Annotated in this window: 43 protein-coding genes and 1 tRNA gene (2 of these 44 only partly in view); 26 read left to right on the top strand and 18 right to left on the bottom strand. The window is 38.0% G+C overall.

Annotation, left to right across the window (positions count from 1 at the left end):
• The 9 genes from BS34_RS0102445 to BS34_RS12935 all read right to left on the bottom strand — a co-directional run.
• Nucleotides 1–2,463, bottom strand: partial view of a DEAD/DEAH box helicase gene (locus tag BS34_RS0102445; protein WP_029406966.1) — the 5' portion only. Its footprint begins 540 nt before the window's first position; only the first 2,463 of its 3,003 coding nucleotides appear in the window; its start codon is at nucleotides 2,461–2,463; the stop codon falls past the left edge of the window.
• Entirely contained in the window at nucleotides 2,463–3,854 is a 1,392-nt protein-coding gene (locus BS34_RS0102440; protein WP_029406965.1) for an EH signature domain-containing protein, read from the bottom strand. The genes BS34_RS0102445 and BS34_RS0102440 overlap by 1 nt, the downstream gene beginning before the upstream one ends.
• A complete protein-coding gene (locus BS34_RS0102435) occupies nucleotides 3,854–4,753 on the bottom strand; it encodes an OmpA family protein (protein ID WP_029406964.1) in 900 nt (299 codons plus the stop codon). Before BS34_RS0102435 ends, BS34_RS0102440 begins: the two co-directional genes overlap by 1 nt.
• Before the next feature lie 4 nt (nucleotides 4,754–4,757).
• Nucleotides 4,758–6,803, bottom strand: a complete 2,046-nt coding sequence (locus tag BS34_RS0102430) for a hypothetical protein (RefSeq protein WP_038126238.1) — start codon at nucleotides 6,801–6,803, stop codon at nucleotides 4,758–4,760.
• Nucleotides 6,804–6,841: 38 nt separating this feature from the next.
• Nucleotides 6,842–8,005, bottom strand: coding sequence for a restriction endonuclease subunit S (locus BS34_RS0102425; RefSeq protein ID WP_029406962.1), 1,164 nt, complete (start codon nucleotides 8,003–8,005; stop codon nucleotides 6,842–6,844).
• Nucleotides 7,998–9,572 carry a class I SAM-dependent DNA methyltransferase gene (locus BS34_RS0102420; protein WP_029406961.1) on the bottom strand — a complete coding sequence of 525 codons (1,575 nt, stop codon included), beginning with the start codon at nucleotides 9,570–9,572 and terminating at the stop codon, nucleotides 7,998–8,000. Before BS34_RS0102420 ends, BS34_RS0102425 begins: the two co-directional genes overlap by 8 nt.
• Before the next feature lie 41 nt (nucleotides 9,573–9,613).
• Nucleotides 9,614–13,036: a DEAD/DEAH box helicase family protein gene (locus BS34_RS0102415; protein WP_029406960.1), complete on the bottom strand. Its 3,423-nt coding sequence runs from the start codon at nucleotides 13,034–13,036 to the stop codon at nucleotides 9,614–9,616.
• A 56-nt stretch (nucleotides 13,037–13,092) separates the two neighbouring features.
• On the bottom strand, nucleotides 13,093–14,589 hold the full coding sequence (locus BS34_RS0102410) for a sigma 54-interacting transcriptional regulator (protein ID WP_029406959.1): 1,497 nt from the start codon (nucleotides 14,587–14,589) through the stop codon (nucleotides 13,093–13,095).
• Between the two features lie 153 nt (nucleotides 14,590–14,742).
• Complete coding sequence (locus BS34_RS12935; RefSeq protein WP_158660964.1) at nucleotides 14,743–14,904, bottom strand: ribbon-helix-helix domain-containing protein; 162 nt, start codon at nucleotides 14,902–14,904, stop codon at nucleotides 14,743–14,745.
• Nucleotides 14,905–15,034: 130 nt separating this feature from the next.
• Here BS34_RS12935 and BS34_RS0102400 point away from each other — a divergent pair, with 130 nt between their 5' ends.
• From BS34_RS0102400 to BS34_RS0102380, 5 genes are all read left to right on the top strand, one after another.
• Nucleotides 15,035–15,262 (top strand): hypothetical protein, encoded by a 228-nt coding sequence (locus tag BS34_RS0102400; protein WP_029406958.1) that lies wholly within the window; start codon nucleotides 15,035–15,037, stop codon nucleotides 15,260–15,262.
• Complete coding sequence (locus BS34_RS0102395; RefSeq protein ID WP_029406957.1) at nucleotides 15,255–16,448, top strand: Arm DNA-binding domain-containing protein; 1,194 nt, start codon at nucleotides 15,255–15,257, stop codon at nucleotides 16,446–16,448. Before BS34_RS0102400 ends, BS34_RS0102395 begins: the two co-directional genes overlap by 8 nt.
• A gap of 12 nt (nucleotides 16,449–16,460) precedes the next feature.
• Nucleotides 16,461–16,793, top strand: coding sequence for a hypothetical protein (locus BS34_RS0102390; RefSeq protein WP_029406956.1), 333 nt, complete (start codon nucleotides 16,461–16,463; stop codon nucleotides 16,791–16,793).
• On the top strand, nucleotides 16,790–17,737 hold the full coding sequence (locus tag BS34_RS12470) for a TraI domain-containing protein (RefSeq protein WP_029406955.1): 948 nt from the start codon (nucleotides 16,790–16,792) through the stop codon (nucleotides 17,735–17,737). Before BS34_RS0102390 ends, BS34_RS12470 begins: the two co-directional genes overlap by 4 nt.
• Before the next feature lie 94 nt (nucleotides 17,738–17,831).
• On the top strand, nucleotides 17,832–18,215 hold the full coding sequence (locus tag BS34_RS0102380; protein ID WP_029406954.1) for a hypothetical protein: 384 nt from the start codon (nucleotides 17,832–17,834) through the stop codon (nucleotides 18,213–18,215).
• 701 nt (nucleotides 18,216–18,916) lie between these two features.
• Here the strand turns inward: BS34_RS0102380 and BS34_RS0102370 are convergent.
• The 4 genes from BS34_RS0102370 to BS34_RS13205 all read right to left on the bottom strand — a co-directional run bounded on the left by BS34_RS0102370 (nucleotide 18,917) and on the right by BS34_RS13205 (nucleotide 22,562).
• Nucleotides 18,917–19,501, bottom strand: coding sequence for a hypothetical protein (locus BS34_RS0102370; protein ID WP_029406953.1), 585 nt, complete (start codon nucleotides 19,499–19,501; stop codon nucleotides 18,917–18,919).
• Nucleotides 19,502–19,820: 319 nt separating this feature from the next.
• On the bottom strand, nucleotides 19,821–20,567 hold the full coding sequence (gene istB, locus BS34_RS0102365; RefSeq protein WP_084151546.1) for an IS21-like element helper ATPase IstB: 747 nt from the start codon (nucleotides 20,565–20,567) through the stop codon (nucleotides 19,821–19,823).
• On the bottom strand, nucleotides 20,564–22,141 hold the full coding sequence (gene istA / locus BS34_RS0102360; RefSeq protein ID WP_029406951.1) for an IS21 family transposase: 1,578 nt from the start codon (nucleotides 22,139–22,141) through the stop codon (nucleotides 20,564–20,566). The genes istB and istA overlap by 4 nt, the downstream gene beginning before the upstream one ends.
• A 199-nt stretch (nucleotides 22,142–22,340) precedes the next feature.
• A complete protein-coding gene (locus BS34_RS13205; RefSeq protein ID WP_038126237.1) occupies nucleotides 22,341–22,562 on the bottom strand; it encodes a helix-turn-helix domain-containing protein in 222 nt (73 codons plus the stop codon).
• Nucleotides 22,563–22,621: 59 nt separating this feature from the next.
• Here BS34_RS13205 and BS34_RS12130 point away from each other — a divergent pair, with 59 nt between their 5' ends.
• The 8 genes from BS34_RS12130 to BS34_RS0102310 all read left to right on the top strand — a co-directional run bounded on the left by BS34_RS12130 (nucleotide 22,622) and on the right by BS34_RS0102310 (nucleotide 35,632).
• Nucleotides 22,622–23,071: a helix-turn-helix domain-containing protein gene (locus BS34_RS12130; protein ID WP_038126236.1), complete on the top strand. Its 450-nt coding sequence runs from the start codon at nucleotides 22,622–22,624 to the stop codon at nucleotides 23,069–23,071.
• Nucleotides 23,064–23,723, top strand: coding sequence for a hypothetical protein (locus tag BS34_RS0102340; RefSeq protein ID WP_029406950.1), 660 nt, complete (start codon nucleotides 23,064–23,066; stop codon nucleotides 23,721–23,723). Before BS34_RS12130 ends, BS34_RS0102340 begins: the two co-directional genes overlap by 8 nt.
• Before the next feature lie 27 nt (nucleotides 23,724–23,750).
• Nucleotides 23,751–27,287, top strand: coding sequence for a helicase-related protein (locus tag BS34_RS0102335; RefSeq protein ID WP_029406949.1), 3,537 nt, complete (start codon nucleotides 23,751–23,753; stop codon nucleotides 27,285–27,287).
• Complete coding sequence (locus tag BS34_RS0102330) at nucleotides 27,284–28,600, top strand: AAA family ATPase (RefSeq protein ID WP_029406948.1); 1,317 nt, start codon at nucleotides 27,284–27,286, stop codon at nucleotides 28,598–28,600. Before BS34_RS0102335 ends, BS34_RS0102330 begins: the two co-directional genes overlap by 4 nt.
• A complete protein-coding gene (locus BS34_RS0102325; RefSeq protein WP_051640643.1) occupies nucleotides 28,600–29,268 on the top strand; it encodes a retron system putative HNH endonuclease in 669 nt (222 codons plus the stop codon). The genes BS34_RS0102330 and BS34_RS0102325 overlap by 1 nt, the downstream gene beginning before the upstream one ends.
• A 17-nt stretch (nucleotides 29,269–29,285) precedes the next feature.
• On the top strand, nucleotides 29,286–32,132 hold the full coding sequence (locus BS34_RS0102320; RefSeq protein WP_029406946.1) for a DUF1156 domain-containing protein: 2,847 nt from the start codon (nucleotides 29,286–29,288) through the stop codon (nucleotides 32,130–32,132).
• Between the two features lie 11 nt (nucleotides 32,133–32,143).
• Nucleotides 32,144–34,969 (top strand): ATP-binding protein, encoded by a 2,826-nt coding sequence (locus BS34_RS0102315; RefSeq protein ID WP_029406945.1) that lies wholly within the window; start codon nucleotides 32,144–32,146, stop codon nucleotides 34,967–34,969.
• Nucleotides 34,970–35,083: 114 nt separating this feature from the next.
• Nucleotides 35,084–35,632, top strand: coding sequence for a recombinase family protein (locus tag BS34_RS0102310; protein ID WP_029406944.1), 549 nt, complete (start codon nucleotides 35,084–35,086; stop codon nucleotides 35,630–35,632).
• 155 nt (nucleotides 35,633–35,787) lie between these two features.
• Here BS34_RS0102310 and BS34_RS0102305 read toward each other — a convergent pair whose 3' ends face one another.
• The 3 genes from BS34_RS0102305 to BS34_RS0102295 are packed head-to-tail and all read right to left on the bottom strand — an operon-like array spanning nucleotide 35,788 to nucleotide 41,742.
• Nucleotides 35,788–38,421, bottom strand: coding sequence for a tyrosine-type recombinase/integrase (locus BS34_RS0102305; RefSeq protein WP_158660962.1), 2,634 nt, complete (start codon nucleotides 38,419–38,421; stop codon nucleotides 35,788–35,790).
• 20 nt (nucleotides 38,422–38,441) lie between these two features.
• A complete protein-coding gene (locus tag BS34_RS0102300) occupies nucleotides 38,442–41,087 on the bottom strand; it encodes a hypothetical protein (protein ID WP_158660961.1) in 2,646 nt (881 codons plus the stop codon).
• Nucleotides 41,080–41,742 (bottom strand): hypothetical protein, encoded by a 663-nt coding sequence (locus tag BS34_RS0102295; protein WP_029406941.1) that lies wholly within the window; start codon nucleotides 41,740–41,742, stop codon nucleotides 41,080–41,082. The genes BS34_RS0102300 and BS34_RS0102295 overlap by 8 nt, the downstream gene beginning before the upstream one ends.
• Nucleotides 41,743–42,586: 844 nt before the next feature.
• Between BS34_RS0102295 and BS34_RS0102290 the strand changes: the two genes are divergently transcribed.
• The 6 genes from BS34_RS0102290 to BS34_RS0102265 all read left to right on the top strand — a co-directional run bounded on the left by BS34_RS0102290 (nucleotide 42,587) and on the right by BS34_RS0102265 (nucleotide 47,207).
• The gene (locus tag BS34_RS0102290) at nucleotides 42,587–42,994 is read left to right on the top strand and encodes a hypothetical protein (protein ID WP_029406940.1); all 408 of its coding nucleotides are present in this window, start codon (nucleotides 42,587–42,589) and stop codon (nucleotides 42,992–42,994) included.
• Between the two features lie 84 nt (nucleotides 42,995–43,078).
• The gene (locus BS34_RS12125) at nucleotides 43,079–43,828 is read left to right on the top strand and encodes a hypothetical protein (RefSeq protein WP_038126234.1); all 750 of its coding nucleotides are present in this window, start codon (nucleotides 43,079–43,081) and stop codon (nucleotides 43,826–43,828) included.
• On the top strand, nucleotides 43,828–44,640 hold the full coding sequence (locus tag BS34_RS0102280; RefSeq protein ID WP_029406938.1) for a hypothetical protein: 813 nt from the start codon (nucleotides 43,828–43,830) through the stop codon (nucleotides 44,638–44,640). The genes BS34_RS12125 and BS34_RS0102280 overlap by 1 nt, the downstream gene beginning before the upstream one ends.
• Nucleotides 44,641–44,704: 64 nt before the next feature.
• A complete protein-coding gene (locus BS34_RS0102275; RefSeq protein WP_051640642.1) occupies nucleotides 44,705–45,955 on the top strand; it encodes a hypothetical protein in 1,251 nt (416 codons plus the stop codon).
• 5 nt (nucleotides 45,956–45,960) lie between these two features.
• Complete coding sequence (locus BS34_RS13200) at nucleotides 45,961–46,281, top strand: helix-turn-helix domain-containing protein (protein WP_029406936.1); 321 nt, start codon at nucleotides 45,961–45,963, stop codon at nucleotides 46,279–46,281.
• The gene (locus BS34_RS0102265; RefSeq protein WP_029406935.1) at nucleotides 46,182–47,207 is read left to right on the top strand and encodes a tyrosine-type recombinase/integrase; all 1,026 of its coding nucleotides are present in this window, start codon (nucleotides 46,182–46,184) and stop codon (nucleotides 47,205–47,207) included. The genes BS34_RS13200 and BS34_RS0102265 overlap by 100 nt, the downstream gene beginning before the upstream one ends.
• A gap of 52 nt (nucleotides 47,208–47,259) precedes the next feature.
• On the opposite strand, the gene BS34_RS0102260 is transcribed toward BS34_RS0102265, so the two are convergent.
• Nucleotides 47,260–47,335 (bottom strand) — tRNA-Asn (locus BS34_RS0102260).
• A gap of 326 nt (nucleotides 47,336–47,661) precedes the next feature.
• Here BS34_RS0102260 and BS34_RS0102255 point away from each other — a divergent pair.
• The 7 genes from BS34_RS0102255 (at nucleotide 47,662) to BS34_RS0102225 (ending at nucleotide 56,759) form a co-directional block, all read left to right on the top strand.
• Entirely contained in the window at nucleotides 47,662–48,087 is a 426-nt protein-coding gene (locus BS34_RS0102255) for an STAS domain-containing protein (RefSeq protein ID WP_029406934.1), read from the top strand.
• A gap of 19 nt (nucleotides 48,088–48,106) precedes the next feature.
• Nucleotides 48,107–49,102 carry an ATP-binding protein gene (locus BS34_RS0102250; protein WP_029406933.1) on the top strand — a complete coding sequence of 332 codons (996 nt, stop codon included), beginning with the start codon at nucleotides 48,107–48,109 and terminating at the stop codon, nucleotides 49,100–49,102.
• Between the two features lies 1 nt (nucleotide 49,103).
• Nucleotides 49,104–50,708, top strand: coding sequence for a sensor domain-containing protein (locus tag BS34_RS0102245; protein ID WP_051640641.1), 1,605 nt, complete (start codon nucleotides 49,104–49,106; stop codon nucleotides 50,706–50,708).
• Between the two features lie 869 nt (nucleotides 50,709–51,577).
• A complete protein-coding gene (gene galU, locus BS34_RS0102240; protein WP_029406931.1) occupies nucleotides 51,578–52,456 on the top strand; it encodes a UTP--glucose-1-phosphate uridylyltransferase GalU in 879 nt (292 codons plus the stop codon).
• Nucleotides 52,453–54,018: a glucose-6-phosphate isomerase gene (gene pgi / locus BS34_RS0102235; protein WP_029406930.1), complete on the top strand. Its 1,566-nt coding sequence runs from the start codon at nucleotides 52,453–52,455 to the stop codon at nucleotides 54,016–54,018. Before galU ends, pgi begins: the two co-directional genes overlap by 4 nt.
• A complete protein-coding gene (locus BS34_RS0102230; RefSeq protein WP_051640640.1) occupies nucleotides 54,008–55,258 on the top strand; it encodes a UDP-glucose dehydrogenase family protein in 1,251 nt (416 codons plus the stop codon). The genes pgi and BS34_RS0102230 overlap by 11 nt, the downstream gene beginning before the upstream one ends.
• Nucleotides 55,259–55,382: 124 nt before the next feature.
• Nucleotides 55,383–56,759, top strand: a complete 1,377-nt coding sequence (locus BS34_RS0102225) for a phosphohexomutase domain-containing protein (protein ID WP_029406928.1) — start codon at nucleotides 55,383–55,385, stop codon at nucleotides 56,757–56,759.
• A gap of 299 nt (nucleotides 56,760–57,058) precedes the next feature.
• On the opposite strand, the gene lptG is transcribed toward BS34_RS0102225, so the two are convergent.
• Nucleotides 57,059–57,671, bottom strand: partial view of an LPS export ABC transporter permease LptG gene (lptG, locus tag BS34_RS0102220; RefSeq protein ID WP_029406927.1) — the 3' portion only. Its footprint extends 476 nt past the window's final position; only the last 613 of its 1,089 coding nucleotides appear in the window; the start codon falls outside the window, past its right edge; the stop codon is at nucleotides 57,059–57,061.

Genomic DNA, 57,671 nt, shown 5'->3' with positions numbered 1-57,671 from the left:
AGCTTGATATTTAGCAGATTGCTGAATGTAATTTTCAGATTCTTCTGCTTGTGGTTCTGTGACTCTCACAGGATGAATAGAGGCCATTTTAAGTTTGCTCACAAGCTCAAGACCTGAAATTTTTCGGGCTTTACCAAGTTTAATCAATTCAGAATACTGCCACTCTTGTGCTTGAGGCATATCTACCTCAATACGTTGTTCTCTTTTAACAGGTAAGTCATCGGCAATATCCGACTTCATACGTCTTAAAATTGGAGCTGGGTTATCTCCTGAAGATTCCATCATTTGTTTACGTAGATTTTTTAATGCATCTATATCATCGACATTATATTTTTTAACAAATTCCTTTAATGAAACCATCCCCAAAGCGCCGGGGAGTAAAGTGTCTAGAATGGTCCATAAATCGGCCATACTATTTTCGATTGGTGTACCAGTAAGACCAATCATAAACTCGCTATTAAGAGCTTTAGATGCGTTAGTCATTGCTGATGTCGGATTTTTCACCTTCTGCATTTCATCAAAAATAATTGCTGAGAATTTTATGGAAGCCAGCGAAATGTGATAATCGCGCATAGTTTCATAATTTGTTAAGATCCACGCTGATTGCAAAACTCTCTGCATATCGAGAACCGCACCACCACAGGAAACATCATTTCCTTTAGATGGTGATTTCGCAGAACGATACAGCGATAAATTCTTTCCATACAGGAGAAGTGGATCACCTAAAACACCTTCTTCCAAATGCATATTGGCTTCCTTGCGCCAATTTTCTAATAGAGAAACAGGTGCAACAATTAGGATTGGAGTATTCGACTTTCCAAGCAATGATTTCTTCTGTTTAAGCCACCCTAAAAAAGCTAATGTTTGAAAAGTTTTCCCCAAGCCCATATCATCAGCCAACAAAACGCCAGGGTAACCTTTAGACCATGCTTCTTGTAGCCAAGAAACACCTGTTACCTGATGCTTTCTTAACTCATTTTTTAATGAATCGATAGATTCAAAACCCTCAAAAGAAGCTCGTTTTTGTAAGTTTTTGGTGAAATGCGTTTCATCTATATTATCTTCGGATAAAAGCACTTGCTTATCGGTTAGCTCATCAGCTTCTGGCGCAGGAGCATCCGGCTCTTCTGGTTCAACATGCTTATCTGTTGGTTCAGGAATATCATAACTTTTAACAAAATCAATTAACTGATTAACAGCATCGACAGAATTTTTATCCGCTTTCAGAAAAACTTTTTGTCCATCATTTCCTGTTACTTCGATTGATTCATTCTCATTTGAGATGGCTTCTTCGAGCTGGCCTTTTATCTTTTGAAGATTATCTGGCTTTAACCCCACGTTTTCGTTCCCTACCCTTAAAAAAAGCTCATCAGGCATCCAATCGTTTTTTAATCTTGGAATAACAGGCATTGCAGGAGGCACCCATAATCCTAGACCTAATACTCGTTCTGAAAAAGCAGAGGTTTCAATGAATAAAGATTCAACAGCCTCTATGGGCTGTTCTATATTATGGCTTTCAAAGTGATTGCTAATAAAGCTCGCTGGTGATTGTGCAAAGCGTTTTTTAACAGATTCATCTGAATGCTGAACTTGCTTTACAACATTTAAAGACTCTCGCAGCATTGGGTCAATAAAAACAAAATCATCTTTCCCTAATAGATAAGAAGCCTTTCCATCTGGATATTTATTGAAACACTCGTTCAGAAATTTATCTGACTCCGCAGGTGTGAAAATTTGATTCTCTATTTCAGGTGAATATTCTTCGTCTGCTAGACGATTAAGAGTCTCTTTTGAGAATAAAACAGGATCTATATTTAGACTGTCTCCTTTGTAGTTTAAGTCCACAGAGAAGGCTGAGGCATGTCGCAGTTTAATGTTTTGAAGCCTTTCATCCAGGTGAATAGCATCATAACTATCTCCAATTATCGGCTTAAGTGCTGATAATGCTTTCATTTTTTCATCAAATTCAAGCTCTGAACTTTCATTAAACTGGTTTAGCGATTTTAAAGTTTTGTATATTGGTGCAGGAATTCGATAAACCTCTTGCCCTACAAAAAGTAGACTTCCATCTTTATCCGCGAGAACTTTTCGACCAATACTATCTTGCCAGTAGGCTCGAATAATTGTTCCTTTTCGAGTTAACGGACCAGATAGTTCAACACGCATAGTATAGGGAACAACTGGGGGAAGGCCTAAAGAGCTTGCTTGATGCTCAGCTAATTCCGATAAAAATTGATAAGACAGCCTATAACTATTGTCTTGTTGGTCTTCAACAACGCCATTACCGTCTTCAGCTGCAATTAATAACTTTGACAGCCCTGAAGCGTGGTGACTTAAGTCATCAAGCCATTCGCTGGTAGGTTTCTTTTCTCGAACATTCTTAAAGAAGAGTTTTTTGGTTTCTTGTTCTAGAAATAGCTTTATTCCTTGACCAGGTAGCAATTCATATACAAATTTTTCCACTAGTAATAACCTTTCTTCAGGACTTTATGAGAGATACCAGTATTTTGTCTGATAAACTCTGCTACTTTCAACTGCCAATTAGAATGATGATCCATAAACACTTCGTTTCCATACCCTGAATATTGGGACGTTAAACGATAGCCATCGTAACGGATATGATTTGCACTGTATTCCGCTTCATAAAATTTAGGGGCTTTAATGGAATTGTTGATATACAGCCTAACTCGACCTGAATGCGTCCATTCCGAAATAATAAGCCCGCCAATTTTCATAATAATCACAGAGTGGTTAGATTGAACTGAACCAGAACCTCTTTTAAATTTAGCAAATCCTGCGCTTTTTGAAAGAAGCCCTTCTCGTTGTAGTTTTTTAGCCTGTAGATGCGCTTCAGTTCCAAATATAACCCATGAATCTGATATAAATTCATTCTTTAAGTAGTAGCTCCAAAAGTCTTTTCGCTCATTCCAATGCCCCAAATCTGCGACTGCATCTAGAACTTGAATTAACATTTCAAATGACTCTTCTGTCAGCCAGCGTTTGATAATTTTTTGATATTCTTCGTCAACCGATGACCAACGTTGCGGGAAAACTCTAGGGTCTCTTAAATTACTTAAAAATAAATGTTTTAGATATTCTTTCAATTCCTTTGAAGGTAATTGAGAATCCCAATACCCCAGTAATGCCTTTGCATAGAGGTTCTCATAACCATTCATAGAAAATACTTCTTGCCCTTTATCGTTTTCAGAAAAGAATACCGTTTTAAAATGATTTAATCTCTCAGACTGATAGCCAAAACGAAGCATTTCATTCGCAACAAACTTAAAAGATTCTCGCATGAACTTAGATGAAAAAAGTAACCCTGTTAACTTAATAGCTTTAAGTTCAGCTAACGAGTTTTCAGACTCTAGTATTGTAGTGGCAATTTTTTGTGGAGCTGAATCATCAAGTACTTGTTTATCTCTGATTGCTATAGAGAGTTTTTTAGGCAAAACATCTAGCTTAATTCTCAAGATGTTTTGCAAAGCCTTTGAATGTTTACTGCCGTAGCTTTGATAATAAGCAATCAGAGCAGCTTTAACCAAAGAAGGTCTATCTGATTGCTTTAAGTCTTCGACAATTTGAGTCCAAAGAGGATTGAGGTGAGGATATTCTTCAAACTTATCCATTGCTGCAAACAATAATGACTTTTTCTCTCTCAGAGACAAAGTTTTCGTTTCAAGCCAACTCTTCAAAATTTGATTAATATCTGCTGTGCTAATCTCTATAGATTCTCTTGCTTCCGAGAGCTTTTCAAGTTGTCTTAGCGTTTTTTCTGTATGTAGTATTTTATTTAGCTGAACCGGCAATAACGTTGTCTTAGAATTAAATATGCTTAGCGAGTTTTTAAACATTATTCAATTCCAAACTTCTTCTTAAAAGATTCAAGTTCAGCTTGATTCGCAGGCATAAACATTAAAAATCGAATATCAATTCTTCGATTTTTTTCTCTACCTTCTCGTGTACCATTGGTTGCTAAAGGTCTTTGATCGCCAAAGGCCGATACACTCAATACTTGTTGTGCAAATGGATTTTTATATGTAATAAGTGATGGCTGAAAATTTACCATTGCTTCATAACTATTTGTGGCGCGTCTTGCACTGAGTTCAAGATTGTTTTGACTACCATCCTCTAAAACTCGAGAGACTGGAATACTGTCTGTGTGTCCCTCAATAAAAATAGTTTCGACTAATGTTCCAGATGGATTACAAGCTTTTTCTATTTGTTGGCTTTTACCCACTAAAACAAAGCATTTAATTTCCTCATCAATTACATTAGAAAGTTTACTGATTCGTTCAAAAGCGGTAGGAAGCTTACCTAAGTCAGACGAAGCAGAAGCAAATAAAGTATCTCCGGGAATTGTAATCACTCCTTGAGCTACATTCGCAGTTGCCTCAATTCCTTGATCTTTTAAACGGGATTGAATTTTTAAAATAACAGTCTCCCGGGTTTTAGTACTTTCAATTGAATATTTCTCATATTCATTCGCTACGGATAAAAGATTAAGCAATCTCTGAATTTCAGTTTCAAGCTCAGTCACTTTTTTCCTAAGCTGTTCTACCAGATTCTCCAGGTCGGTGATTTCTGTATTTAATTCCTGAACCTTTTTCTCGTGAACAGGTTTGGGAATCGAATCTTCCGTTTGAATTTGAAAAGCAAAAAAGGCCACCATGATAATAAAGATAAATAAAACCCCAACCATCATGTCGGTCATCGAGACAAAGTAGTTTTCTTCTGTATGTTGATTGCGCATAAAACTATCTTCTCAATCTAGATGATACTTCTTCAATCGCATCAGTTAATTCATCAACTAGGCCTCCCAGCTGATTTATCGATTGGCTGGTGTTACTATCCAATTTATTAGAGAACTGTGACAATTTATCAAGATTGCTGGTCAGACCTTCTACAAGACGGTTAAAGGCTCTTTCCATCTCTGCATCCAAGCCCTCAAGACGGCCAGCACTGCTTTGCCAAATATTTCGTAGGTCAGAAATCGCTTCACCATTACGCTCTAGAACATCTTTATTTGCTGTCATCGCTTCTGAAGAGGAAGCTATTAATTTCTCATGAAGCTCTGAAGAGCTTGTAATTGCGTTATTGATTGATTCAAGAATAGAAGAAGAACGCTGTGAAACCTGTAATAATTGATCTGTTGAGAGACTGATCGCTTCTTTAGAAGTTACTAATGCAGAACCTGACTCCTGAAGTCTATGGTTAATCGACTCTAATGAGGTATTTACATTTTTAAATGAAGTTGAGCTTTCTTGTGCCTTTTCAGCCCAATTATCTACCGAAACTTGTAACTTAGCTGCACTATCTTTCATTTCTGCATTCATTGAATTAAAGTTATTCATAATCGTTTGTTGTGAGTCAGCCATACTGTTAGAAACATTCTCGGTAATCTGTTGCATAGATTGGTCTAATGTTTGTGTGAGTCTCCCCGAATGCGTACTTAGAGAATCGCCTACTTGTTGATTCATCACTGCCATTTGTTCAGACATATTTTCTAGTGTTATTTTAAAAGATTCACTCATTGCATTCGAGATATCATCTGCACTGGAAGCAACTGAACTTGACAACTGTTGGATAATATCCTGAGTAGCTTGATTTTGCTGTTGAGCATCAGATAAGAAATTCTCAAACTGACTCGAAAGGAAGTTGGAGTTTTCCTTAAAGCTTGAGCTGGCTTGATTGGCTGCGTCATTTAACTGCGAAGAAACACTGCCCATAATGCTTTGCAGTTCAGAAAACGCTGACTCTAAAGACGTATTGATATGACTGCTGCCATTGTTTAAGTTGGATGAGGCTTGTTCAAGTGAACCTACCAGTGTATTCAATTGCGTTACTACTTGATCCATTGCTTGAGTGCTCACACCCGAGATTTGATCCGTAAACTGTTTAGCCATTTCTGACAAGGCATCTTGATTGTTTTCTCCCATTCTGGAAGCCGTTTCAGCAATAGAAGAAACAACAGGTTCAAAAGTTTTATTCAACTCATCAGATAACGCCATTGGAATCGTGTGAATCGCCGCTGAGACCGTATCGCCAATTTTTACAGCAATTCCATCTGCCAGAATTTCTAGCTCTTTGGTCTGCTTCATGGAGTGTGCAAGTTGGCGAGCCGTTAAAGACTCTGCATTCGCATACACCAAACTCTGTTCCAAAAGTTCATTAAACTTATCCAATAATTCATGATTTTTATGCCTAACGGATGCAAAACGCATCTCTTGAACAAGCGAGGCACCAAGACCTGAGACCGAAGCAACAAATTTTACACCGGCAGTTGCCAATAGCATTTGTAAACCAATGATTAGTTCGTCATTATTACCACCATCAAATAACTTGCCGGTAAAGGTTAGTGCAATAATCAAACCGATAAATGTTAGAAGTAAACCAACACCTACAAAGGTGTTGCTCGAAATCCATGGTCGAACTGCCGAAAACACTTCTTCAGCCTTAAAGTATTCTTGAGGTCTTTTGGTATTTTGATACAACTTAAATTCTGGCGAATCAATCTCTTCATAAGGAGGGATTAATGTCTCCGTAAACTCAGACCAGTAATGTTTCAATTGTGTTTTTTGGATTTTTTGGTCTATGGTTTGAAAGCTCTGGGTAAAGGAATGCTCTGGATTTTTTAAATCCATACTTTCTTTTAATATGTCAATTCCTTCCATTAAACCTGTCTTTGCATCATTTGAACGAGAACTCAGTTTTATCAGAGATATAACTAATGTAAGCACAAATAAGCCAAACATGGCATACGGGAAATAAGAGTTACTAACAAATGCGTGTATTGTTTCCATATTTAAAATATCTTCATTCCATTATTTAGAGTAATGCTTTATTTAACCAGTTCGCCACGAAAGGCTTTTTGGGAAAGCGATTTGGCGAGGTGTTCGATTTCGGTTTCGCTTGTTTGCATTTTGGCTTTTAGGGCTTCGACTTTTTTGACAATTTGCTCAAATTTAATTTGTTCGGTTTTTGGAGGAACCATCACTTCAAATGATTTAAGCTGTGAAGCTGTTAGTTGAGGAACTGCTGCCCCTTGGCCAATTGATTTTAGATAACTTTGTATAGGCGAGCTATTTATCAACGCATGCAGAAAAACAGAATTAATTTTGTCATCATGAGGACGAATTATCATAATTTGCGCATTTATAAAACCGGTATTGTATTTACAATCAAAAATTGCACAGTTTGCCAAAGTTCCTCTTAGAGTAATAACTAAATCATTTTTTTGAAGTTTGCCCCGCGACAACTCTGAAAACTTTTGCTCAGTAATAAAGTTAGTTTCTTTGAAACTCAAAAAACCATTAACAATATTTTTAGTATTTAAAAATAAGATACCGCTTTCAACCAGGTCGGAACCACTAGGATATTTACTAGAACGGTCACCGTTTTCAAAATCACATACTTGTATCATTGTTTGCTTACCCCACCCCTTAGGATTGGTGATTGGGTCGCCGAAGAGGTCGAGGAAGGTGGCGCGAAGGTATTCGTCGGCCAGTGCCAAGGCTTGTTGGCGTTTTTGCTTTAACGCCTCCGCTCGATCCAAAATCTCCGCAATGTATTTTTGAACTTCGATTGAAGGTAATGGAATTTTAATTTCATTGATTTTTGTTACGGATAAATGTTTTACGGTGACAGCAGGTGTGTTTCTTTCAATAATTTTTAATTGTTTTGGTAAGTAATGAAGTAGATAGTGTTCATCAAGTTGTGTGTCATCGGCAGAATTTATTTTACATACTCGCTGATTTAATAATGCTAGTCCACCATTCCATCTTGATACATTAAATTCCCCATCCATACCTATAAGAATGTCACCATTATTAATTAAAAAATTAGGATTGTACTCACCATTAAAATATGTATCACTATAACCACGTTTAACATCTCTTATTCTAATTAAAGGTAAGCCAAGAGAATCATTATTAAAACAACTTGAGCTAAAAGCAAAGCCCGAAAGAATTTTCACATTTTTCTTCAATGATTCCTGCTTAACCATTCAACAAACCCTCTAAACCATTAAGTTCATCTATTATTTCTTCTTCAATACGTTTCAAAGAATTTAGTAAAACTATGGGATTTTTGTAAACTTCCTCTTCATAGTTAGTTTCTTTATAGCGGTTTATCGACAAATCGTATTTATTGCTGGCAATTTCTGCTTTATCAACCAAAAAGGCTTTTTGAGTTTTATCACCAAAGGCTGTTTGAATCGCTTTTTCATCCCCAGCATTTAACCAGGCCTGGTAGTTTTGCCATTGTTTTAAACAATCCGGTAAATCATCTGCATCAATTTTGCTACGCTTATCATCCAGACTGTAACCATCGGCTTCTAAGTTATAAAACCAGACCTTATCTGTACTGCCGCATTTGGCAAAAAATAGTATGGCAGTGGACACCCCTGCATAGGGTTTGAATACGCCTGATGGTAAAGAAACTATGCCTTCAAGCTGGTTGTGTTCAATGAGCGTTTCACGCAGTTTTTGGTGGGCTTTACTGGAACCAAATAAAACGCCATCCGGCACAACCACCGCGGCACGCCCTCCAAGCTTGAGCATTCTTAGAATTTGCGCTACAAACAGTAATTCAGTTTTTTTGGTTTTGACCATACTGAGAATTTTGCCATCGACATCTTCTTCATCCAACGAGCCTTTGAACGGAGGGTTAGCGAGAATTAAATCAAAACTGCCTGTAGCAAGCTTGGGATGGCGTTCGCTAAAACTTTGGCTTAGCGTATCCTGGTAGTAAATACCCGGTTGCTCTACACCGTGCATTAATAAGTTCATGGCTGCAATTCGCAACATGGTGGCATCAAAATCAAACCCAAATAAGGCACTGTTGTTTAGGTGCTTACGCTGCTCATCAGTTAACAAATCTCCGCTATAGGTGGCTTGTTGTTCTTTTTCGCCTTTTTGGTTAATGATGGTTTCGTAATGCACCCCTTGTTCAGAGGTGTATTTTTGTAGCAAAAAGTCGTGTGCTTGCTGTAAAAAACCGGCTGTTCCACAGGCTGGATCGGCAATGGTGTTTTCGACTGTTGGGTCACACATATCAACCATCATGCGGATAATATGGCGTGGCGTTCTAAACTGGCCGTTAATGCCTGCTGTGGTGAGCTTAGAGAGTAGATACTCATATAAATCGCCTTTGGTGTCACTGTCTTCCAATGGCAGTTCGTTCACTTGGTTAACCGCACTAACCAATAGGTTAGGCTTTTGCACCATCAGCTGAGCGTCTTTTAGGTAAGTTCCCAAAAGGCTTTCTGATGAACCGGCGAGTCGTTTAAAGTGCGGAAACACTTCGTCACGAATGGTGTGCAACATTTGCTCGGCACTTTGGTGACGAAAGCTGTCCCAACGAATGTGTTGTTCATCATCATTAAAACGACGATTAAACGGCTTGTTGGTAATTTGTGCGCGTTTTTCGTCTTTGCGCTCTTCCATATCCAATAAGCGAGCGTACATTAGAAAAGTGACCTGCTCAATCACAGTGAGCGGATTGGCAATGCCACCTTGCCAGAATTCTTGCCAAAGTTTGTCGATTTTACTTTTTAGTTCGCCTGTAATCATGTGTTTCTCTTATTATTTTATTTATTGTTTTAGTAAAGGTTTTATTGCTGTTCTGTTTGAGCCTGATAAGGCTTAAGCATATTCACAATATCCATGGCTTGCTGTTCTAACGGGAAAACCCCGAACAAACCTTCTGTGTGTATTTGGGTAAAGGGTTGGGCAAATAACATGTCCATTTCAATTTTGCCGTGTACTTTGATTTGCTGTTTGAGCATATCTATAAAACGCAGTTGGTTTGCATTGAGTCTGTTGTTTTGCACAAAGGCATCAAATAGATAATCAATACCATCGGTATCCATTCCGACCATCTCTCTTAAGATAGCTTGTAAATTCCCTGCTGATTCAGGATAGAACTCTTTTAGGGTATTAAGATCTAACTCTGGGTTTTGTGTGTGCACTAAACTGTTGAGTGCTTGCAGCTCTTGTTCGGTTACGGGCTGCCCTAAACGAATCTTTTTGAGTACCTCGTTATTTTCAAACAACTGTTTTAAAGCCGCCTCTACCTTTTGTTGATAAATTGACGCATCCACTGATGTTAAGTTGGTTTTACGCTCCCCTGTTTCATAAAGGCCTTCGTCTTCTTTGACATCAATCGTTTTAGGTAAGAATCCTGGCGGAGGTGGCTCAACTGCTGTTTGATATTGCATGACATCATGCAAATCGATTCTTGCCTCTTCCAGTTCTGAGAAATTGACGTCTTCCCAAAAGGTGTCTTTTTGCATAGCGTTAATGGTTTTGGCTTTAGCTCGAACCGCATTGAGTGACATTGGCAACGCTAAGACTTGTGCCATTATAGTTTCGCGGTGAGTTAGCATATCGGGTTTATTGGCCAGAGATTCTAGTTGGGCTTGATGAACGTCTTTATCCCACTTGATTTCTTTAGACTTACCGCGCAAATCACGCCATTGCATTAAAGGTGCAATATCGGTTTTTAAGACATGAATAGTTTCAGGGGCAAAAGCATTGAGCTTTTCGCCTGCCAGCACGGTTTGAATTTCACGCCACTTATCTCTTACCGGAATACTGCGTTTGTCTAAGGCTTCAATATCGGCACGAATCAGTTTTTGTACGGTATCAAAGGCATCCATTTCTGCTTTTTTGAGTGCGGTTTGTGCGAGGTTAATTCGTGTTTCAAAGAGAACCTGTGCAGCTGACTTTTGGATAGTACCTTCATCGTCTTCGACATTAACTTCGTGGTATTCAAAGTTTTTCCAGTGGTCAAAAATCACAAACTGTTTTTTGTCTTTTCCTGGCCCAAATAAGTTTTCGCATAAGCGGGTCCCACGACCAATCATCTGCCAAAATTTGACCTTAGATTTAACAGGTTTAGCAAATACTAGGTTTAATATTTCTGGCACATCAATACCGGTATCCATCATGTCGACTGATATGGCAATCGTAAGCAGTTTATTATCGCCATCGCCTTTAAAGTCATCAATAAGCTGATCGGCATTTTTAATTTCTGAGTGGATAACTTGGCAAAATTGTCCGCCATATTGTGGGTACATGTCATCAAAACATTGTTGCAGAATTCGAGCATGACGAATATTGCGTGCGAAGACAATGCTTTTGCCAAGTGTTTGACCGTCTTCAACTCGTAAACCATTTTCCATAAGGTTTTTGATAATTGCTCTGTTGGTGCCTAAATTGTAAATAGCTTTATCGACTTGCTCGGCATCAAAGTCGAGTTCATTCGGGTCAGTGCCTTGATCTTCGAGCTCAGCAATTTGTTCATCCGATAATTTCTCGGCCTTGATGCCTTCACGCATAAATTGCGTGGTGTGCTCAATGACTTTAAACGGGGTTAAGAACTTATCTTCTACCGCTTGCTCTAAGGTATAGTTAGCGGTTGGTGATTTATATTCGCAGTCAAACATGTGTGTGGTTGAACGAGCAATCATCTCTACAGGGGTAGCGGTTAAGCCAACCTGTAACGCATCAAAGTAGTCAAAGATGTTTTTGTAGGTATTGTAGATAGAACGATGCGATTCATCGGCAATGATTAAATCAAAAAAACCAACATCTAAATCTTCGTATTTGCTCATCATGCCTGGGTAGGTTGATACGACAATTCGAGACTTAAAGAGGTCTTCCGTTTTTTTCATGCCCACTACATGCATCGGTTCATTAATGAATTCATTAAAGGCATTGCGAGCCTGTTTGCGTAGCTCTTTTCGGTCACATAAAAATAACACGCGTTTTGCCCAGCTGGCTTCTAAGAGCAGTTTTGTTAATGCAATAGAGACACGCGTTTTACCTGTCCCTGTTGCTTGCACAATAAGGGCTTTGGTTTGTTTTTTCTCAAAATGCTCGGCAACACGGGTAATTGTTTCAATTTGGTACGGACGGCCTGCAATGGATTTATCAATATCCACTTCGGTAATTAAAGCTTTCTTTTGGGTGCGCTTAAAGGTTACCTGGTATTGCAAAGAGTCTTTTGAATAATAGCCATACACTTTTCTGGGCGGGTAGCCAGCGGCATCATCCCACATCCAAATTTCTGGACCATTGGTATAGAAAATTAGCGGTCTTTGCCCATATTGTTTTTCTAGGCTATTGGCGTAATTTTTTGCCTGATGACGACCTGTATCTGGCGCTACGCTAGTTTTTTTGGCTTCAACGACGGCAAGCGGCTTGCCATCGTCATCCCAAAGCACATAGTCTGCATAACCTTTACCAGTTTGAGTAGGCAGGCCTGTTAACTCTTCTTCTTGAGTAACTTCTTCTGTGTTTTGACCATTTACACCGACTAACCAACCTGCATCACGCAAGTCGGCATCAATCATCTGTTGACGTGTTTCATCTTCTGAGAAGTTAAGTGCACTTGTTGCTTTACTTGATTTAGCCTGCAGGGTTTGAGTTTGCTGCGCCGTTAACGCGGTCACATCAATCTGATTAAGCAGAGCTTGCTCTTTTTCTTTAGCAGCTTTCAGCTCTTCTAATGCTTGATTTAGTAAGTTCTCTTTTACGGCAAGCTCTTGAGCTGTTTTTTTATTAACCGCTTTAAGCTTGGCCTTTTCTTCTTCTGTAGGAACTGGCTCAATAAAAATTGTTGAACCTATTTCTTGGTTATCGAAAGTCACGACATACCACTTAACAATGTGCCATGTTTCTTTTAATATCCATAATGCGGTCTGAGAGCTGACTTGCTTACCGTGAGCAGCATCATTTCCCTTTTTACGGATAGCATGAAACTTATCCAAGACAACACGTTCTTTTACCAAGCTTGTGAAGCTGTCATTAATTAGAAGATCATTAAAAGTGGTTTTATAAGGTTTTGGAAGTTTTAAATCGTAGTAGATTTGCGAGACAATAATTTCTGATAGGTTGCGTAACTTAACTAGAGCACTTTCTGGATCAGTGAAAATATAGTTTTCAGCGTAAGCCGCCATATCAGCACAATGAGGCAATACATCTCTTACTTGTTCAAAGTTTTTTGAAATCATTGTTTTCATTAACGTCATTTGGGCAATCTCTCACTAAAAGTTACTAAACTTATTGCGAGAGATATGCCAACTCCTTAATCTTGGTGTAAGTTTTCGATTCTTTTCTTTAAGGTTTGATGATTTTTAAACCCTAAAAGTTTCGCCATTTTAGTGATTTGACCTGCCGTTAAAACGAATGCTTTATCAATATAATAGCTTTGGAGAAGATTTATTTTTTCATCTAAATCAATACCTTGAGATATTTCATCCACAAGGATGTTTGATTTTGTTGATGATCTTTTAATAATGGCATCTTCAAATTCCCGAGCAGAGATTTCTTTTCCATCAGACCAAGCACATACTCTTAAGATGGTCGATCTTAATTCCCTAACATTACCAGGCCAGGAATGACTTTTAATAACTTTTTTTACTTGATTGTTAAATTTTTTACTCACATATCCAGGCTGATCACCTAGCTCTTGGTTAATGCTACCAAGTAAAAAATCGGCTAAAAGCTCGATATCGTTTTCTCTTTCAATAAGTGACGGGAGTTTGATAACTCCGACTGCGATACGATAAAAAAGGTCTTCTCTAAAGCTTCCCTCAACCACTCTTTCTAAAAGGTCTTGATGCGTGGCAGCAATCAGTCGGAAGTCACTGCTTTCATCTCTTTTAGCGCCTAGCGGACGGAATGATTTTTCTTGCAGAACCCTGAGAAGCTTTACTTGTAACTCAAGCGATAACTCACCAATCTCATCCAGAAACAAAGTACCTTTATGAGCAGTTTTAATCAGACCTTCTTGGTCAGATGCCGCACCCGTAAAGGCTCCACGCTTGTGACCAAACAAGATAGATTCCGCCAAATCCTTTGGAAGCGCTCCGCAATTTACTGCAACAAATTCACCTCTACTTTGAGGACTGGCACTATGGATCGCTTGTGCAAAGACCTCTTTACCTGAACCTGTTGGGCCAAGTATTAATGCAGGTACGTTTCGTTGGGATAATTTATGTGCTTTATGAATTTGAGCTTGAATAATTCCGCTTTCACCAATAATCGAATCAAAACTCTTAGATATGTGATTTTGTTGAAAAGCTGTTTGCAATAATCTATCTGAGGTCTCGTTTGCTTGCTCGATAAATTCTACATCTATTTTGAAAGGCAGTTCGGCAATAGAGTATTTGCCTTGGTAACCTTGCCAACATACTGCAGGAAAACGAGTTTTAGCTAAAAGAACCCAAACAGCTTGCATAGTTGGCGTGCCTGGACTTAGAAGTATATTTAATTGAGACCCTTTTAGCTCTAGAGTTTCAGAAATGGTTTCTAATAACTGGAATACACCAGAGTAGATCTCTGGATAAGCCGTTGGATTTTCAATGTTTGCTGGCGTTGGGTGTATATTTAATTCGAAAAACTCTTGAGATAAGTGATCCAAATATGGTTGAACCTTCTCATACGAATAATTAAAAAGCAAAAAACAGTTTTCTGCTTCTGCTTGATGCATTCTCAAAAAGCCTTCAACTGGTCCAACTTCCTTCTTTGAATACATATCTAAGTCTGTTTGACCAATCCAGCTTAATAAAATTTTACCCATAGAATTAGAACAGCCCTATTACATTTAACTACGAAGCTAGTAAGTATAAAAATTAATACAGCATAAACTTCTTACTTATTAAAATCAAAGAGAATCCTTTCTAGTTTCTTTATGTAAACAGTGAAAGCATTTTTTAGAGTTTATTAATTAGCACTACTTTTCAATCTTATAACTTTTAATCAACTCATCTAAAGCCCTTCTAACAACATCAGATCGTGTTGGTATAGAACCCTCTTCTTGAGCAATCTTCATTCTGACAGCATCCAAATCTTTAACGTCTTGATCTGTAAGCCTAACGTTTACTTGAGTTTTCATAGCCTCTCTCCTAACTAAGATAATTATTATACAAAAATACTGTCTACCAAGTTGACAAGTTTATTTTTTTGTATACCATGTATACGTGTATACCAAATATACATATATACAAAAATAAGAGAACTTCACTATGAAAGATTATTTAACTGCAAAAGAACTAGCTCATGAACTTGGTTTTTCACCCAACTATATCAATCGACTTAAAGAGCAATTTTTTATTGAAGGCGTTCACTTTATAAGACCTTTTGGACGGAACATTCGTTATGTCTGGCCAGAGGTGAAAAAAGAAATAAACAGAAGAACAAGGCCTTCAAACAATACCATTCCAATGAAAAGAGGAGGCTATTGTCATGGGTAGCGTAAGAGTTAGAAAATCCAATGAACAACTGTTTTTTGATTTTAGATATAAAGGAACTCGATGTCGCGAATATTCAGAGTTCAAGGACACCGCTTCAAACCGACGAAAAATGCAAAAGGTTATGGATCGAATTGATGCAGAAATAAAACTAGGTACTTTTGTTTATTCGCACTATTTTTCAGATAGCCTTAATGCCAAAAAATTTGATGAACACAGCAACCAAAAAAGGTATGACCAGTACTCTGACCAAACACCACTGTTTGAAGATTTTTCAAAAGTTTGGTTTGAAGAAAACGAAATTCGATGGAAACGCTCTTATAAGGAGAATGTTGAACAAATTATCAAAGGTTATCTAAATAAGACATTTGGTAATACAAAAGTCAGCTACATCACTAAAGCAAAAATTCTTCAATTCCGTGCCTCACTCGCCAAAGTTAAGAACGGAAAAAAGATTGGGCTTTCTGCTGACCGAATTAACCACATCATGACGATTATTCGCATGATATTTACTGATGCGGCTGACCGATTTGATTTTAACAACCCCTATCAAAATATCAAAGCATTAAAGGTAAATAAAACCGATGTAGAGCCTTTCTCTTTAGAGGAAGTTCAACTTTTGCTTAAGTATTGCCCCGCTGATTTTCGTGACTATTACTTGATTCGGTTTTTTACAGGAATGCGTACAGGTGAAATCGACGGTTTAAAGTGGAAATACGTTGACTTAAAAAATCGCCTTATCCTAATAAGAGAAACCATCGTAAACGGTCGAGAAGAAACAGGCAAGACCATTGAGTCATTCAGAGACATACAAATGTCTACACCAGTTTTTGAAGCATTTTTAAGACAAAAAGAAAGAACTGGGCTTAGCCTGTGGGTTTTCACTAACCGTGAAGGAAAAACCTTAAACCATCGCAATGTCACTAAAAGAATCTGGTATCCATTACTAAAACGTTGCAACCTTAATAAGAGAAGACCTTATCAAACTAGGCATACAGCTGCGACCCTGTGGCTAGCAGCAGGAGAAAGCCCTGAATGGATTGCGCGCCAAATGGGACACACCACAACCAAAATGCTTTTTCAGGTCTATTCACGATATGTGCCTAACCTTACTCGACAGGATGGCTCTGCGTTTGAAACATTACTTAGTTCTAGATTAGATCTTAATGACAACCGACTCGATATTTAGGAGAAATGGAAAATGAATAACAGGACAATTAAAAAAAACCCTCCCCCATTTTTAGTGAGACAACACTTAGCCAACCTCAACCAATATTCGGGACACAATCTAATTGAAGTTAAGCGTGATCCAGAGATTGTTAGCAGTTTAGTTAATAACTTAGTACATGTTTTCAACATTCAGGATGGCAATCACCTTACCTTTGTCCTAGGCTTTGGTGAATGCTCGGATAATAAAGAAGCTCTTCAAAAATGGATTAAAAGCCAGCTTCCTTTGCAAGGAAATCTGAACGATGTCTTTAAAGAACTTAAATCGCTACTCCTAAACAAATTATCGCCGGAGGAAATTCTATGAATTTGTTAAATAATTTCTCTGAAAAATCTGCTTTGATAAAAAACAATGGTAAACAAGTCTTCGGCTATGCCGGAACTTTTTTACAAGATCCTTCATACACAGGGTTCAATGATTACCTTATCAGCGTAATAGATGAGCAATCCAATACTCATTGCTTCAGGGTCAACCAAAATACCTATGGTCAAATAATTCAGAAATACAATGCCTTAAAACTTCAACACAATGATTTTATCTATTTTTGGATTGAGGTCACTACAAGAGCTGAAATCCTTAACTGGCGTTTGTTTAAAAGCCCCCTTACCATTGAACAAATCAATCCAATATACAAGTCATGCTACGACTTTGATTCTCTATATCACTTATTTGAGATAGTCGAATCAATTACGCTACAACCCCTAAAAAGATTCATGATTGATGTATTGTCATCGAATGAACACATGCAAGATTTTGTCTCACTACCAGCAAGTAAACAGCATCACCATAGCTTTCCAGGTGGCCTTATATCTCATTCAATTGAGTGCGCTCTAATGACATACCAAACCGTAATCTCATTATCTTCTGTATCTAAAAATGAGGCTGAAGTTGCGATGATTGCAGCACTTCTACATGACTTTGGAAAGATTAAAACCTTAGGATTTAAGACTCATACTTCTCTTGGCAGACTTGTGGATCATGAGCAACTGACATTAATGCTTCTTAATGATTCACTTCAAAAGTTAACAAATTCATGGCAACAAGGCGCTGAAACTCTGCAGTATCTATTGCTTTGGAAAGAGAGGATGGGGGTATGCCGTTTTGTCTCTGGCAATGCTATAAAGATGGCTGATCATCTGAGTACATCAGCATCATTAAGAATGATGGCCTTTAAAAACAAACCTGGGTACTTTCATTTTGCTGAACTTAACATCGGTACTAAAAAGCATTATCTGAACAGGTTGAACTAAATTTCAGCATAGCTTTCTCAAAATTTGACGGCTTGTAATTTCTTGGTAAGTTATTTTTGAGAAAGGTATTTACTCGCACTAGAAGGAATTATTTATGACAGATGAATACACAAAACAAAACAGAGCCTCACAAGTAAAACTCTCTCTCTTTTTAAAAACATGGATTGCAACATTAGCTATCCTAACGATTATCTTAGGAATTTATCATTCTAATGAATCTTCAAAAGTAGCTGAGCAACTTACAGAACAATATTTACTGCCGCTTGATATGGCATACGGACTTCAATGTTACAAAGGGACTTTGCACTATCCCAATCAAGGCAATTTTTCTGGGCTATTGCCAGTAACACCAAGAATCCAATGTAGTCTTGAAGATTTTGAAGCAAAGTCTCATAACAAATACTCGATTTGGTTTGGTATCAGCTTACTATCAACATTATTTAACCTGCTAATAATTTGGTTAGTCAAATCACCATAGCGCTTTAACTAGTGATTCAAAATAGAGAGCATCAAGACTTGAGCCATTTCCTAAGTTAACTAAAGCAGCGCAAAAAAATAGCAAACTGATAGTGATCTAAAAACTCAAAGCCATTATCTTTGCTTAGCAAAGGCTCAACTTCTATCTGATCAAACTCATCCTTGGTGACAATTGAGACATAGATATTCAACCTTAGAGGAGTTGTTTTTCCCTGAATGTAATCTTGAAACTTTTGAACCCAGTAGGTTTAAAGCTCATTATTTTTTTCTCGAAACAACTACTGGGGTAAATACGAATTCCAACTTGCGTCATGGGCACACCTACGCTTTGAAAAGCAAAAGATAAGCTTTAAATTCATGATTATTTTTTAGCATCACTAGATAAGCCTAGTTAGAGTGGTTTACCTTTTTAAGTTTTTATTTCTGCGATCTTCAAAGCATTATCTTTAATCCGTTTGAGATCATCTACTGGAAGTGAAAATGCCGCAGAAATTTCTTCTAAGAAGGAACAGTAAACAAACAGCTGTTTATAGACAGGGGAAATAAACTGAACCAATATATGACTAGGCCAAATACTATTGGAGACCTTTGGACTAGCTGCTTTTGGATTAATGCTATATGTAATGTTACTGGAAGGCCTTTTCGGAGTTATAGGTAAGGACAAAAACACCTCCAGAAATTAACTTTCTTTATATCAATTCATTATTTAGAAACCTTTACAGCAAAAAATAATGCAAAAATAAAAATCAACTTTTGAAACTCTGGTGCTGGCTTTTCACTATTTTGATAAAACCTTAAAGAAATAACTCCATAGGGATTTGATGAATGAATTTCAGCTAAAAACTTTGCACTCGGAATATAGCCTCTAGGCATAAATGGCTTAATCACGCTAGCCCAATAACATTGCATCTGCTCATGACTATAACTTTCTTTAATCCCACCTTTTTTTGGAGGCTCAATTGAAACCTGCATCTTTCTAAAAGGAACCCGAAGCTCTTGTAGCATACTTAAGTAGCAATTCACTTCTGCCACACTGTCTAACCGTACAAGATATCCCTTATTAGTTTGTGCTTTAGAAAGAAACAACTCTAAGCCAGGCCTCATCTTTTCAATATCAATGATTGCTTTAAAAGCCAGTCGTTTAAGATGTTTTTCTAAGCTTAACCTTTCACTTTTATCTTGAGAAATTAATGGGACATGAGGGAATCGTTTTTGGCCTTTAAGACTCTGAAGTTCAGATACGTATATAGCTTTATTATGAATGTACTCGATGACTTCTCTACTCACTGGCGACGGTCACAGAGCGAGACAATTTAATTAAAAGAATGTTCACTTCCTTTGATTGAGATTGGTCACTTTCATCACCTGATATTAAGTGCCCATCACACTTAGAAAGCTTTTATGTTTAGAACCCACATTGACATTTAGCATGTAATTACCAACAGTCAATTTTGAATTGTTAATAAGTAAGCTAATACCTTTCTAAGGTGATCAACTCAATCATTTTATTGGTCATCAACTACTAGAAAACTGGTCACCAGAATTATAAAAATAGCTGCCTCATTAATGAAAATGGGCAGAGATTTTTTCTTATTGCTTTATATGACTACTCTGGAGCTTTTCGATGCTTAGAGCGCATTGATTCGCCTTTCAGTTCAATCTTTTGGCTGCTATAAACTAAGCGATCCATAATTGCATCAGCCGTAGCATCACCGCCTAGATATTCATGCCAGTCAGAAACAGGCATTTGACCTGCAACAATGGTGCTTTTGCGACCGACACGATCATCAAGAATGCTGAGAAGGTCAATCGTAGAGTTTCGTTTCAGTCTATCCAATCCAAAATCATCAAGAATTAGGAGGTCGAACTTTTTAAGCTCTTCCATTTTTTTCAACCGAAGTCCGTCATGCTGAGCATATTCCAATTCTTCTAAAAGAGGACCCACACGGTGATATTTCACAGTTAATTCTTGTCTTGCTGCTGCATGTCCAAATGTACACGCTAGCCATGTTTTCCCTGTGCCAGTAAGCCCAGAAAGTAATAAATTGGTTTTACCATCTCTAATCCAGTCACACCGAAAGAGGCTGACTATAGCCGACTTATCAATTCCCCTTGATGGACTGAAATCAAAGTTTTCGGGTTGTGCATTATGGCGTAGTTCTGCTTTTTTGCGAATACGCTCAACCTTGCGATGACTTCTAAGATTACTCTCTTCAGTGATTAAATGTTCAAGTCGTTCTTCAAATGAACTCTCACGCCAATTTGGAGAATTAAGCTGTTGCTCTAAAGCATCAGCCATTCCACCAAGACGAAGTGCTCTGAGAGACAAGGCTATGTTATTAAACTGCATCATTTAATTCCTTTATAAGCTTCTGAGCCACGAATGTTTTTGTGGGGAGAAGGTTCTGCAATAAACTCACTCTCATCCACACTTTTTCGAAGATCCATATTGAGTCGAAGGATATTTTCAATACTTGGGAGAGTTTGAGTACCAACTGAGTTGGCGTATTGGCATGCACTAGCAAAACGATCATGACCGTATTCTTTTACCAGTTTTTGCCCTTTTGACATTTGTCGAATGGCTGTTATTGCAGGAATACGCTTGTTGGCAATAATTGCTTCAAACAATATTTTTATTTCCTCGTCTATTGAAGATGCCCATTCAAGAAGTTCTTCAACATTCTGACTTGCATAGATTTTATGTGCTTCAGGCATGTGCTCGCGATTAGTGATATTAGCACCAATGCCAGGTCCTAATGTATGGATAGCTGCAGGCTTTGAAGACTGTTCACTGTAAACTCTGATTGTGGATCTCGTGACACAATAGCTGACAGTACGACCAACAAGGTGGTGTGGTACTGAATAGAAGTCTTTATTGTGTGAAATGTGATAATCTTTTGGCACTCTAACTGAATCGCGCCATTCGGTATATTCATGCCGAGTTGGAGGTAGTGGCATTAAGCATCCTGCTTCTAACTCTTCAAAAAGCTCTCTTCTTGAAGCCCCTAATCTTCTAGTTCTTCGTTCGTTGTAATAGTCAATCTTAGACAGAATCATCATATTCATATCCGAAAGACTGTAAAAAACATGATTTCTCAATGAAGCAATAATCCACATATTTACAATTCTGACGCCAATTTCAGCGAGAGATTTATCTTTGGGCATACGGGGTCTTGCCGGCACGATTACAGTTCCATAGTGTTCAGCAAAGTCAAGGTAACTTCGGTTAACTTGTGGGTCTCTTCCTTTTCCACCAGGCTTTGTGACTGCAGACTTTAGATTGTCTGGTATGATCATAGCGGTAGTTCCGCCAAAATATTCGAGCGCTCTTACATTTGCTTCAATCCAATCAGTTTTTTTCTGCGTTTTTACAGCTGTCGCAAATAGCATCCTACTTGCGCCGAGACTCGCAACAAACATCTCAATTGGTTTCCGGTCACCTGTTTTAGGATCAGTCAGAAACAGGTGCTTTCCTGAAAAATCTACAAACATTTCTTGACCTGGGAGGTGTGTTTGACGCATTGAAAGTCCACGTACTTGGCAAAACTTTCGAAGCCTTCGGCCAAAAGAGGATTCAGATAGAAGTGTTGCGCCATTTATGTCTGAGCTAGCCTCAACATATTCTTGATAAAGCAAGGTGATAGTTACATCACGTTTTTGATATTCAAGATAAACCTGATCCCAGTCGGGTTCAATGAAGTTCTTTGAGGCACCTTTATATCTAGCTTGGATGATTTCTTCTAACTCTGTATTTGATAGCTTATTCAGCTCGTCTTTGTTCTTAATGCCATGAATTTTCATTAAGGAACGATATTTGTTGACTGTTGTTGCACTGACATTTGCTACTCTGGCGACTTCTCGATGAGAGAGTCTTTCATCAATCGCAATTCGACAGACGTCACGGGGTGATAATTTTTGTTGTGCCATTGGAAAACCTCCGTCACAGGCAATAAGAAACCCTATCGCAATAACAAAAAAGCGATAAAAGGTTGAAAAATACCTAGAGATGCAGCACAATTGAGATTTTCGGGGTCCAATTCGATAAAATCATTGCAAGGCTCAAACCATAAATTTGGGCCTTTTGCATTTCTGGATTGAAGAAAACTACCTATTTTACTAAGCCATTTCACTCTCCTTTATGCCAGTCCATTAGCATTTCAACTGATGTGTTAAGCTTCTTCGCAATTGCTGTTATTACCCGTTGAGATGTTCTTTCCCCGCTACAAACCTGGGAGACAGTTGATGCTGAAATCCCCAATTCACGACTAATTTCAGCCATTGATGAGCCTTGTAATCTGAGCTGGTACTTTATGAACTCTCTACGATTAAGTTGAATAGTATTGGACATCACTCTAAATTCAGGTTTAAATTAATCTAATAATTTAGATTTTAGAGCACAGTTGAGTAATGTCAAGCACATTTAGCCAAAATTTAGTATCTGAACGATTTCTTTCTGTTCGCAATTTTTTGGGGCTTTCTCAAAAAGCTTTTGCTGAAGGTTTAGGAATATCTTTAAGAGGAGAGCAGAACTATGAACGGGGGGAACGGCAGATTCCTTCAGATGTTTTGTATTCGTTGTACCAAGTTTATGATGTTGATCCGTTATGGATTCTTGCTGGAAAAGAGCTTCAGCCGCGATTAGTTGGTAATAGAAACGGTCTAAATAATGATTTTTTGCATAGGGCGATAGAAGTTGTTAAAAATGCAGAAAAAAAATCAGGAAAAGAGTTTTCACCAGAACAATTTACTTCATGGATTGGTGCCATATATCGTTTTTATATAGAAAATCCATCAGGATCAGGGCAAGCCGAAGTCGAACTAATCCAGTCTCTCTTAGGAGGTCATCAAAGTGTCTGATGATAAGAATGACAAGGTCGTTTCCATTAATCGAAATAAGCCAAAAATGGCAGAGAAAAAGTTAGACCAGAAGTTAGAAGATTTGATTGCAAATTACGAGAAGAGTAATGATCAAAAAAACAATAATCAGATGCTCGACAATAAAATGTACGCCCCGATTCAAAGACGAGTTACAGAATTTTCGGATTCGAATTATGAAGCTTTACACAATGAAAGGCTTTTTAAAAGACGTTTTGGATTAATTACTGGATTTCGAGAAAGAGAAGCTTTGTTTAATCTAATTGAGCGCTACGACTTTAGTGATCAAGATATAAAAACTATCAACAGAATCGGTTCATTTGGATGGAATGGAACTAACTTCAAAATTGGTGTGTCAGGCTGGGTTCTATTACAGGGATTTTCTCAACTAGGTGTAATAGTTTTTCATACATTAATTTTTGGGCTTTTATTCATATGGTTCCCTGCCCCATCTATAGAGAAAAGCGGATTACTATTCGTGATGATAGTACTGCTACTTTTATTTGGAGCTTTTGTCAGTAATCTATATTTGAAACCATATCAAATCATACAAAAACGTATACAGGTGCTGTGTAAGGGTAAATCATTTTCACATCGACTATTACAACGGTTTAACTGCCATTTGACTTTATAAAAATGAAGAAAAGAACAGGATTTTTTCGTGCTTAAACTCGAAGACATAACAACAGACGCTCAGATACGAGGAATTGTCTCGGAACAAATCGTTCGTATTGTTCAGGTAGAGCCTGTTGGTGACTCAGCTGTAACTGTTTACTACAAAGATAACCAAGGCAAGCTTGGTGAACGAATGTTATTCCGCTCAGATGAAGCAAAGCTTGAGTTGGCGACAGAGGGTCGTCCGTGGGCATTTGATGCGCCTGGTGCTGAATTTAAATTAGGTGTTGAAGCTTATCGTATTAGCCAAGCTTCATTATTTGATCCAATGATGGCTGTTCATACGTCTAACGTCGAGCCTCTTCCTCATCAGATTTCTGCTGTTTATGAGTCAATGCTTCCAAAACAACCGCTACGCTTTGTGCTTGCAGATGATCCTGGAGCAGGTAAAACCATTATGGCGGGCTTGCTAATTCGAGAATTGATAATGCGTGGTGATGCAAAGCGTATTTTGATCGTCTCACCTGGTTCGCTAACAGAACAATGGCAAGATGAATTGCTAGAAAAATTTGGGGTTACCTTTGATATTTTCAGTCGAGAGAAGCAAGAACAATGTGCATCAGGTAATTACTTTGATGAATCCGATCAACTGATCTGTCGGCTAGATCAACTCTCTCGTAGCGAAGAGTTTCAAGATAAACTCAAAAATACCGAGTGGGACATCATCATCGTGGATGAGGCTCACAAACTTTCGGCGAGTTACTTTGGCACCAAGATTAATAAAACCAAGCGTTTCCAGTTGGGCGAACTGCTGGGCTCTATTACCCGTCATTTCTTACTGATGACAGCGACCCCGCACAACGGTAAAGAAGAAGATTTTCAGATTTGGCTTTCTCTTCTTGATTCGGATCGTTTCTATGGCAAATTCCGTGAAGGTGCGCATAAAGTTGATGTTTCAGACATGATGCGTCGCATGGTCAAAGAAGAGCTGCTTAAGTTTGATGGTACTCCTCTCTTTCCTGAGCGTCGTGCATACACAGCCAACTATGAGCTCTCCTCAATGGAAGCTTCTCTCTATGAACAGGTCACAACTTACGTTCGTGAAGAGATGAATCGTGCTGATAAGCTCGATAGCAAAAAGAAAAATAATGTTGGCTTTGCTTTAACCATGCTTCAACGCCGACTTGCATCCAGCCCTGAAGCCATCTATCAATCTCTTAAGCGTCGTCGTAAACGCCTTGAGGATCGTCTGGAAGAAACTAAACTGATGGCTAGAGGTCAGGCTGTCCAAAAAGAAGGTATTGCTGAAACGCTTGGTCAATATACAGTTAAAAAACAAATTGATCTGCCAGATAGTTTCGATGAACTCGATGAAGACTTGAGTGCTGAAGAGTACGAAGAGTACTCAGAACAGGTTGTTGATCAAGCATCTGCTGCAGAAACCATTCCAGAATTAGAAGCTGAAATTCTCAGTTTAAAAGACTTAGAGTATCAGGCACTCTCTGTAGTGCAGTCAGGCAACGATAAAAAGTGGGAAGAACTTTCTTATCTACTGCAAGACAAACCCGAAATGTTTTCCAGCAGTGGCTCTCGTCGCAAGCTTCTCATCTTTACAGAGCATAAAGATACGCTTAATTACCTAGTAAAACGCATTGGTGACATGCTTGGAAATCCAAACGCAGTTCGCACTATTTATGGTGCAACCAACCGTGATGAACGCCGTAAAGTGCAAGAAGAGTTTCGTAACGATCCTGAAGTGATTGTGTTGGTTGCAACCGATGCTGCTGGTGAAGGTGTGAACTTACAAAATGCTAACTTGATGGTCAATTACGACTTGCCATGGAACCCTAATCGTTTAGAGCAGCGTTTTGGCCGAATTCACCGTATCGGGCAAACCGAAGTCTGTCATCTGTGGAATATGGTAGCTTCTGAAACTCGTGAAGGTGAAGTCTTTAAAAAGCTATTCGACAAAATCGAAGTGGAGCGAGAAGCACTCGGAGGCAAAGTCTTTGATGTGCTAGGTGAAGCGTTTGAAAACGTATCGCTCAAAGAACTTTTGGTAGATGCAATTCGTTATGGCGAAGCACCTGAAACCAAAGCCAAAATGAATGAAGTCATTGAAGGTGCTTTGGATGCAGATCACCTAAAAGAAATTCTGCGCCGCAATGCTTTAGTTGAACAGCACATGGGGCTTGAAGATCTGTATGCAGTCAAAGAGGAAATGGAAAAAGCTGAAGCACGCAAACTCCAACCTTACTTTATTCGAGCATTTTTTACCGAAGCGTTTAAAACGTTAGGTGGCGAAATGAGAAGCCGAGAGACAGGAAGGTTTGAAGTTCGTCATGTTCCTGCAGCTATACGTGAACGTGATCGAGTTATTGGTGAGTCTCGCACGCCGGTTTTGCGTAAATATGAACGTATTTGTTTTGAAAAACAAAATGTTCGTGTCACAGGAAAGCCGATGGCCGATTTAATTCATCCTGCACATCCTCTTATGCATGCTGCTACTGATTTAGTCTTACAAGCACATCGTACAAAGCTAAAACAAGGTGCGGTATTGGTTGACCCGAATGATGATGGCTTAGAGCCAAAAGTACTATTTATGGTTGACCATACTGTTAGAGAAAGCAGCTCAGAGACAGTCGCTTCTCGTCGATTACAATTTGTCGAAATTGATGAGAAGGTTTCGGCTACCAATGCTGGCTGGGCACCGCATTTAGATTTGCAGCCCATAGATAATTATGACATAAAGCTCGTACAAGATATTTTGAATGCAGGATGGTTGAACCAAAATCTAGAGTTGTTAGCGTTGAATCATGCCTCACAGAACCTTGTGCCTGAGCATTATCAAGAGGTGAAATCACGCCGAGAACGACAAGCAGATAAAACACTTGGTGCTGTGAATGAACGTTTAGTGAAAGAAATCAACTATTGGTCTCATCGCTATATCAAACTGCAAGACGATGTTCAGGCAGGCAAACAGCCACGCATGCAGCCAGAAATGGCTCGCCGTCGAGTAGATGAACTCACAGCTCGTTTAGAGCAACGTAAAAAAGAACTTACTGACCTCAAAAATGTCATTTCCAGCACGCCTGTTGTCATGGGGGGGGCTCTTGTCATTCCTCAAGGTTTACTCGCCTATCGTAAAGGTGAAACACAGTTTACTGTGGATGCTGAAGCTCGTTCACGAGTAGAACGCGTTGCTATGAATGCTGTAATGGAAATTGAGCGGAGTTTTGGATTTGATGTCAAAGATGTTGGGGCTGAGAAATGTGGTTGGGACGTCACCTCTCGTCCGCCTACCAATACTGACGGTTCCATCCGACCAGACCGTCATATTGAAGTTAAAGGTAGAGCAAAAGGTCAAACAACCATTACCATTAGTCGTAATGAAATTATCTATGGCTTAAACCAATCAGATAAATTCATCTTGGCGATAGTGATTGTTGATGGCGAGAACCACAAAGGACCTTATTACATTCGCAATCCATTTTCCCAAGAACCTGATTTTGGCGTGGCTGGCGTTAATTATAATTTGGATGCACTTTTACAAAAAGCCACCAAACCTGAAGAAAGCTTATGAAATTAGATAGTCTAAAATTAGAAAACTTTAGAAGATTTCCAAAAATAGAAATTGACTTCCACAAAAATCTAACAGTGATTGTTGCTAAAAACGGCCAAGGAAAAACCTCTATCTTGGACGGTGCTTCAGTTGCTCTTGGATCCTTTTTTTCAAGTTTTGAGCTAGGAAGAGCTAAAAATTTTGATAAACATGATGCTCGTTATTTTGCTGAACCTAACAGCCTTGAACAAGAGCAATTATACCCTGTTATTGCATCAGCCAAAGTAACTTTTCTTAGTGGTAAGCATGACATAAAAAGAGAACTAAGAAGTGCCAAAGGACGAACCACAAGTGGAGAAGCCGAAGCTATCAATCACTATGCAAAAGATTTATCGCAAGCTCTAGGCAGTCGTCTTCAAATTGATCTACCTTTAATGGCTTATTACGGTTCAGGTCGGCTATGGAACAGCCACAAAAATATGAAACGTAAGCTGGTATTAAAAGCTAGTAGAAGCATGGGCTATGAAGATTGTTTTTCTGCAGCATCTTCTTATAAGCAAGTTCAAGAGTGGATGATTAAGGCAACTTTTGGTGTGATGCAAGAAAATGCCATGGATGAATACTCAGGTTCAAATTTAAAGAATCAAGTCTATAGTGTTCAAAAAAGCGTGAACAAGGTTCTAGCATCGGAAGGCTGGAGTAATTTTCATTACAGCTTTCAGCATGAAGAGCTAGCCATGAGTCATCCTGATTTAGGTGTACTTCCAGTATCGTTATTAAGTGATGGTGTGAGAGCGATGGTGTCGATGGTTGCCGATATGGCATGGCGTTGCGCTAAGCTAAATCCACACCATGAAGATACAGCTTCAGAAAAAACTGATGGCATCGTGTTTATTGATGAGGTTGATATGCATCTTCACCCTAGCTGGCAACAAACAGTTCTGAAATCTCTAAGAGAATCCTTCCCCAGAATCCAATTTATTGTCACCAGTCATAGTCCCCAAGTGCTTTCAACAGTATCGAAAGAATGTATTCGTGTGTTGGGTGAAATAAACGGCGAAATGATTGCATCAGTGCCTAAAGCTTTTTCTTATGGCGAACCGAGTAATGATGTGCTTGAAGCTATTATGGGCGTGAACCCTCAGCCGCCTGTTGCCGAAAAAACGCAACTTGAAAGGCTAACGGAGTTGGTAGACCAAGGTGATTATCAATCCAATGAAGCGCAAAGACTTTTACACGGGCTGAGACAAAGTTTAAATGCTGCTCACCCTCAATTGCAAAAAATTGAGCGTTCAATTCGTCGAAAAAAGTTTCTAAAAGGCGAGGAGAACTGATGCGTCCTATTCTAAAAACAGGAACTGGGAATTATCACCTCAACCAAGCACATTTAACACCTCCTGCAACTACAGATGCAGCGAAAAGTCGTTGGTCGTCATTTGGTTATAAGGCTGATTTATTGAGTATCTTGACTGACGAACAAAGTGGATTATGTTCGTATTCAGAAATCAACCCTGCACATTTTGGTATAGGTGTGCACAATGAGCATATTCAGCCAAAAAGCCGCTATCCCCAACGAACATTTGATTATCACAATTTGGTGATGAGTGCGCTGAGTTCAGATGACTTAAAACACCTAAACAGAGTAGATCAATTTGCAGGTAATGCAAAAGGTAGTAATTATGATCCAAATTTATTCATCTCGCCTTTACAGCCTAATTGCCAAGATTTCTTTGCTTATTTGTCTGATGGTCGTGTGGTTCCTCGTAAAGACTTGAACGCGACTGACGAGTTCAAAGCGACATACACTATAGGGCTATTGAATCTTAATTGCGCCTATTTAACCAATAAACGCAAAAATTGGATTGATGAACTCGATGAGCTGATTGATGAACATATTAAACAAGGTTGGTCTTTGGCAGACTTACAGGACATTTACTTAAAACCTTGTAATCAGCAACTTTATTCCTTTTACACTGCTAATCAACAACGATTTGCCGCTTAAAAAAACAAGAAAATACCATGTCTGAACCTAAAACCAAATCTTATAAAAAACTGATTGAAGTGGCTTTGCCACTGGATGATATTAATGCGGCGGCGGCTCGTGAGAAGTCGATTCGTCATGGGCATCCGAGTACCTTGCATTTATGGTGGGCAAGACGGCCTTTAGCCGCGGCTCGTGCAGTGATTTTTGCGCAAATGGTCAATGATCCATCTGAAACGGTGGAAGGCGATAAGCGCCGTCGGGAGACCAAACTGCAAATTATCCGTGAGCGTGAAGTCCTATTCGATATTATTCGGGATTTGGTGAAGTGGGAAAATACCAACAATGAAGAAGTGTTGAATCGTGCCCGCAATGCGATTAAGCGCAGTTGGCGTCAAACTTGTGAATTGAATAAAAACCATCCGCAAGCGTCAGAGTTATTTGACTCAGAAAAACTACCAGCATTCCATGATCCTTTTGCCGGAGGTGGTGCGATTCCACTTGAAGCTCAGCGTTTGGGCTTAGAGAGTTATGCGTCTGATTTAAATCCTGTGCCAGTCATGATTAATAAGGCAATGATTGAAATTCCACCGAAATTTGCGGGTCAAACTCCGATTGGCCCGATTCCACAAGGAGATAAACAACCAGGCCTGGTCGAAAATTGGGAAGGCGCCAAAGGTCTTGCGGAAGATGTACGCCGTTATGGGCATTGGATGCGCGAAGAAGCGCAAAAGCGCATTGGACACCTCTATCCGAAAATTAAAATCACGGCGGATATGGTAGCCGAGCGCGAAGATTTAAAACCTTATTTAGGACAAGAATTGACTGTGATTGCTTGGCTGTGGGCAAGAACGGTTAAGAGTCCCAACCCTGCGTTTAGAGACCGCTATACACCTCTGGTTTCATCATTTGTAGTTTCTGATAAAAAAAATAAAGAAGCTTATGTTGATATTGTACAAAATGAAGTGGATTTTTCCTTTTCAGTCCATAAAGGTAAAACTTCTGATTGGAAAGTAAAAAAGGAAGGAACAAAGTTATCAAGAAATGCTTTCAAGTGTATTTATAGTGGTATTTCAATAGATTTAAGCTACGTAAAAAAAGAAGCTAAAAACGGTAATATGTCTCAACGTTTGATGTGTGTTGTTGCAGAAGGGAAAAAAGAGAGGTTGTTTATATCTCCGAACTCTGAACATGAAAACGTTGCTTTATCAATACCTAGAGGCTGGGAATCTTCATTACCACTGCCAGCTAAGCTTACTGGAGGAACATGCTTCTCCTATGGGCTTGAGACATGGGGAAGTGTTTTTACAAACCGACAACTCATTGTTTTAAATGAAATAATTGATATTTTAGAAAATTTTAAAGTTAGTTCCAACTTCGAGTACGAAAAAGCAATAAAAACATATCTTTCTTTTCTTATTAGCCAGATTGCAAATCATGGTGCTTCCATTTGTGGTTGGAATGCACCAAATAATCAAATGAGGTCAGTCTTTGCTAGACAAGCAATACCTATGGCTTGGGACTTTGCAGAAGTAAATCCTTTTTCCAACTCTACTGGTAGCATAAAAAATCTATTTGAAAGGCTGATTAAAAGTTTTGATTCGTTGGGGATGAATATTGCCGGATTTGCTGAACAAAAAAATGCTACAACACAAGAGTTGTCTTTAAATAAAGTTATCTCAACTGACCCACCTTATTATGACAATATTGCTTATGCGGATCTATCTGATTTTTTCTATGGTTTTCAGCGCAAACTCCTTAAAGATTTATATCCAGAATTATTCTCAACGGTTGCTGTCCCAAAAGAAGCTGAACTAACAGCATTAAAATTTAGACATGGCACTAAAGAAGTAGCAGAAAACTTTTTTTTGGATGGAATGACTAAAGCGATGAGGCAGCTTTCGATCCAAGGGCATCCAGCTTTTCCAGTGACCATCTACTATGCCTTTAAGCAGTCTGAAACCAAAGACGACAGTACCGCAAGCACTGGTTGGGAAACTTTTTTAGCAGCGGTGATTAAAGCCGGCTTTTCTATTGATGGGACTTGGCCAGTTCGAACTGAAAAAGTAGGTAGAGCTATTGGAAATGGAACAAACGCTCTGGCCTCGTCTGTAGTGCTTGTCTGCCGTCGCCGAGAAGTTGAAGCCGCGACTATTTCTCGGCGAGAATTTCAACGAGAACTCCGCTCAGAAATGCCCGATGCGTTAGAGGCGATGATTGGCGGTGAAGCCGGTGCTTCGCCCATTGAGCCGGTGGATTTAGCGCAAGCGGCGATTGGTCCGGGGATGGCGATTTATTCCAAATACTCTGCGATTCTCAATCAAGATGGCTCAGAAATGTCGGTTCATGATGCTTTGGTACTGATTAATAAAGCGATCACCGAGCATTTGAATCCAGATTCAGGTGATTTTGATGCCGATACCCTGTATTGTGATGATTGGTTTGCACAATATGGCTGGAGCCTAGGGCCATTTGGTGAAGCCGATACCTTAGCGCGTGCCAAGGGCACTACGGTCGATGGTGTGCAAAATGCCGGCGTAATTGAATCCGGTGGCGGTAAAGTCAAATTGATGAAATGGCAAGACTATCCAACCGAATGGGACCCAAAAACCGATGATCGTATGCCCATTTGGGAAGCGTGCCACCAAATGATTCGTGTGCTCAATCAACAAGGTGAAAGCGCCGCCGGAGGATTATTGGCTCGTATGCCTGAGCGTGGCGAGCAAATCCGCCAGCTAGCCTATCACCTCTACACACTATGCGAACGCAAAAAATGGGCAGACGATGCGAGAGTCTATAACGAACTGATTGGTTCATGGCACGCCATCGTCGCCGCTTCCACTGAAGCGGGTCTCAGAGACGAACAAATTGGATTGGAATTTTAGGGAAAGTAATTATGAGTTTAAAACCTTGGCGTGAAATCGCAAAACCGCATAAAGATGTCTTGGAAGGTACATTTAAACAATCCGAGTTTGCAGCGGATATTTCCCAGGTAGTTTCAGGAACCGCGACGCCGGAATATCAAGATGCGGAAAAGTTTTTTGCCCGTACCTTTATTACTGAAGGGATGCGTTTATTATTACGCACCGTTGCCGAGCGTTTAGCTGGACATGGTGGTGACCCTGTTATTCAACTACAAACGGCATTTGGTGGTGGTAAAACCCATACTATGCTGGCTGTTTTACACTTGGCCTCTCGCAAAGTCAGTACAGATAAACTTGATGGCATTCCGCCAATTTTAGACGAAGCGAACATCACAGAATTGCCTTCTGCCAAAGTTGCTGTAATAGATGGAATCAAGCTATCTCCAAGCCAGCCACAAAACCACGGAGCGATTTTAACAAATACTTTATGGGGTGAACTTGCTTGGCAATTGCTTGGTGAAGAAGGCTATGCCATGGTGGCGGATAGTGATACTTCTGGTACTTCTCCTGGTAAAGAAACGATTCGCCAGGTGATTGAGAAAGCAGCACCTTGTGTAATTTTAATGGATGAGTTGGTCGCTTTTATTCGCCAGTTAGAAGTTGGTCAGCATTATAAAGCGGGTTCTTTTGACAGTAATATTTCCTTTATTCAAGCGTTGACTGAGGCTTTAAAATCCGTGCCCAATGCGATTCTACTTGCGTCTCTTCCAGAGTCTGAACTAGAAGTCGGCGGCACGATGGGACAGCGAGCCTTAGAATCGCTAGAAAAGTATTTTGCGCGTGTTGAATCTGTATGGAAGCCAGTTGCTTCAACAGAAGCATTTGAAATTGTACGTCGTCGTTTGTTTGAAGATGCAGGGGATCGAGCACAGGTAGAAGGAATTAGTCGTCAATTTTCAGATTTCTATCGTGCTAACAGTACGAAATTTCCGTTAGAAACTCAATCGAACGTCTATTATGAGCGTTTATGCCAGTCTTACCCAATTCATCCCGAAGTGTTTGACCGTCTGTATGAAGATTGGTCCACACTGGATAAATTCCAACGTACCCGTGGCGTACTTCAGTACATGGCGGTCGTGATTCACCGCCTATGGAATGACAACAATCAAGACGCTTTGATTATGCCGGGATCTATTCCGCTGGATGATAGTGTTGTACGAAACAAGAGTATTCATTACCTGCCACAAGGTTGGGAGCCCGTCCTAGAAAAAGAAGTGGATGGTAGTCGTTCAGAGCCTTTTGATATTGATGGTCGAGATACTCGATTTGGTAGCGTGCAGGCTGCTCGTCGCGCAATGAGAACGATTTTCTTAGGTAGTGCGCCATCTAATAACGCTCAGGGTGTAAAAGGTGTTAATATCGAACATATTTTATTGGGGTGTGCTCAGCCAGAACAGACCACCGGTGTATTTGAAGATGTGTTGAATCGTCTCAGAGATAAGCTGCATTATCTATATGCTGAACATGATCGGTTTTATTTAGACACGCGTCCAAATCTACGTCGTGAGATGGAGAGTCGTAAACAAAATATTAACGATCTTCAAGAACTTCAGCCTTTACTTAAAGAAAGAGTTAGTCGAGTCTTCGGACGTAATCATTCTTTTGCTGGTATTCATGTTTTTACGCCATCAGCGGATGTTCCTGATGACTATGGTAATGGCCCGAGGTTAGTAGTGTTATCGCCAAGCCAAGCCTACAGTCGAGGAGAGTCTAATCAAGCATATAGTGCTGCTGAAGAGATTTTAAGAAATCGAGGTGAACAACCAAGACAAAAGCAAAACCGGCTGATTTTCTTTGCTGCGGACTATGATGTAGTGAATCGTTTAAAAGATGCTGCAAAAACCTACCTTGCATGGAGAAGTATTGATCGAGATGTTTCGGAAGGCAAATTAGATTTAACTATGTCTTTAAAAAAAGTTGCTGAGCGCAATACTGCCGGGGCAGAACAGAGTTTGAATCAAATTGTCCGAGAAGCTTATAAATGGCTGATCTGCCCCGTTGAAGACTTCATTAAAGGCAAGCCTGAATTAACTTGGGAGTCGGTTTCTGTTTCTCCAGCTGCGACTAACTTGATTTCAGAAATTGAAACAAAACTTCGTGAAGAAGAATGGCTGATTTCTGACTGGAGTCCCGTTTTCTTAAAAAGATTGCTTGAGCAATGGTACTTTAAAGATTCTTCCGAAGTTAATGCATTAAAGGTTTGGCAGGATAGCTGTAATTATTTGTACTTACCTAGAATGACAAATAGTCATGTTTTTGAGAATGCCATCAGACAAGGATTAGAAACTGAAGATTTTTTTGGATATGCTGCGGGTAAAGATCAAGACAAGTATCTCGGATTTGTATTTGGCAGAAACACAATTTTATCGATTGATGAATCCTCGATCTTAATCGAACGTGAAGCGGCTGAAAAATATAAAGAAGAAACAAAACCTGCTCCAGTGACCCCACAACCAGTTTCTCCAACAGGTGGCAATACAGATCCGACTTCACCAGATGACCATGATGGTGCTAAAACAGGTCCTATTCAGCCAATTGATCCTGAGCCAGTAATAGCAGCTATTAAAAATCAGTTCTATGGAACAGTCGAACTTGATCCAATCAAAGCCAAAATGGACTTTGCCATGATTATGGATGAAATTGTGCAACAGTTCACTTCAAAACTTGGGGTCAATGTCTCAATCTCTGTTGAAATTCAAGCTAAACTGAAAGACGGTTTTGATGAGTCTCTGCAAAGAACTATCAAAGAAAACTGCAATGTTCTTAAGTTTAGTAGTGCCGAATTTGAAGACGAATAAACGCCTTACTCTTCGATAAGATTCTCATGATGTATACATTGTGAGAATTATGCTTCAGGGTTATTATTTTATGTCTTATAATTTAGTTATTAGAAAGCATTAGAGGTCTTGATAATGGCAGTTGTTGGTTATGCTCGCGTATCAAGTGTTGGACAAAAATTAGACGTGCAAATGGAAAAGCTCAAACGATATGGTTGCAATAAAATTTTCGAGGAGAAAGTTAGTGGTACCACTGCCAATCGTACACAGCTACAAAACTGTCTTGAGTACCTAAGAGAAGGAGATAGCCTTGTCATTGCAAAACTTGATCGTCTTGCCCGCTCAACATTTCATCTGACGAAAATAGTTAATCAGCTTGAAGAAAAGAATGTTGATTTTGTAGTCTTGGATCAAAAAATTGACACCACTACACCAACAGGAAAGCTCCTCTTTAATATGCTTGCCAGCATTGCAGAATTTGAGACTGAGATTCGTAAAGAAAGACAAATTGAAGGTATCGAGAAAGCTAAATCTAAAGGCGTAAAATTCGGAGCAAAGAAAAAACTGTCAGAAGAAAAAATCGAGCAAATGATTTTGGAACGTCAATCGGGAATTTTAGTAAAGGATTTGGCTCTAAAGTATGGAATCAGCATTCCCAGTGTTTATAGATTGATGAAAAAATGAAGATTAAAATGCCCAAACCATCAGTTGCAGTGCTCAACTTCGAGATTGAGTTGACCTATTTAAATTGAATAGGAATCAGTTTGAAGATATAGTCCAAATGACTTTTTTGTCCAATCTATAAAGCCTGGCTTGTCCATTAATTGACTATGACTGAATCAACCTCTTGACTGTCTACAACTCACCCCATAAATTTTTGAAAGCTCCTCAACACCGATTGAATTTTGCATCAAACTTTGTAGAAGGTTCTGAGCCTTGGGTAAAACCCGTATTATCTCTTCATAAATTGACGATGATTTACTTTCGATTCCCTCATTCGTTATTAACTCCAGATCTTCCGACTCTTTAAACCCTGGCACTGGTATTTCATGACACGAAATTAGGTCACATACAATCTTAATTTTAATATATTGCTCGTTAAAACTTTTATCCTCATTGAGATAAGTTTTTTTTATTCGAGAGGCTTTAACAGAAGAATCTTGCGATGTGACAAAAAAGGACTTAAATAAAAACGCATATTGTGCTTGACTTAAAGGCTCATAAAACTCAGGAACAATTTCTTGAAATATATGCAAATAACTCTTAAAAGTCGTGTCTGGAACCTTATGGCCTAAAAGCATAGCCAACTGCATCAGCGTTGATCGAGGTAATGTTTGATTTTCTCTTGGAAAGAAATAACTGATTAAATCTGCTGATGCCCCTTTAGAGTAAAATTCTTGTAACTCCCGAACTTCCTCCACATCTTGCAATATTTTTTTACACCCAAATAACCTGGCTAATTCTGGGTACGGCACCTGCATTACTTTAATCATAAAGTAATTTGCAAAACTATGCCGCAGTCCATGAAAAACGAACGTATGGTCTCCAGTAATTTTTCTACATGCCACTTGAACTGAATCGAAAATATCTTTTTCATTAGCCGGTTCTGAGGGACTATCTGAAATAAAATAAACACCATTAGATTGTTTTCTAACTTTCCACCAAGCCACCACATGCTTCAGAAGAAACGTGGGGATCAATTGAGCAAGTGGTATCCTTCTTCTTGAATAAAAGTTCTTTAACTTTCTCGCCTTGTGCGACCTAACAAATAAAAAAAGAGCATCATCGCGCCCGTAAATATCAATGGTTCTTAACTTCCATATCTCTCGTCTTCTTAATCCACAAAAGTACCCCAATATGAGAGCTATTTGTCTACAGGTTATAGTCGTTTTTTCAAAAACATCATCTTCAGATAGAGCATGATAAACTTTAACTGCTTCAAAAGGCGTAAGTACATTGGCATTAACTGAGCCATTAAAATCAATACCATCTAACTCATGCAAAGGTAGCTTCATTAGCCCCATGTTTTTATTTAGATAGCTAATATAAAACGTTAAATAAGTTCCAACTTGCTTATCGTTGGAGTTATCAAGCACTTCTTGAAGCAAGTCCATCCAATCTTCTTCTTCAAGCTCTAAAAGATTGAGGTTGTCAAAAGCGGCTATAAGTAAATATGCCAGTCTGTAAAAATAACGCTTTATACTCTCATCTGACAGTTCATTGCTCTGAGCTCTGCGATAAAGAAATAAAAGCCATTTCATTAACCATAAAACCATTAATGATGACTGATGATCTTGTTTAATTTTATTTTCTAAAAAAGTAACAGAATCTTTCTTTCCGATACTCCGCAAAACTTTTCGAATCTGTCTTATTCTTTTTTCTTGTAATGACTGGGGGGCAATCAACTGGCTTGCATCGCTATCCTCACCGTCATTTAAATCGTCAATTTCAGAATCTATTTTTGGACTTTCATTAACATCAGAATTTACACGTTCGTGCAAAACTCTATTTCCAGTTATGATTCGGTACAAAGTCTCAGGCTTTAATTCAGTGAAAGGTTTTTTACCGATTGAAACTGCATGCAACATTGATGGACGTTTTAGGTAAATATTTGCTGCAACGACATCGATTATTTGACCCATTTGTCTAGGAATCAAAAATTTGATATTAAACTTCTTGGAAAACCGTTTGATTTCTCTCAACAAGCATCTATCAGATATTTGTTTTAAGTCATAGTCATCGATGTTTAAAAAAAGACTTTCCAGTCCTCCGTTGTTCCAAAACTTTAAAAGAAATAACCAAGACCTTAAATGCAACTTCTTACTCATTCTTTGCTCTTGGTTTGTAATTAACAATCTTGGCTCATTATCACCTAGTTGAAAAACCTCAGCTGAAGAACTACGAAGAATAGCATTAAGTTCATTTCGATTGAATACATGAGAATCAGAAATCAAACTTAATACAGTCCAAGCAAATAATTTGTGCCCACCTGTTTCATTAAAATCAAATAAAGCATCATCTAAAATTTGAGTGTAGTATTTTTCGTAATGTGCGTTATACATCTCTGTTTCTCGCACATGCGGTATAACCCTGTTTTGTACGACTTTTACTTCAATATCAGAGGCTGATTTCCAATTTAAATATTCAACCGCGTATCGAAAAACTCTTGCCAACATATTCGACACTTCGCCTTGAGAATAGGCATCAAGTTTTTTATTAAATAAACGACTGTTTACCCTTTTATAATTTATTCTTTTATCCGGTAATGTAACCTCTTCAATTGACCTTTTTTCAGGCTGAATATCTTTTAAAATAGCATCAATTACAAGCAGTAGAATATCCTTCTTACGTTCTGTCCATGTTATGTTTTCATTATCCTTCGACAATTCAAACAACCAAAAGTCAAAGGCCTGCTCCAAAATAGCTTGGTAGGCTAGTTCCTCTTCAGTCAGATTTTTATCTAAGTCTTCCATTCCTTGAGTATCCATGAAGCCTATAAGAACCTCGACTTAATAAGTTCAAATCCATTTACTTCCATGTGATTATTGATAATCGATTCTAACTCGCTTTCCAACAGGCTTGAACTAAATGCAGAATAGTCTGAATGAGGTTCCAGCCCTTGTATAAAATGCCCTAAAAAAGCATCAATCACATCTGAAGGAACTCGTTCTTGAAAAAGCTTTGATCTTAACGCGTGACGACCTGCATTAATCGGGATATCAACATGATTATTCTTTTTAAATGAATTAAAGAAATTATTTAATGAAAGTAAAGAAATCTTATTTTTTTGATCAATATGAAAGAAGACGGTAACATCTATTTCACTTAATGAAAATCGGCCTGATGAGGTTCTATACTCCTGGGCATTAAGCCAATCCCAGAGTTGCGCCAAAACTTTTTTATACAAATTAAAATTGATTTCTAACAACTTTTTTAAGAGCGCCTTAACATGCTCAATATAATTTAGGAGTTGCTGCCTTATTCTTTCAACTAAATACACCACTCTTGCATGGGTTGAATCTAAATCGTCCTTATCAGATATAGATATAAATCTCATATCAGGACTTATTAGCCTCCAATGAGGCATCACTTGATGAACGCCCCTGTACCCCGTTGCAAAAGAAAAAGATAACAGCGTATATAGACTGTATGAATTGTGATACTCAATAATCTCTTGAAAACTTTCTAACTCAATTCCGCTTAAATCATTTATTAATTGCTGATTTAATTCTCGAATAATTTCAGGCTTTGGGCAAAATTTAGATCCAATATATTCTTTAGAATCCAAGCTTGGCCAATCATTTATTTTTTCAAAATCAGAATTACTAAATTGCATTCCGAATACAACTTTATCCCACAATTCAACATACTTTGATTGTAAATAAGAAATTTCAAAACGTGTATAGTGCATTTGACTATGCGAATGCTGGTTATCCTTAGAGGTGAAATAAGAACTCAGAACAGGATCATATTCAACCAAGGCTTTCTTTTCCAAGTAACCCTGGATCATTACCAAACTCAAACTTGGCAAGCCATGCCTTCTCCTTAAATTACTTAGATAGGTTTCGATACTCTCTTTAAAATCTTTATCCGTCCAAACAAAACCTAGTTTTTTTGAGGACTCAATGAATTCAGGAGAATCATAACCTGGCAATAGTAAAATCTGATCCCGAATATTTTGTGTCTTAATCAATAAGTCAGTCAACCACTTATTTATAGGTAAAGTATAGACTGAACTCGCAGATTCTGTTGCTACCGAAGCTCTATTATTGGTAACCAAAGGGGACTCTTCCGACCAAAAAGCAACCTGCCTACCCTGCTTAGGGGTTAAAAAATAACAACCTGGAGCCATTGCTTTTAATGTTGTTCTTCTTGTCGATATAGCCATCTCAATTTTTCGCCCTCTAAACAGCATTACACCAAGGACTGCAGCTATTAATGGCTCAGGAATTTGATTGGGACTAAACTCATTTGGGCTAAATTTTTTTTCAGAATAATTTACCAAATCTAGCAAAAATTGCTCTAGTGTAAATTCATCAATGAGACCGGTATCTGTCTTCAATGTCTGAGCAGCTCTTATGCATGATTCAGATATTCTTTTAGCATGGGTACGGACTTTACGCACATCCATTTCATTTTCAGGCCTAACCTTAGAACCTCTGTGATGCGCGTCTTGCATAACTAAACTTGTCAATGGTACCGAAATAGAGATATCCAAAACATGATCCATAACGTCAACACCGTAGATATCGCTATCTTTTCTTTCTTCAATGTCTTTTGGAAAGTAATATTCCTGTTTTACTAGACCAAACTCTTCAATTTCAAACTCTGTATTCGCAAATTGCGGCAACCTTCCTCTAACTGAAACTAATGGAAAGCGGCCTTTAATTTTTCCAGACAATCCCCTTATCCCATGCTTTGATTTTCTGGGATTGATAAAGCCTTTATTTCTAACAATTTTTACAGCAGATTTCAAACCAATCGAATTCAAAAGTGTTTCAAGCTTTTTAGACGATTCCTTTAATGATAGGTTTTGATAAATCGAAGTTAAGATAGGTTTATTTTCATCATTCTGAAATTCAGCCAAGCCATCTGGATTAGTCGTTTCTAGGTATCTTATCGATTTAGAAATTTGATAATATTTATCGTCCTCTATCTCAAATGTGTTGCGAATAAAAACAATGGCTAAAACTGGAAATATAATCTGTTTGTGTAGATAAAGTTCACTGCCGCTTAAGTAGAACAAAGCAGAATAGAGCGGAAACTTTTTTAGAATCCCTCGCAAGTCATGGCTATGAAAATCAGGTTGTAGTTTCTCATCAAGCTCATCGATTTTTGACAGAAAGATTTCCAATACACTCTTCCAGGACTGAACTTGCTCTAAGCAACACTCCTTTTCTTTAGAGAGCTCCTCTAACAAATCTAAAATGCACTTAATAGACTCGCTAGCATGGTAGAAACCTCTCAATGACTCTGGAACGTGTAAGAAGCAAAACAATCTTGAGAGATCTGCTTGTTCAGATTCTTCCATAAAGTTTAGGAGGTCATAACTGGTTCCAGTTGCCGCTTCAACCTTCAAGCGTTCAATTGTTTCTTTCAGGACGTCTTCGATTACCATCACTGAAGAATGACTAGCCATTAGCATCCGCATCCCCTTCAATAGTTAGCTCATCTGCTCCTAGCTGCGATTTAGCTTTAGCGCTATTGTTTCTTTTTACGAGGTTAGATTTTGAGACCCCTGCGAACTTTGCAAGATCCTGGGATGTTTTAATAAATTGAGACACAGAGCCGACTTCTTTATCCAGATACTCCTGCATATATCTATAGTAGTTTTTAGGCTTCTGAAGGACTGATTGAAAAAAAAGTTCATTAGAAATAATCGCATCCTTGGTCTTTGACGAAATTTGACTCAAGGGTAATACTAGAACGGGGACTTTATAAGAAGACAGGATTTTATCTCCATATTTATAACCAAGATAAGATGTTGCATAGAACCAATTCGTATACCCCATAATCAGGTAATAACCTGGCTTTACCTCTTCCGCATCAACACCTAAAGCCTGCTGAGATTTCCTTTGTAGCCTTTTAGTTACTACTATCGGATTACTAATCAATAGCCAATCAATCCAGGAGTCGTCTATGACCTTATTCTCCATCATATCGAATAAGTCATTAGGCTCTAGCCCCTTGTAACTCGATTTGAGCTCAATGCCTTTCCAGATTGGATGTTTTTCACTCAACTCACTGAGTGCAACTTGATCAAATGTTAATTCGGTGATTTTGAAATTCATCATATAATTATAGAGGTTGTTTTCTGTACTCTCTATTTTTCACACTTGAGCCCAATGTGCAACCATAAATATCAAAAACATACAAATAAGCAACGTACCGGTAAAAATAGAAGACAAAGAAAAGCCCGGTAAACATGGGAAGAATAGACTACAACCAGGTCCAGAGATAAAAGCTTTAGATAGAAATACCATATTGACATGGTGGGGGTCGGTGGTTCGAATCCACTCTTCAACCCCTTATTTTTTCAAAAAAACACATCTTTAATATAAACGCTTTGCAAGTGAATAAATAGAGAATATCACGCTCTTAAAAATTAAGCATAAAACACCTATTCAAGACTATCCCAATATATATCCTAGAGACTTTAAACAAAAAAACTCCTCATTCAGAGAGAACCAAGGTTTGACAGAAATATCGTGATAGAGTGATTTTTTAACAATGAAGAGTTACAAAGAATAGAAACAAAAAAGCCCCAGTCTTGCGACTAGGGCTTTAAAATTTGGCTCCCCAACCTGGACTCGAACCAGGGACATACGGATTAACAGCCACTTATTTTAATAATATCAACAACTTAGCAACACTCTCAACCATTCTAAACTACTAAGACCGATTTATAATGTACTTTATACAATAACCTTCGGTTTATGAGCCACTATATTAAATTATTTCAACAACTTAAAGACACTCTTTCATATTGAAATATAAATTTAACCTACTTTACACAACTCATCAAAAAACACTCCGACAGTACTAAACGATCAGTATTTTTTCGAAATTTATCTTGACATCGATCCTTCATAATAATCTAATCCTATAAGACTTTTTACTTATAAACATGGATTCTATATGAGCACCAACCAACAAAAAACCGCAGGCATAACTCTCATTGCAATATACAGCGCTTTAACAGGCCTTCTATCTCTTTTCGCTGGATTAATTTTTTCATTATTTTCGGCTATTCCAGAAATCCCTCTTTGGGCTAGTTTACTTTCATTTGTTTTTATAATTTTTGGCGCTTTACTATTAGCATCCGTTTATGGCTTATGGACTCTTCAATCTTGGGGCTGGCAATTTACCTTTTGGCTATATTTAATTTCTATCCCGTTAGGGTTCATTTCAATATTTCCAATATTTCCAGGAGATGAGATGAGCGCAGGAAATACGATTTTTCAATTAATTGGAATTGCAATTTCCATAGCAGTAATAATGTATTTGAAAAAATATGAAATTCAAGCTAGGTATAATATTTTTTAACAAGAAGTAATATTAATAAACACCAAAATCTAAATTGGCTTCGACATTAATTTATCAAAAAATAAAAAATAACGTAGGATTTCAATGGGCAAAGCTTCGAATCGAAAAAGAGTACAACGAGAACTTGGAGATCTTGTTTTTAAGCTTTTCCATCACTTATTGTTATTAAAAGAATATTCTCACTTATGTTTTTATGAGTACAACCATCTCCGTTACACAGGCGAAATAGCAGGGAAATTGAGATTGTTAGCTGTACGACAAGGACAAAATAAACCTCTCCTCATAAAGTTAATGGATCATTACAACTTTGTTTATCGCTTTCCAATTAGAGAAAATAGTGATAATAAATTTACCCTGTCTGAGTACATGGAACATATCGCAGGTCTAAATGGTAAAAAATACCTTTTTACAAATAAAGGTTTAGTTCGTCACCTATCACAACAAACGGGTTCAGCTCATGAAGACTGGTCCATTAACAATGAACTAGACAACCTTTTAAAAGAAAATTTACTTGGTGGCCCTTCTTCGATGGCTCTTATTAGACCAATTGTCAATACAGTTCTATCTGTAGGTTACGTATTCCTTCTCTACTTACAAGAAACAGGCGAGCTTTCGACACTGAAAATCCAATATGATTTGAAAGATCTTATAAGTATCGGAACCAGATATCCACAACAAACTAGTATTTCACCTGAAGAAAGAAAGAAAAACTCAATTGATCCAAAGCCTATAAACCCAGATTTAGATTTATATGAACGTTCAACGGCACATAATGCAATGGATACTTTTAAAGTTGACATCACTCAAATAATTAAAGATGCAAACTTATCATAATGAAGATAAATGAGACTAAAGAAATAGCTGATGTTAATGCTTCATTTCATAAAATTATTCAAAAAATGGTACCAGAACTTATCTCATTAATTGATGAAATAAAAAACACGCCTATAGACGCTGCACAATTTAACAGTAAAGTTTTACCATCATGGTATGAATACTATCAACAACCATTCTCAAAACAGCTTCTTGAGTCCTTAACTGCAACCAACATGGTTGAAGATGTTCAAAAAATCTACAGCTCAGATAACCCATTTGAAGAACTTATTAACATCGTATCACCTCCAATCCCGTTTATTGGCAAGCCTTTACCGAAAAAGATTTCAGGTAAGCAAACGGCTGCAATCTTATCCCTAGTAAAAAATTTTGAATCTATCTTATATAACAAAAAGCCTATCAATCGACTTCTATTAGACATTGCTACTGGAAAAGATCAAGATGGATCGCTAATAAAGCAAGTTCTTGAAATTGATCGTACTGCTATACATACAGAAATTATTAAAACTAAACTCCAAGATGCCGAGATAACACACAACAAAAAGTTACTGACCAATGTCGCAAATGCTCTTTATCCGACGAAAACTAAAAAACCAAAAGTCAAATATCCACAATTGACCTTCGCAATCTTTATTCTATTAGATTTTAAAGTTTTTGATCTCATGTCTGAACAAGAAAGAGAACAATTTCTTCTTCAGTATTATGAAGAATACAAGGAGCTAAATAGCTTTCATAGGGAGTGTAATCGTATCAGAAACTCTCTAACGACACAGAAAGCACCAAAACGTGTCGGTGAAATAAATAGAAAATAACTCTAAATTTGTCTCCAACGTTGCAACGTTAATTACTTTAATAATTAACTGAAGGAGACAGGAAATGTCTAATACAGAAGATAAACAAAAAACTGGAGCGCGTGAGAGTGCTGGCTTGAAGGATGACTGTGGAACACAGTCACCTCAAGGCACACCTCGATCGTGCAATAAACTTGGTGCGTCACCTAGTAACACAGCACCTGCAAAATACATAGATAAGAAAAATACCCTACCTTTACGATGTGCAGTAGATAGTTTGTACATATCTTATAGGGGCAACATACTCCCCCAGATTGAAGAACTATTAACCGTCGTTAAAAAGCAAGCTCAACACCTCAATAAAGAAGTGGCGGCTGAAGCTTATATCAGTTTCGCTGGGCATAAATTTGAAGTCAAACCTAAAGGCGCTGGTCGCTTCTCTTTTGTATTAAGTGATAACTGGTTTACTATTCAACTATCAAGTGGCGAGTCTACCTCTATGCCATTAGCCTATATACAGATAAGTAGTGAGCTACTCACCTTCACTAAAATAGATGAAGTACTGAGCCATCTCGATAACATCGTTTATAAACTTGGAAAGGTTAAAGGTCATCCCTCAGTTAGTCGTTTAGATTTGTGCATGGACTTTATGCCCTTGCCTCAATTTAAGGTTGAAGCCATTGATATTCAACAATGGAAGACTAGAGCGTCTCAAATAGACCGTTTTCACCAACATAAACGCCCTTCTGGCTGGCGAATTGGTAAAGGGGTTGTCATGGGTCGTTTATACAATAAAACCCTTGAGATAGTTAAATCCAAGAAGGACTACCTAAAGCCTATTTGGGAAGCTCAGGGGTGGGATGGTAAAACAGATGTTTGGCGAATGGAGTTTCAAATGAAACGAGAATTCTTGAAAAACGTTGGCTTAATGAATCCTTATCAAATTAATGAACTCAGCCCAGCTCTTTGGAAGTACGCAACCACAAAATGGTTACAACTCGTTAACCCAACGACTGACAGCAATGAATCACGCTGGCCTATCAATGATGCATGGAAAGATATTTCTGATTCTTGTACGAACTCCGATTGTGATGCTGTAAAAGTAGTCACCAAAAGACGATTACCTAATGACCAGTTTTTATTTGTGAATGGTCTAGCGGCAATCAGTTCTTTCATGGCTCGTGAAGGCATTACCGATTTAGGGGAAGCGCTTGGCGAGTTCCTACATCAAGCGGAAGATTATCACCTTACTGTGAAAGATAAACCGATTGAGGATTACCTCAAGGGTAAAGCCAAAGAGAAAACACTTCGTTATAACACTGAATTGAAGGAGTAAATCCCATGAGTGAGCCAATCAAAACTCTCACTCTCAACCAAGCCGCAGAATTTTTACAGTGCAACCCTGAAACCGTTAGAAGACTGGCTCAGACTGGAAAAATCCCCTGTGGAAAACTTGGAAGAAAGTGGGTATTCATTCAACAAGACCTTGAACAACATATCAGAAAACAATATCCTAGTTCTGAGAGTGTTGTTGGGTTTGTTGACAACAATGAGGAATCATTATGTCAATCTACCTCCGAAACAACATCTGGTGGACTAACTTTACCGCTCCAGACGGAACAAGAATACAACGCTCTACTGGGACTGAAGACCGAAGATTAGCACAAGAATTTACCGATTTGCTAAAAGCTGAATTATGGCGAGTTCTCCAACTAGGGGAAAAACCTCGCCTTCTTTGGCAAGAAGCGGTCGTTCGATTCATGCGTGAAACTCAAAATAAAGACCAAGGTAATGAGATTCGTTTATTTCGTTATCTTGACCAATATTTTAGAGATATGTATCTCGATGAAATCAGACGGATGCACATTGATGCCATCATTCAGAACAAACTGAAAGATGGTGCCAGTAATGCTACCGTTAACCGTCATCTTCAGAAACTTAGAGCGGTCTTGAACAAAGCAAGTAAGGAGTGGGAAGTGAAATGCTCTCCACCCTATATAAAACTCTTGAAGGAACCGAAAAAACGAGTTCGTTGGATAACTGAGTCAGAAGCACAAACATTAATTTTGGCTCTACCTCCACACCTTGCCGATATGGTTATCTTCTCTTTAGAAACAGGCTTACGAGAATCCAATGTCACCTTGCTCCGTTGGGAACAGGTTGATTTCTCTCAGCGGGCTGTTTTTATCGAAGGAGATGACATTCTGAAAAGTGAGAAGGCCTTTGTCGTTCCCCTTTCAGATAAAGCCATAGAGGTCATTAAACGCCAAGTTGGGAACAATCCAGAACGGGTGTTTACATACAAAGGTGAGGGAGTCCGTCGGGCAAACACTAGGGCTTTTAAGACAGCTTGTAAAAGAGTTGGATTAGAGGATTTTCGTTGGCATGACTTACGGCATACCTGGGCAACCTGGCATGTTCAAAGAGGAACGCCAATTGAAATACTTCAAGAATTAGGCGGTTGGTCAGATTATAAAATGGTCAAACGCTACGCTCATTTTAGCCATGAGCACCTAAAACGCTATGTAAACCGCTCAGAGACTGGGGTTGCTACAATTTCTGCTACATCAGTTTCTTATGGGCAATAAAAAAGCCAGGCTTCATTTCACATAAGTGATTGAATTACCTGGCTTTAAAATTTGGCTCCCCAACCTGGACTCGAACCAGGGACATACGGATTAACAGTCCGGTGTTCTACCAACTGAACTATTGGGGAATAGTTGTTCAAGCTCTCGCCTGATGGGTGCGTATTATAGAGAAAATTTTATCGATGACAAGCCTTTTTTGTAAAAAATATTACTTTTTTCAAAGCATCACTTACAAGGTCTTGTTAAATATGACAAACCGCCAAACAACTGAACTGGTTTAATTAGACAGGACACTTTAATAATGGACAATTGTCTTAATTATTGAGGTGTTTATGACTGTCCTGATGGAATTGACCAGAACAGTAATCCCTGTTCCAAATATAAGAACATTTAGATACAACATGTTATCTTCAGTATAATAAGTAAAGTTATTCAATTAAATAAAGGTTTTATAATGCCAGAAAATGTAGCAGTTAGCAGAAAACAAATTGGTGGTGAGATTCCTATGGTAGTCTCTGAGATATCGGATAGAACGATTTATACTGGTTTATTTGGTTCCATTGACTCAGCAAGAATCGCTGAAGTAAGTGATAAGTTGATAGCTTGCTTTGAGATTAAAGAGGTAGATTATGTGATTATGGATTTAGGCAATGTTGATGTGATTGACTCTTCAGTATCTGGATATTTACTAAGACTTGCCGATACTTTGGTTTTACTAGGTATTACTCCAATTTTTTGCGGTATTAAAGGGTACTTAGCAGAAAGTATGGTAAAAGCAAATGTAAATTTAAAGGAACATATAATAAAAAGAAATCTCAAAGCAGCACTTTCGACAACATATGAGATGTCGGGTAAAAAAATTGTAGATATTAATGAATAAAACAGTTTTTTGGATTTAAATGTCAAATAAAAAACCTATCCATACTTTCGCTATTACGGAAGTAAAAGATATTTACTATATTACTAAAATAGTCAAAGAAGAAGCACAGCTATTTGGCTTTGGCATAAGAGAAGCTGCCTATTTTGCTACTGCTTGTTCAGAAATTGTAACAAATGTCATCCGTTATGCAACACAAGGAACTTTGACACTACAGCCAACTAAAAATCATAAAGGTTTAAAACTTGTTATTAAAGATGTAGGAAGTGGTATAGACAACCTTAATGTTGCCATGAAAGATGGATTTACAAGACATCAAAATAGCTTAGGTCTAGGTCTTGGTGCTGCAAAACGCTCTGTTGATAAAATGTTTATAGAGAGTTCAAAAGATGGCACAACTGTAACTTTAAAAATATTTTTACCAATTCCAAAAGATGTTCTTGATTTTGGTAGTGTCTCATTTGCTATGCATGGAGAGTATATCAATGGTGATAAGTATCTTATTAAACCGTATAACGGAGAAAATGCTCTTTTAGCAGTTCTTGATGGTGCAGGGCATGGTGAAAAAGCATGTTTTTCTGCAGATGTACTGCACTCATTTTTAAGTGAAAACTATACACAACCACTACCTTTTCTTGTTAAAGAGGGGCATAAAATAGTTCAAAAAAACAAAAAAGCTGATCGTGGTGTTGAGCTTACACTTTGTAGAATAACACCTAAAGAGTTAGAACTTGTAATTGTTGGGAATCTTTTTGTTCAAGTTCTCTCAGATACACCAAACCCTATACAAGTACAAAATGGCTCCTTGGGAGTATCTTTGCCAGAGGAGATTTATGTTCAAAAGATAAAAAAACCTAAAGATTTTACAATCATACTCCACAGTGACGGCGTTAAAAAGATACAGTATGATTCTGTAAGCTTAAAAGACAAAAGTGCTCAAAAAACTGCAGAAATATTGTTTGATGCTTTTGCATTAAGTGATGATGATGCCACTATCGTGGTCGCTAAAGGATATTAAAATGTTAAGTAATGTTGTCCACTTACAAAAATTTCTTACAGGAATAATGAGTAATGTTCCATTTGGGATTATTACTTTTTCTGAAGACTATGAAGTCGGAATTATTAATGAAAATGCAGTAAATTCCTTAGGTTTTGAAGACTCTACCCCAAAAGACTTGGTTGATAAAAACTATAAAGATGTATTTTGCAATATTGATGAACTTCTTAGTACTTATACTTCTTTTATAAAGTCTCATAATAAACTTGATTTTAACTTAAGCAATATAAAATTCAAAGAGTATGTTTTAAATATAAAAGTGCGTCCAATGTTGGATGGATCGCTTGTTATTATAGAAGATATTTCTAAAGACATACAATTACAAATGGAAGCAACCCATGACAACTTAACAAAACTTTGGAATAAAAAAGAGTTTGAAAAGAGTGTTTCTAGGGCTGTAGAAAAATCTTTAGAACATAAACTTGCAGGAGCTGTCATGTTTTTGGACTTAGATAAGTTTAAACCAGTCAATGACACAGCTGGTCATGAAGCTGGAGATATACTTTTAAACTCGATAGCCAACATCTTAAAATCACATACAAGAAGTAGAGATATAGTAGCACGAATAGGTGGAGATGAGTTTGCGATACTACTTGAAGAGTGCTCACTACATAAAGCAAAAAAGATAGCAGAAAATATACGTTCGGAGATTGAAAAATTTCATTTTATTTATAAGCAATATACTTTTAATATAAGCGCATCTATCGGTATATCTCTCATAAGTGATAAGCACAATAAATGTAATGAAATTATCAATGCAGCAGACAATGCTTGTAATATTGCCAAAAGTCAAGGTAGAAACAAGATTTATATAGCTGATGAAAATAAAGACGAATATTCTAAAGATGTAAAAGAACTAAATCTGATAGCTCAGCTAGAAGAAGCACTGAGTACAAATGGATTTGTATTGCATATGCAAGAGATACGCTCCTTTTCAAAAACACAACAAAAGTATTATGAGATTCTAATACGAATGAAACTTCCTGATAATAGCCTCATGCAACCTAATGCTTTTATCCCTTCTGCTGAACGATATGAAATTATGACAAGAATAGATAGGTGGGTTATTGAAAATACATTTAGGATTATTGACAAAAACGACAGATATTCTATAAATCTCTCTATGCAATCAGTACAAGATGAAAACTTTCCTGACTTTATCAAGGCTAGGAAAAATACCTATGGTATAAACCCTGAAAATATTACTTTTGAAGTCCCACAAACCATCGCTATACAAAATATAGATGCAACAATAAAGTTTATAGACAAAATAAAGGTCGCAGGGTTTAAGTTTTCACTTGATGACTTTTGCAGGGGTATAGCCTCTTTTGAATATCTACGAAATATGTCCATTGATTATATTAAAATAAATGGCACTTTTGTAAAAGAGATAGCTACAGATAAAGTTTCCTATGAAATAGTTAAATCTGTCCATAAGATAGCAAAAGTTATGGGTATAGAAACAATTGCAGAATATATCGAGAACCAAGAAGTATTGAACAAAGCCCAAGAGATTGGCATTAATTTTGGACAAGGGTATCACATTCACAAGCCAGAAAGTTTTTAAAACATTTCATATACTTACTGTCATTCATTACTGTCATTCATTACTGTCATTCATTACTGTCATTCATTACTGTCATTCATTACTGTCATTTATTGATATCTAAAAAAGGCATGATAGTTACTCCATAAAGTGCAGGTTTTGGTACTCTCTAAGTTTAAACTAAACTGGATCCTGTAAATCATTTTGTGTAAACGCTCATGGTTAAATATAGTGTAGCTGCTCCATTTTGCCATTTCAACCAAGGTGGCGTTACTGAACACCATATACGGTGGGATGCACTGAAATGGAATTCATGCTTCTTTTTTATGCATTTAGTTTAAAAACAAAATCGGTGAATTAAATCGCTAACAAAACAAACCTTTCAGACAAAAACCAAATAAACCATTTTAAGTCAACAACTTAGAAAGAACCACTCTCTATTAAACATCTTATGGCTTGCATATTGCTAATTTTAACGAGAAATTCAATCTCCCAGGCCTGGTTATATTTTCAAGAGTCACGCTAGGAATCTAGTTTTAATAAAAATTCAATAATCAAAAGTGAATTTAACGTTAAACTACGATTGATTACTTAATTTAAATTAAAGTTTTGTTTTATACTAATTGAATTTATACACGTTTAAGTACACAGTTACATAAGAGACCTTTGCACGAGAGTATGAGCGAGTAAAAATGGTTAAAATTCACCTGATTTTTGTTGTACCCCAAGGGCACTTCCGGTGGGCGACAACTTGCGAATAGCTAGCTACTCGCTGCGTTTTCCGCCGCAATCAGGAAAATTTTTCCTCATTTTTCTTTCGCACCTATCTCATGCAAAGGTCTCATTAAATAAAAACTCACAAATTCAATATTAAATTTTAGGATTTATCTATGCCATCACTTCGTAAAGTCGTTATACCCGTTGCAGGATTAGGAACTCGCTTTTTACCTGCTACTAAAGCAATCCCTAAAGAGATGATTACTTTGGTTGATGAACCTCTTATTCAATATGTGGTGAGAGAAGCCGTTTCTGCTGGATTTACCGATATTATTTTGGTCACCCACTCTTCTAAAGGGGCGATTGAAAACCATTTTGATCATAACTTTGAATTAGAGAAAACCTTAGCATTTAAAAATAAAACAGAATTATTAGAAAAAGTTGGTCACATTTTACCGAATGATGCCAATATTATTTCGGTTCGCCAACCTCAAGCTTTAGGATTAGGACATGCTGTGTTGTGTGCGGCTCCGATTATTGGTGATGAAGATTTTGCTGTAATACTGCCTGATGTTATTTTAAATAATGAATCTATCGATTTACGCAATATGGCCGCATCATTTAGAGCAACAGGACATAGTCAAATTATGGTAGAGCCTGTTCCAAAATCTGAAGTGGATAAATATGGTATTGCTGATTGTTTGGGTGCTGAGTTAAACCCTAGTGAATCTAGCAAAATAGCGGCTATTATAGAAAAACCTAAATTAGAAGAGGCTCCTTCTAACCTTTCTGTTACTGGACGTTACATTCTAGAAAACAATATTTTAAACTTACTTAAAGTGACTCCTAAAGGAGCTGGAAATGAAATTCAATTAACGGATGCCATCGCTCAGTTAATGGAGATTTCTACGGTAGATGCTTATTGTTTAGCTGGTACAAGCTATGACTGTGGTGATAAACTTGGCTATTTAAAAGCATCTGTTGAATTTGCCATTCAGCATCCTGAATTAGGCAATGAATTTAAAACTTGGTTAAAAGAGTATATGCAATGAAGCAACTCCCCTCTTATAGTGTTTTAGAAGAATTAAGCAAACAAGCAAAAGAACGTCATTTAGCAAGCTTATTTAGTGATGATACAAATCGATTTGAAGCATTCAATGTAAAGCTACCAGGCCTGGTACTCGATTATTCTAAACAGAATTTGACCTCTGAAGAGAGACAATCTCTTTTTGATTTAGCCGAAGAAGCGAAACTATCTGATTGGATTGAAAAACTTTTTAATGGCGAAAAAGTTAATCACACTGAAGGTCGTGCGGCGGGACATACTTTTCTTAGAGATTTAGCCCATCCAAAATCTGAAGTGAGTGAGCAATGGGCCAAAATGGAACAGTTAGTTGACCGCGTTCATACCAAACAACTGAGGGGCTACTCTGGTAAAGCAATAACTGATGTTGTAAATATTGGGGTTGGAGGAAGTGATTTAGGGCCATTAATGGTCACTCACGCTCTAAAAGGAATCAGAAGCCCGCTTGCTCCAGAATTACACTTTGTTTCTACTCTAGATGGAAAACAACTACAACGTTTATTGAAAAGCCTATCCGCTGAAACCACCCTATTTATTATTGCTTCAAAATCCTTTACAACGATAGATACTCAATCTTTAGCCACGACGGCAAAAGAGTGGATTGAAAAACACTCATCAACCCATGCAGGCACTATGCAACATTTTATCGGTGTCTCTACCAATGCTCCAAAGATGAAAGAGTGGGGATTATTACCTGAACATCAGCTGTTATTTTGGGACTGGGTTGGCGGTCGTTTTTCTTTATGGTCAACAATTGGTCTAACCATAGCTCTTCAGCAAGGAATGGAAGGATTTAATGCCTTTTTACAAGGCGCTCATGAAATGGATGTGCATTTCAGAACCACGCCTTTTAAAGACAATGTACCGGTTACTTTAGGCTTAATTAGCGTTTGGAACATCAATTTCTTAAACTTAGCTGGCCAAGCCATTTTACCTTACGACTCACGTCTTAAATACCTGGCGAGTTATCTTGAGCAGTTGGTAATGGAAAGTAATGGTAAGCATGTCAACCGTAAAGGTGAAATGGTTGACTACCGCACCTGCCCTATTCTTTGGGGTGAAGTGGGGCCTAATGCTCAACATGCGTTTTACCAGTTAATGCACCAAGGTACTGAACGTGTGATGTCTGACTTTATTTTGTATGCAGAAGTGGTTCGTAAAAATGAACGTAATACTTTTCATCATAATTTAAATATTGCAAACTGCCTTGCTCAAAGCAGTGCTCTTATGGTTGGTAAAACCGATGAAGACCCAAATAAAGACTACCCGGGTGGCCAAGTTTCAAACACCCTGCTGTTTGATAAATTAGATGCCAAACATCTAGGTATGATGATTGCCCTTTATGAACACAGCGTGTTTGTACAGTCGGTTATTTGGGATATTAACCCGTTTGACCAGTGGGGAGTGGAACTAGGGAAAAAAATCGCTCTAGAAATACTGCAAAAGATTGAAGATAAAGATACTGAAGGCTTAGATTCTTCTACTCAAGGCATCTTAAAAAGCATATGGAACGTACAAAATGAAAATTAATGTTTTTGGAAACACCGTAAGCGCAATGGTTTGTGCTGGTTGCCTAGCTGAAACCGGAAATAACGTAACCTTAATTGGTAAACGCCCAGAAGAAATTGCGGAACCAGGCCTGGTAGAACTTCTAGACAATCAATTAAAAAGTGAACGCTTAACCATTAACGATTCTTTAGATTCTAATGCTGAGTGCCACATTATAGCTTTAGATCCCGATGACTGTTATAACGCTAAACTGATTGCTAACCAACTTGCAAAATCTGCTCTAAGAGACAGTACGATTGTCGTGCGGAGTAACTTCTCGATTGGCTTAGCCAAAGAATTAGCACAAACGGCTAACCTTGAATTTGCAATTAACCCAGACTTTGCCGCTGATGGTCATGCTATCCAACGTTTTACGCGTCCTGATAGAATTATAATTGGTACTTCAAGCGAAAAAATTAGAGAGCAGCTTAAACAAGTTTTTGCCCCTTTTAACCGTAATCGCGATGTCATTCTTAATATGTCTCCAGCTTCGGCTGAATTAACTAAATACGGTACAAATGCTATGTTGGCGACGCGTATTTCTCTTATGAACGAGCTTGCGTCTATTTCTGAAGTGATTGACGCGGATATTGAAGAAGTTCGTTTAGGTTTAGGGGCAGATAAACGTATTGGCCGAGCTTACCTTTACCCTGGTGTAGGGTTTGGTGGGGATAACTTTACCCGCGACTTAGAACGTATTAAACTATTGTTACCGCAAGCCCATCAAAATGGTGGTAACAGCTTATTGCAAGCGGTTATCGACATTAACGAAAACCAGAAAGAAATTTTCTTTAGAAAGCTTTGGCAGTATTTTGATTGTGACTTAAATGGTAAAACCATCTCTTTATGGGGACTAGGTTATAAACCACATACCACCTCCATTGAAAGTTCAGCCAGTTTAACCTTAATTACGGCTTTTGTTAACCAAGGCTGTACATTAAAACTCTATGACCCTTTTGCCCTAGAAGCCTCTAAAGAGTGGGTTCATAAACACCTTAACAATCATCAACTACAGCAAATTTCTTTTCATACAGAGATGTATGAAGCTACTGAAAATTCTGATGCATTATGTGTATTAACTGAATATAAAGCCTTTTGGTCTCCAGACCTCATCACGCTTAAAGAGAACATGAACACCCCAATTATTTTAGATGGTCGTAACCTCTATAATAAATACTGGGTTGAAGACAATAACTTCATCTACTATGGTGTTGGACGTTAAGCTTTATTTTTGCAAAAATTTCGTAGACATAAAAAGCCTCTTTTTAAGAGGCTTCTTTTTACAATTTACCCCTTATATTAAATTAATATTAAATTAACACTTATCAAATTAAGAGATTTTTCTCATGAGCACCTCAAACCCTACTAAACTTAATGCATTTAAAGCCTACGACATTCGTGGCATTGTTCCTCAAGATTTAAATGATGATTTAGCCTATAAAATTGGGCGAGCTTTTGCGAGTGAATTTAAGCCAAAAACAATGATTATCGGGCATGATATTCGCCTTGAAAGCCCTGGCCTATCAACCGCATTATGTAATGGATTACTTGATTCAGGGGTGAATATTATTCACCTTGGCTTATGTGGAACTGAAGAAGTCTATTTTGCAACCAGCCATTATCAAGCTGATGGTGGAATCATGATTACTGCTAGCCATAACCCAAAAGGTTATAACGGTATGAAATTAGTTTCTAAAGGCTCGCAACCCATTAGTGGTGATTCTGGATTAAAAGCCATTGAACAACGTGTAATAGATCAAAACTTTGCAGAATTCCCTTCTGAAAAAGGCCTATTGGAATATAAAAAAGATAAAACCGCTTATATTGAACATCTTCTGACCTATGTCGATGTTGCCAATCTACCTAAACTAAATATTGTTGTAAATGCGGGTAACGGTTCTGCTGGCCCTGCTTTTGATTGCCTAGCGGAAAAGCTCCCTTTTAATGTAACTAAACTAAATCATGAAGCAGATGGAAACTTTCCTAATGGTGTACCCAATCCAATGATTGTTGAAAATCGCGCTATTACTTCTGAAACTATTGTGGCGCAAAAAGCCGATATGGGGGTTGCTTGGGATGGTGATTTTGACCGCTGCTTCTTGTTTGATGAACACGGGCAATTTATTGAAGGTTACTATTTAGTTGGGCTCTTAGCTGAGACATTATTAAAAAATAATCCTGGTGAAAAAATCGTGCATGATCCACGCTTAACCTGGAACACCATTAACCAGGTTAAGCAAGCGGGTGGAGTGCCGATTCAATCTAAAACAGGACATGCGTTTATTAAAGAACGTATGCGTAAAGAAGATGCTATTTATGGCGGTGAGATGTCTGCTCACCATTATTTTAGAGACTTTTTCTACTGTGATAGCGGCATGATACCTTGGTTACTTATTGCCGAGCTTATGGGTAAAACAGGCAAGTCTCTTTCACAACTCATTGAAGAAAGAATGAAAGCCTACCCTTGTAGTGGTGAAATTAATTACAAGGTAAAAGATAGCCAAAAGATATTAACCGCTATTCAAGCTAAATATGGCCCCGAAAACCCAATATTAGATGAAACAGATGGCATTAGTTTAGAGTTTGCCGAATGGCGAATGAACATTCGTTTATCAAATACAGAACCTTTACTACGTTTAAACGTTGAATCTAGAGCTAACCCAGGCCTGGTAGATCAAAAAGTCAAAGAGATTGAAGAAATTATTTATAGCAAAGATTTATAGTAAAGATTTATAGATAGTTTGCAGAAAGCATTTCTCCTACCCAAAACATTCCCGAGTCAAGTACGGGAATGACGGGGCAACCAAATACCTAATACCTAATACCTAATACCTAATAAATACCCAATACTCCAAACCCTATCAAGCCTCAAGACCACAATTTTCAAGACCACAATTCTTGTCATTATCCAGCTTGACTGGATAATCTATCTTTAACCAAAAAATTCGCGTTACAAATACGAGCATGAAGCTTATGATTTCAAGCTGAGCATTGACCGACCAGCGGCTCCAGCATAGTTGTTCTAATCGATTTTTCTTAGCCAGAACCAAGATAACAACAGCAAGATAATGGAGGGTCCAATCGCTCCTAAGACAATTGGCAATTGATAAACCACAGAGATATTACCTATGAGCTGGTTAATCAAATTAAAGCCCATTCCAATTAATACCCCTAAAAAAATACGTTGCCCAACGCTCACCTGACGCATAGAACCAAATATTAACGGGAATACCACGACAATCATCGCTAACACGACTAAAGGTGTCGCAATTTTACGCCACAAGGACAGTACATAGCTACTTGCATCCAAGCCATTGTCTTCTAAAAACTGAACATAATGATATAAATCCCAAGCACTTAAATATCGGCTTTCAATATCCAGTTTGGTCAAGTCTTGAGGTTTTAGCGGAAAATGTTCAGTCACCCTTTTTAAATCATGACGACTATATCGAATGCGCTCTGGTAAAAGGTTATCTGCCGGAATTAAGTCTAAATCGATTTGTTTTACCTTTTTAAAAAGCCACTGATTATTTTCATAAGTCGCTTGATTGGCTTGAACAAGCCCCTTTACATGACCGTTTTCTAAATCATAAATTTGAATATTTCTTAGCTCTTGGCTTGAGATAATGCGCCCG

It is taken from the genome of Thiomicrorhabdus sp. Milos-T2 (assembly GCF_000702325.1).
GTDB lineage: Bacteria > Pseudomonadota > Gammaproteobacteria > Thiomicrospirales > Thiomicrospiraceae > Thiomicrorhabdus.
Note: the sequence above shows the minus strand (reverse complement) of the source record. Positions and strands in the feature narration are given on the sequence as shown.

Coding starts and splice junctions, on each gene's coding strand:
- pgi (WP_029406930.1), top strand. CDS start 52,453: ATGAAGCAACTCCCCTCTTATAGTGTTTTAGAAGAATTAAGCAAACAA.
- BS34_RS12935 (WP_158660964.1), bottom strand. CDS start 14,904: ATGAAAACTCAAGTAAACGTTAGGCTTACAGATCAAGACGTTAAAGAT.
- BS34_RS0102325 (WP_051640643.1), top strand. CDS start 28,600: ATGCGTCCTATTCTAAAAACAGGAACTGGGAATTATCACCTCAACCAA.
- BS34_RS13200 (WP_029406936.1), top strand. CDS start 45,961: ATGAGTGAGCCAATCAAAACTCTCACTCTCAACCAAGCCGCAGAATTT.
- BS34_RS0102410 (WP_029406959.1), bottom strand. CDS start 14,589: ATGGGTAAAATTTTATTAAGCTGGATTGGTCAAACAGACTTAGATATG.
- BS34_RS12125 (WP_038126234.1), top strand. CDS start 43,079: ATGGGCAAAGCTTCGAATCGAAAAAGAGTACAACGAGAACTTGGAGAT.
- BS34_RS0102310 (WP_029406944.1), top strand. CDS start 35,084: ATGGCAGTTGTTGGTTATGCTCGCGTATCAAGTGTTGGACAAAAATTA.
- BS34_RS12130 (WP_038126236.1), top strand. CDS start 22,622: ATGTCAAGCACATTTAGCCAAAATTTAGTATCTGAACGATTTCTTTCT.
- BS34_RS0102415 (WP_029406960.1), bottom strand. CDS start 13,036: ATGACGTTAATGAAAACAATGATTTCAAAAAACTTTGAACAAGTAAGA.
- BS34_RS0102255 (WP_029406934.1), top strand. CDS start 47,662: ATGCCAGAAAATGTAGCAGTTAGCAGAAAACAAATTGGTGGTGAGATT.
- BS34_RS13205 (WP_038126237.1), bottom strand. CDS start 22,562: ATGTCCAATACTATTCAACTTAATCGTAGAGAGTTCATAAAGTACCAG.
- BS34_RS0102320 (WP_029406946.1), top strand. CDS start 29,286: ATGTCTGAACCTAAAACCAAATCTTATAAAAAACTGATTGAAGTGGCT.
- BS34_RS0102275 (WP_051640642.1), top strand. CDS start 44,705: ATGTCTAATACAGAAGATAAACAAAAAACTGGAGCGCGTGAGAGTGCT.
- BS34_RS0102300 (WP_158660961.1), bottom strand. CDS start 41,087: ATGGCTAGTCATTCTTCAGTGATGGTAATCGAAGACGTCCTGAAAGAA.
- BS34_RS0102430 (WP_038126238.1), bottom strand. CDS start 6,803: ATGGAAACAATACACGCATTTGTTAGTAACTCTTATTTCCCGTATGCC.
- BS34_RS0102230 (WP_051640640.1), top strand. CDS start 54,008: ATGAAAATTAATGTTTTTGGAAACACCGTAAGCGCAATGGTTTGTGCT.
- BS34_RS0102435 (WP_029406964.1), bottom strand. CDS start 4,753: ATGCGCAATCAACATACAGAAGAAAACTACTTTGTCTCGATGACCGAC.
- BS34_RS0102290 (WP_029406940.1), top strand. CDS start 42,587: ATGAGCACCAACCAACAAAAAACCGCAGGCATAACTCTCATTGCAATA.
- istA (WP_029406951.1), bottom strand. CDS start 22,141: ATGGCACAACAAAAATTATCACCCCGTGACGTCTGTCGAATTGCGATT.
- BS34_RS0102390 (WP_029406956.1), top strand. CDS start 16,461: ATGAATAACAGGACAATTAAAAAAAACCCTCCCCCATTTTTAGTGAGA.
- galU (WP_029406931.1), top strand. CDS start 51,578: ATGCCATCACTTCGTAAAGTCGTTATACCCGTTGCAGGATTAGGAACT.
- BS34_RS0102250 (WP_029406933.1), top strand. CDS start 48,107: ATGTCAAATAAAAAACCTATCCATACTTTCGCTATTACGGAAGTAAAA.
- BS34_RS0102305 (WP_158660962.1), bottom strand. CDS start 38,421: ATGGAAGACTTAGATAAAAATCTGACTGAAGAGGAACTAGCCTACCAA.
- BS34_RS0102400 (WP_029406958.1), top strand. CDS start 15,035: ATGAAAGATTATTTAACTGCAAAAGAACTAGCTCATGAACTTGGTTTT.
- BS34_RS0102380 (WP_029406954.1), top strand. CDS start 17,832: ATGACAGATGAATACACAAAACAAAACAGAGCCTCACAAGTAAAACTC.
- BS34_RS0102330 (WP_029406948.1), top strand. CDS start 27,284: ATGAAATTAGATAGTCTAAAATTAGAAAACTTTAGAAGATTTCCAAAA.
- BS34_RS0102225 (WP_029406928.1), top strand. CDS start 55,383: ATGAGCACCTCAAACCCTACTAAACTTAATGCATTTAAAGCCTACGAC.
- BS34_RS0102395 (WP_029406957.1), top strand. CDS start 15,255: ATGGGTAGCGTAAGAGTTAGAAAATCCAATGAACAACTGTTTTTTGAT.
- BS34_RS0102440 (WP_029406965.1), bottom strand. CDS start 3,854: ATGTTTAAAAACTCGCTAAGCATATTTAATTCTAAGACAACGTTATTG.
- BS34_RS0102245 (WP_051640641.1), top strand. CDS start 49,104: ATGTTAAGTAATGTTGTCCACTTACAAAAATTTCTTACAGGAATAATG.
- BS34_RS0102265 (WP_029406935.1), top strand. CDS start 46,182: ATGTCAATCTACCTCCGAAACAACATCTGGTGGACTAACTTTACCGCT.
- BS34_RS0102420 (WP_029406961.1), bottom strand. CDS start 9,572: ATGATTACAGGCGAACTAAAAAGTAAAATCGACAAACTTTGGCAAGAA.
- BS34_RS0102295 (WP_029406941.1), bottom strand. CDS start 41,742: ATGATGAATTTCAAAATCACCGAATTAACATTTGATCAAGTTGCACTC.
- BS34_RS0102280 (WP_029406938.1), top strand. CDS start 43,828: ATGAAGATAAATGAGACTAAAGAAATAGCTGATGTTAATGCTTCATTT.
- BS34_RS12470 (WP_029406955.1), top strand. CDS start 16,790: ATGAATTTGTTAAATAATTTCTCTGAAAAATCTGCTTTGATAAAAAAC.
- BS34_RS0102425 (WP_029406962.1), bottom strand. CDS start 8,005: ATGGTTAAGCAGGAATCATTGAAGAAAAATGTGAAAATTCTTTCGGGC.
- BS34_RS0102315 (WP_029406945.1), top strand. CDS start 32,144: ATGAGTTTAAAACCTTGGCGTGAAATCGCAAAACCGCATAAAGATGTC.
- istB (WP_084151546.1), bottom strand. CDS start 20,567: ATGATGCAGTTTAATAACATAGCCTTGTCTCTCAGAGCACTTCGTCTT.